Annotated in this window: 49 protein-coding genes (2 of these 49 running past the window's edge); 20 read left to right on the plus strand and 29 right to left on the minus strand. The window is 73.5% G+C overall.

Annotated features, from left to right (window positions below):
• Positions 1 to 792, minus strand: partial view of an RNA polymerase sigma factor gene (locus tag ACTMTJ_RS04080; protein WP_441214683.1) — the 5' end (the start) only. The gene continues 1029 nt to the left of window position 1, outside the view; 792 of the gene's 1821 nt are visible here — the first part of the coding sequence; its start codon is at positions 790 to 792; its stop codon lies off the left edge, out of view.
• Positions 793 to 938: 146 nt separating this feature from the next.
• Complete coding sequence (locus tag ACTMTJ_RS04085) at positions 939 to 1589, minus strand: DsbA family protein (protein ID WP_441214684.1); 651 nt, start codon at positions 1587 to 1589, stop codon at positions 939 to 941.
• A 127-nt stretch (positions 1590 to 1716) separates the two neighbouring features.
• On the opposite strand from ACTMTJ_RS04085, the gene ACTMTJ_RS04090 reads away from it, so the two are divergent.
• Genes ACTMTJ_RS04090 through ACTMTJ_RS04110 form a run of 5 tightly spaced genes read left to right on the plus strand, consistent with a single transcriptional unit; the run spans position 1717 to position 4838 of the window.
• Positions 1717 to 2694 carry a S1C family serine protease gene (locus ACTMTJ_RS04090; protein WP_441214685.1) on the plus strand — a complete coding sequence of 326 codons (978 nt, stop codon included), beginning with the start codon at positions 1717 to 1719 and terminating at the stop codon, positions 2692 to 2694.
• Between the two features lie 9 nt (positions 2695 to 2703).
• Positions 2704 to 3303 carry a sulfite oxidase-like oxidoreductase gene (locus ACTMTJ_RS04095; protein ID WP_441214686.1) on the plus strand — a complete coding sequence of 200 codons (600 nt, stop codon included), beginning with the start codon at positions 2704 to 2706 and terminating at the stop codon, positions 3301 to 3303.
• Positions 3273 to 4025, plus strand: coding sequence for a ferredoxin reductase (locus tag ACTMTJ_RS04100; RefSeq protein ID WP_441214687.1), 753 nt, complete (start codon positions 3273 to 3275; stop codon positions 4023 to 4025). Before ACTMTJ_RS04095 ends, ACTMTJ_RS04100 begins: the two co-directional genes overlap by 31 nt.
• 2 nt (positions 4026 to 4027) lie before the next feature.
• Entirely contained in the window at positions 4028 to 4288 is a 261-nt protein-coding gene (locus ACTMTJ_RS04105) for a DUF6510 family protein (protein ID WP_441214688.1), read from the plus strand.
• A 1-nt stretch (position 4289) separates the two neighbouring features.
• Complete coding sequence (locus ACTMTJ_RS04110) at positions 4290 to 4838, plus strand: GNAT family N-acetyltransferase (RefSeq protein WP_441214689.1); 549 nt, start codon at positions 4290 to 4292, stop codon at positions 4836 to 4838.
• A 1026-nt stretch (positions 4839 to 5864) separates the two neighbouring features.
• Here ACTMTJ_RS04110 and ACTMTJ_RS04115 read toward each other — a convergent pair.
• Together ACTMTJ_RS04115 and ACTMTJ_RS04120 are read right to left on the minus strand one after the other, a co-directional pair.
• Positions 5865 to 6338, minus strand: a complete 474-nt coding sequence (locus tag ACTMTJ_RS04115; RefSeq protein ID WP_441214690.1) for a hypothetical protein — start codon at positions 6336 to 6338, stop codon at positions 5865 to 5867.
• Between the two features lie 34 nt (positions 6339 to 6372).
• Positions 6373 to 7365 (minus strand): serine hydrolase, encoded by a 993-nt coding sequence (locus ACTMTJ_RS04120; protein WP_441214691.1) that lies wholly within the window; start codon positions 7363 to 7365, stop codon positions 6373 to 6375.
• A gap of 151 nt (positions 7366 to 7516) precedes the next feature.
• Between ACTMTJ_RS04120 and ACTMTJ_RS04125 the strand changes: the two genes are divergently transcribed.
• Genes ACTMTJ_RS04125 through ACTMTJ_RS04135 form a run of 3 tightly spaced genes read left to right on the plus strand, consistent with a single transcriptional unit; the run spans position 7517 to position 10512 of the window.
• The gene (locus ACTMTJ_RS04125) at positions 7517 to 8293 is read left to right on the plus strand and encodes an SDR family oxidoreductase (RefSeq protein ID WP_441214692.1); all 777 of its coding nucleotides are present in this window, start codon (positions 7517 to 7519) and stop codon (positions 8291 to 8293) included.
• On the plus strand, positions 8290 to 9309 hold the full coding sequence (locus ACTMTJ_RS04130) for a phosphotransferase family protein (protein WP_441214693.1): 1020 nt from the start codon (positions 8290 to 8292) through the stop codon (positions 9307 to 9309). Before ACTMTJ_RS04125 ends, ACTMTJ_RS04130 begins: the two co-directional genes overlap by 4 nt.
• On the plus strand, positions 9310 to 10512 hold the full coding sequence (locus ACTMTJ_RS04135; protein WP_441214694.1) for an acyl-CoA dehydrogenase family protein: 1203 nt from the start codon (positions 9310 to 9312) through the stop codon (positions 10510 to 10512).
• Between the two features lie 839 nt (positions 10513 to 11351).
• Here the strand turns inward: ACTMTJ_RS04135 and ACTMTJ_RS04140 are convergent.
• From ACTMTJ_RS04140 to ACTMTJ_RS04180, 9 genes are all read right to left on the minus strand, one after another.
• Complete coding sequence (locus ACTMTJ_RS04140) at positions 11352 to 11891, minus strand: hypothetical protein (protein ID WP_441214695.1); 540 nt, start codon at positions 11889 to 11891, stop codon at positions 11352 to 11354.
• Positions 11888 to 12976 (minus strand): hypothetical protein, encoded by a 1089-nt coding sequence (locus ACTMTJ_RS04145; protein WP_441214696.1) that lies wholly within the window; start codon positions 12974 to 12976, stop codon positions 11888 to 11890. Before ACTMTJ_RS04145 ends, ACTMTJ_RS04140 begins: the two co-directional genes overlap by 4 nt.
• A complete protein-coding gene (locus ACTMTJ_RS04150; protein WP_441214697.1) occupies positions 12976 to 13962 on the minus strand; it encodes a hypothetical protein in 987 nt (328 codons plus the stop codon). Before ACTMTJ_RS04150 ends, ACTMTJ_RS04145 begins: the two co-directional genes overlap by 1 nt.
• A gap of 11 nt (positions 13963 to 13973) precedes the next feature.
• Positions 13974 to 14828 (minus strand): phage distal tail protein, encoded by an 855-nt coding sequence (locus ACTMTJ_RS04155; protein WP_441214698.1) that lies wholly within the window; start codon positions 14826 to 14828, stop codon positions 13974 to 13976.
• Entirely contained in the window at positions 14828 to 16303 is a 1476-nt protein-coding gene (locus tag ACTMTJ_RS04160) for a phage tail protein (protein WP_441214699.1), read from the minus strand. Before ACTMTJ_RS04160 ends, ACTMTJ_RS04155 begins: the two co-directional genes overlap by 1 nt.
• Positions 16304 to 16306: 3 nt before the next feature.
• Entirely contained in the window at positions 16307 to 16588 is a 282-nt protein-coding gene (locus tag ACTMTJ_RS04165) for a hypothetical protein (RefSeq protein WP_441214700.1), read from the minus strand.
• Between the two features lie 98 nt (positions 16589 to 16686).
• A complete protein-coding gene (locus tag ACTMTJ_RS04170; RefSeq protein ID WP_441214701.1) occupies positions 16687 to 16995 on the minus strand; it encodes a hypothetical protein in 309 nt (102 codons plus the stop codon).
• Positions 16996 to 17000: 5 nt separating this feature from the next.
• Positions 17001 to 17618, minus strand: coding sequence for a hypothetical protein (locus ACTMTJ_RS04175; protein WP_441214702.1), 618 nt, complete (start codon positions 17616 to 17618; stop codon positions 17001 to 17003).
• A gap of 16 nt (positions 17619 to 17634) precedes the next feature.
• Positions 17635 to 18069, minus strand: a complete 435-nt coding sequence (locus tag ACTMTJ_RS04180; RefSeq protein WP_441214703.1) for a hypothetical protein — start codon at positions 18067 to 18069, stop codon at positions 17635 to 17637.
• 180 nt (positions 18070 to 18249) lie between these two features.
• Between ACTMTJ_RS04180 and ACTMTJ_RS04185 the strand changes: the two genes are divergently transcribed.
• Positions 18250 to 18987, plus strand: coding sequence for a TetR/AcrR family transcriptional regulator (locus ACTMTJ_RS04185; protein ID WP_441214704.1), 738 nt, complete (start codon positions 18250 to 18252; stop codon positions 18985 to 18987).
• 148 nt (positions 18988 to 19135) lie between these two features.
• Here the strand turns inward: ACTMTJ_RS04185 and ACTMTJ_RS04190 are convergent, their stop codons facing one another.
• The gene (locus tag ACTMTJ_RS04190; RefSeq protein WP_441214705.1) at positions 19136 to 19810 is read right to left on the minus strand and encodes a hypothetical protein; all 675 of its coding nucleotides are present in this window, start codon (positions 19808 to 19810) and stop codon (positions 19136 to 19138) included.
• Between the two features lie 123 nt (positions 19811 to 19933).
• Positions 19934 to 20551 (minus strand): DUF6230 family protein, encoded by a 618-nt coding sequence (locus ACTMTJ_RS04195; protein WP_441214706.1) that lies wholly within the window; start codon positions 20549 to 20551, stop codon positions 19934 to 19936.
• Between the two features lie 229 nt (positions 20552 to 20780).
• Between ACTMTJ_RS04195 and ACTMTJ_RS04200 the strand changes: the two genes are divergently transcribed.
• Both ACTMTJ_RS04200 and ACTMTJ_RS04205 read left to right on the plus strand, forming a co-directional pair.
• The gene (locus ACTMTJ_RS04200; RefSeq protein ID WP_441214707.1) at positions 20781 to 21446 is read left to right on the plus strand and encodes a sigma-70 family RNA polymerase sigma factor; all 666 of its coding nucleotides are present in this window, start codon (positions 20781 to 20783) and stop codon (positions 21444 to 21446) included.
• Complete coding sequence (locus ACTMTJ_RS04205; RefSeq protein ID WP_441214708.1) at positions 21439 to 22530, plus strand: hypothetical protein; 1092 nt, start codon at positions 21439 to 21441, stop codon at positions 22528 to 22530. Before ACTMTJ_RS04200 ends, ACTMTJ_RS04205 begins: the two co-directional genes overlap by 8 nt.
• On the opposite strand, the gene ACTMTJ_RS04210 is transcribed toward ACTMTJ_RS04205, so the two are convergent.
• Entirely contained in the window at positions 22517 to 23458 is a 942-nt protein-coding gene (locus tag ACTMTJ_RS04210) for a LysR family transcriptional regulator (RefSeq protein WP_441214709.1), read from the minus strand. The two genes, ACTMTJ_RS04205 and ACTMTJ_RS04210, sit on opposite strands and share 14 nt — an antisense overlap.
• Positions 23459 to 23527: 69 nt before the next feature.
• On the opposite strand from ACTMTJ_RS04210, the gene ACTMTJ_RS04215 reads away from it, so the two are divergent.
• From ACTMTJ_RS04215 to ACTMTJ_RS04245, 7 genes are all read left to right on the plus strand, one after another.
• Positions 23528 to 24400, plus strand: coding sequence for an FAD binding domain-containing protein (locus ACTMTJ_RS04215; RefSeq protein ID WP_441214710.1), 873 nt, complete (start codon positions 23528 to 23530; stop codon positions 24398 to 24400).
• Positions 24400 to 24879 carry a (2Fe-2S)-binding protein gene (locus ACTMTJ_RS04220; RefSeq protein WP_441214711.1) on the plus strand — a complete coding sequence of 160 codons (480 nt, stop codon included), beginning with the start codon at positions 24400 to 24402 and terminating at the stop codon, positions 24877 to 24879. Before ACTMTJ_RS04215 ends, ACTMTJ_RS04220 begins: the two co-directional genes overlap by 1 nt.
• Entirely contained in the window at positions 24876 to 27266 is a 2391-nt protein-coding gene (locus ACTMTJ_RS04225) for an aerobic carbon-monoxide dehydrogenase large subunit (protein ID WP_441214712.1), read from the plus strand. The genes ACTMTJ_RS04220 and ACTMTJ_RS04225 overlap by 4 nt, the downstream gene beginning before the upstream one ends.
• A complete protein-coding gene (locus ACTMTJ_RS04230; RefSeq protein ID WP_441214713.1) occupies positions 27263 to 28045 on the plus strand; it encodes an XdhC family protein in 783 nt (260 codons plus the stop codon). Before ACTMTJ_RS04225 ends, ACTMTJ_RS04230 begins: the two co-directional genes overlap by 4 nt.
• 2 nt (positions 28046 to 28047) lie before the next feature.
• Positions 28048 to 28680, plus strand: coding sequence for an SRPBCC family protein (locus tag ACTMTJ_RS04235; RefSeq protein WP_441214714.1), 633 nt, complete (start codon positions 28048 to 28050; stop codon positions 28678 to 28680).
• 141 nt (positions 28681 to 28821) lie between these two features.
• Positions 28822 to 29652, plus strand: coding sequence for an isocitrate lyase/PEP mutase family protein (locus ACTMTJ_RS04240; protein ID WP_441214715.1), 831 nt, complete (start codon positions 28822 to 28824; stop codon positions 29650 to 29652).
• Between the two features lie 97 nt (positions 29653 to 29749).
• Positions 29750 to 30556: an SDR family NAD(P)-dependent oxidoreductase gene (locus ACTMTJ_RS04245; protein WP_441214716.1), complete on the plus strand. Its 807-nt coding sequence runs from the start codon at positions 29750 to 29752 to the stop codon at positions 30554 to 30556.
• A 439-nt stretch (positions 30557 to 30995) separates the two neighbouring features.
• On the opposite strand, the gene ACTMTJ_RS04250 is transcribed toward ACTMTJ_RS04245, so the two are convergent.
• The 11 genes from ACTMTJ_RS04250 to ACTMTJ_RS04300 form a co-directional block, all read right to left on the minus strand.
• Positions 30996 to 32480 (minus strand): MFS transporter, encoded by a 1485-nt coding sequence (locus ACTMTJ_RS04250; RefSeq protein ID WP_441214717.1) that lies wholly within the window; start codon positions 32478 to 32480, stop codon positions 30996 to 30998.
• Between the two features lie 112 nt (positions 32481 to 32592).
• Complete coding sequence (locus tag ACTMTJ_RS04255; protein WP_441214718.1) at positions 32593 to 33291, minus strand: serine hydrolase; 699 nt, start codon at positions 33289 to 33291, stop codon at positions 32593 to 32595.
• Between the two features lie 173 nt (positions 33292 to 33464).
• Entirely contained in the window at positions 33465 to 34268 is an 804-nt protein-coding gene (locus tag ACTMTJ_RS04260; protein WP_441214719.1) for an isocitrate lyase/PEP mutase family protein, read from the minus strand.
• Positions 34265 to 34951, minus strand: coding sequence for a hypothetical protein (locus ACTMTJ_RS04265; protein ID WP_441214720.1), 687 nt, complete (start codon positions 34949 to 34951; stop codon positions 34265 to 34267). Before ACTMTJ_RS04265 ends, ACTMTJ_RS04260 begins: the two co-directional genes overlap by 4 nt.
• A 1125-nt stretch (positions 34952 to 36076) precedes the next feature.
• Positions 36077 to 37066: a zinc-dependent alcohol dehydrogenase family protein gene (locus tag ACTMTJ_RS04270; protein ID WP_441214721.1), complete on the minus strand. Its 990-nt coding sequence runs from the start codon at positions 37064 to 37066 to the stop codon at positions 36077 to 36079.
• Entirely contained in the window at positions 37063 to 37866 is an 804-nt protein-coding gene (locus ACTMTJ_RS04275) for a carbohydrate ABC transporter permease (RefSeq protein ID WP_441214722.1), read from the minus strand. The genes ACTMTJ_RS04270 and ACTMTJ_RS04275 overlap by 4 nt, the downstream gene beginning before the upstream one ends.
• On the minus strand, positions 37863 to 38795 hold the full coding sequence (locus ACTMTJ_RS04280; RefSeq protein ID WP_441214723.1) for a carbohydrate ABC transporter permease: 933 nt from the start codon (positions 38793 to 38795) through the stop codon (positions 37863 to 37865). The genes ACTMTJ_RS04275 and ACTMTJ_RS04280 overlap by 4 nt, the downstream gene beginning before the upstream one ends.
• A complete protein-coding gene (locus ACTMTJ_RS04285) occupies positions 38792 to 40102 on the minus strand; it encodes an ABC transporter substrate-binding protein (RefSeq protein ID WP_441214724.1) in 1311 nt (436 codons plus the stop codon). The genes ACTMTJ_RS04280 and ACTMTJ_RS04285 overlap by 4 nt, the downstream gene beginning before the upstream one ends.
• A 76-nt stretch (positions 40103 to 40178) precedes the next feature.
• On the minus strand, positions 40179 to 40940 hold the full coding sequence (locus tag ACTMTJ_RS04290) for a DeoR/GlpR family DNA-binding transcription regulator (RefSeq protein WP_441214725.1): 762 nt from the start codon (positions 40938 to 40940) through the stop codon (positions 40179 to 40181).
• Between the two features lie 192 nt (positions 40941 to 41132).
• Positions 41133 to 42158 carry a FecCD family ABC transporter permease gene (locus ACTMTJ_RS04295; protein ID WP_441214726.1) on the minus strand — a complete coding sequence of 342 codons (1026 nt, stop codon included), beginning with the start codon at positions 42156 to 42158 and terminating at the stop codon, positions 41133 to 41135.
• 47 nt (positions 42159 to 42205) lie between these two features.
• Positions 42206 to 43210, minus strand: coding sequence for a FecCD family ABC transporter permease (locus tag ACTMTJ_RS04300; RefSeq protein ID WP_441214727.1), 1005 nt, complete (start codon positions 43208 to 43210; stop codon positions 42206 to 42208).
• A gap of 26 nt (positions 43211 to 43236) precedes the next feature.
• Between ACTMTJ_RS04300 and ACTMTJ_RS04305 the strand changes: the two genes are divergently transcribed.
• Complete coding sequence (locus ACTMTJ_RS04305; protein ID WP_441214728.1) at positions 43237 to 44916, plus strand: ABC transporter ATP-binding protein; 1680 nt, start codon at positions 43237 to 43239, stop codon at positions 44914 to 44916.
• Positions 44913 to 46661: an ABC transporter ATP-binding protein gene (locus ACTMTJ_RS04310; RefSeq protein WP_441214729.1), complete on the plus strand. Its 1749-nt coding sequence runs from the start codon at positions 44913 to 44915 to the stop codon at positions 46659 to 46661. The genes ACTMTJ_RS04305 and ACTMTJ_RS04310 overlap by 4 nt, the downstream gene beginning before the upstream one ends.
• 284 nt (positions 46662 to 46945) lie before the next feature.
• Here ACTMTJ_RS04310 and ACTMTJ_RS04315 read toward each other — a convergent pair whose 3' ends face one another.
• Together ACTMTJ_RS04315 and ACTMTJ_RS04320 are read right to left on the minus strand one after the other, a co-directional pair.
• Positions 46946 to 47161, minus strand: coding sequence for an MbtH family protein (locus tag ACTMTJ_RS04315; RefSeq protein ID WP_441214730.1), 216 nt, complete (start codon positions 47159 to 47161; stop codon positions 46946 to 46948).
• A protein-coding gene (locus ACTMTJ_RS04320) for an amino acid adenylation domain-containing protein (protein ID WP_441214731.1) crosses the window boundary here: on the minus strand, positions 47158 to 57671 show its 3' portion. It continues 6955 nt past the right edge of the window; the window shows 10514 of its 17469 coding nt (coding positions 6956–17469); its start codon lies off the right edge, out of view; the stop codon is at positions 47158 to 47160. Before ACTMTJ_RS04320 ends, ACTMTJ_RS04315 begins: the two co-directional genes overlap by 4 nt.

Consider the following 57671-nt stretch of genomic DNA (forward strand, 5'->3'; position numbering starts at 1 on the left):
GGCCACGAGTTCCAGGGGTACCGGCAGCAGCGCCACACCGGCGAGCAGCCGCTCGGCCGGCACCTGGTCGGCCCAGTGGCGCCCGCACTCCGCGCAGCCCTTGGTGTGGCGGATCAGCCGTTTGCGCCACAGTGGACTGGGCTTGGCGTCCCAGCCTTCGAGCATGTCGATGAGCTCGGTGCAGTGGCGGTCGGACCACAGCGCCCGGACTACCGCGCGGGCGCCCTGGAGCTGGGTCTTCATCCGCTGCACCCGCACCGCCGCGTGCGGGCCGGTGAGGCCGAGCGCGGCGGCGAGCTGGTCGCGGGTCAGCTCGCCGGCGGCCTCCTGCCACCACAGCGCGAGCAGCCGCCGGTCGCCCACGTCGAGCCACCGGGTGGCCTCGGCGACCTCCTTGCGCTGCCCGGTCAGCCCCAGCTCGGTGATCGTCGCGTCGACGAAGTCGGCGGCGGGGTCGGCGAGCTGGCCGGCCTCGTCCAGGTCGGTGCCGCGGGCGAGCATCTCCTTGCGCGCCCGCGCCCGGGCCCGTACCTGCTGCATCGCGATCGCGACGAGCCAGGCCCGGAAGCGGCTGCTGTCGCGCAGGCCCTTGAGCTTGCGGACGACGCGCAGCATGGTCTCCTGCACGACGTCGTCCACGTCGGCATGCCCGTCGAGCGCCCGGCCGACGATGTTGTACACCAACGGCAGATGCTCGGTGACGAGGTCGTCGAGCGACCTCTTGTCACCGTCGCGCGCCGCGGCGACCGTGGCGGTGTCGACCACCACCTCGAGCCGCGCGTGCCTCCCCATGGACACCACCTCGCCGGATCGCGGCCGTCCCCGTCCCCACACGGTGACCGTCGCCGTCCACAGGGCAAGCTAGTTTATTGGACGGCACCTGTCCATAATTATCCTGCAACTTGCGTCCCAACGGTCACAAGCGCACCAAACGCCACTCACTCCCGCGCGGCATGCCGTCCGACCCCTCCCAGCAGCACAGATAGGCGGTCTTCGACCTGGTGCGCGGTGCCCGAACCGGTCATGATCGCCGCCGGGCAGTCACCGGTGTCGACCAATAGTGTCGGAAAGGCGACCACGTTCAGGCGACGTACCCGGGCGAAGTCGGCCTCCGCGGCCCGCAGCGACCACGGGTGGTCGAAGCCGGCCACCACCGCGGCCGCGTCCAGCCCGTACTCCTGGGCGATCCGCCGGTGCGTCTCCGGCTCGGCGAGGCTGCGCCCGTCGACGAAGAACGCCTCCTGCATCGCCGCGGCCAGCTCCACCGCCCGCTCGGGCGCCGCCCGGCGCAGCGCCGCGAAGCCCCGCGCGGCCGCGGTGGAGTTCATCACGAACGAACCGTCCGCGGTCAGCCGCTCGTACCCGTCGCCGAACCAGGCGCCGGTCAGCTCCGCGATCCGCCGGTTGGTGGCGCGCACGTCGCCCAGCTGGCGGATCGGCACCCGCGCCGACCCCACGTACAGCCCTCCGCAGAGGACCTCCACGCGGGTTTCGGGATGGGCGGCGGCGACGTCCACCATGGTCTGGGCGAAGCCGTACGACCACGCACAGTAGCCATCGAACACGTAGATGAGCCCACGCTCGTTCATCGGTCCCCCAACGACCTTCAAACGCTGTGCCGGTGTACACGTACCGCGGGGCAATACAGATGATCAGCGTCAGGAAAATTTCTCGTTTCCGTTCAGCCGCTCGCGCCCGCCGTCCGTATTTCCGGACATGACGGCGATGCTGGGCTACGACGACCCCCGCGGCGGCCCTTACTACCCGCCCGGCCCGGGGTCCTCGCCCGGCCCGGGATACGCGCCTGGCCCGGGATACTCGCCCGGCCCGGGATACTCGCCCGGCCCGCACCAGGAGCCGTGGCCGGGGCCGCGCACGTACCCCCGGCACCGCGCCGACCTGCCACCGGGCACGGTCTGGGACGAGCCACCGCAGGAGCGGTCCCGCCGTCGCGGGCCGGGCCGGCTGCTGCTCGCCGGCCTGCTGATCGCCGCGTTCTCGGCCGCCTCGGGCGGAGCCGCCGGCTGGTACGCGTCCCTCTGGGCCAACGTCCAGCAGACGCCCCGCCTCACCGCCGACACCGCGGTGCCGGAGGTGCTGGTCGGCGCCGCCGAGGAGGCGCTGCCCGGCGTCGTGTCGATCGAGGTGGTGGGCGACGACGAGGCGTCGTCCGGCTCCGGTTTTGTCATCGACGACCAGGGCCACATCATGACCAACAACCACGTCGTGGAGTCCGGCGGCCGGATCACCGTGGTCGGGCAGGACGGCGAGGAGCACACGGCGCGGCTCGTCGGCCGGGTCGCCCGCACCGACATCGCGGTGCTGCGGGTCACCGACGGCGCGGAAACGCTGCGCCCGCTGTCGCTGGGCCGCAGCACCGACCTCAAGGTGGGCGAGCCGGTGCTCGCGGTCGGTTCGCCGCTCGGCCTCTCCGGCAGCGTCACGGCCGGCATCGTGAGCGCGGTCGACCGCCAGGTGCGGATGGGTGACGCGGGGAGGCAGTCCGCGGTGCAGACCGACGCCTCCATCAACCCCGGTAACTCCGGCGGCCCGCTGGTCAACGCGAAGGGCCAGGTCGTCGGCGTGAACACCGCGATCGCCACCATCGACGGCAACGGCAACATCGGCATCGGCTTCGCGATCCCGATCGAGCGCGCCGCGCAAACGGCCCAAGAGATCATCGCAGCCGCCTAGACTGCTCGGGTGGGAATCGTCTCGCCCGGCTTTCGCGGCCGGCCGCGTTCGTCCAGGCCCGAGCTGCCGCCCGGGCAGTACCTGACCGAAGACTTCCCGGTGCTCTCCGCCGGCCCCACGCCGCGCGTGCCGATGGACCGCTGGGAGTTCGTGATCACCACGGAGACGTCCCGCGAGCACCGCTGGACGTGGGCCGACCTGACGGCGCTGCCGAGCGATACGCCGACCGTCGACCTGCACTGCGTGACGAAGTGGTCCAAGCTCGGCACCACCTGGCGCGGCGTCTCCCTCGACACCCTGATGTCCGATGTGGACAGCGCCGCCGACTACGCGTTCGTCCACTCGTACGGCGGCTACACCACCAACCTCCCCCTCGCCGACCTGCTCGACGGCCAGGCCTGGGTGGCGTACGAGTACGACGGCGAAGACCTCGCCCCCGAGCACGGCGGCCCCGCCCGGCTGCTCGTCCCGCACCTGTACCTGTGGAAGTCGGCGAAATGGGTGCGCGGCATCCAGCTGCGCTTCGACGACGAGCCGGGCTTCTGGGAGACGGCCGGCTACCACGACTACGGTGACCCGTGGCGCGAGCAGCGATACCAGGGCGACTGACCTGGCGGGTCGGCAAGCTGGCGGAGGCCCGCGCCGAGACGCCGACCGCGCGCACGCTGGTGCTCGACGTGCCCGGCTGGCCCGGCCACCTCGCCGGCCAGCACGTCGACGTGCGCCTGACCGCCGACGACGGATACAGCACCCAGCGCAGCTACTCGATCGCCGCGCCCGCCGACGGCGACCGGGTGGAGCTCACCATCCAGGCGGTGCCCGACGGTGAGGTCTCCCCGTACCTGACCGAGGTCTTCTCCCCCGGCGACCCGGTGGAGCTGCGCGGCCCGGTCGGCGGCTGGTTCGTGTGGCGCACCACCAGCATCGACCCGGTGCTGCTGGTCGGCGGCGGCTCCGGCATCGTGCCGCTGATGGCGATGATCCGGGCGCGCCGGGCGGCGGGCAGCCGCGTCCCGTTCCGCCTCATCTACTCGGTGCGCACCCCCGACGACGTCTACTACGGCGACGAGCTGCGCCGGCGCGCCCGCGACGACGCCGGCCTCGACGTGACGTTCGCCTACACCCGGGCGGTCCCCGACGGCTGGCCGCACCCGCCGCGCCGGATCGGCGTCGCGGACGTCAACACCAACGGGTGGCCGGCCGCGCTCACGCCCGACTGCTACGTGTGCGGCCCGACCGGATTCGTCGAGACGGTCGCCGACATCCTCGTCGCGCTCGGCCACGACCCCCGCCGCGTGCGCACCGAGCGCTTCGGCCCGACTGGAGGATAAAGATGAGCGACCCCCACCTCGACGGCAACGCGCTCGCCGGCCCGCTGCGGGAGATCTTCGCCGTCGACGTCACCTCGGCGACGAGCCGCTGCGCCGCCTGCGGCCAGACCGGCGCGGTCGCCAACCTGCACGTGTACCCCAACGCGCCCGGCCTCGTCGCCCGCTGCCCCGGCTGCGAGGAGGTCGTGCTGCGGATGGTCCGCACGCCCGACGCGGCCTGGCTCGACCTGCGCGGCGCGGTCTCGCTCCGCTTCCCGATGTGACGTGTTCGCGACCGACCTCGGCGGCGGGGCCGAGCTGCGCCCGCTGGAGCCGTGGCAGGCCGAGGAGTTCCTCGCCCACATCGACCGCGCGCGGGAGGCGGTCGACCCGTGGATCCCGTGGGCCAGCCGCAGCACCGACCTCGACTCGGCCCGCGCCACCCTCCAGGGCTACGCCGACAAGCAGGCCGCCGACGCCGGCCGCCTCTACGGCATCTGGCTCGACGGCACGCTCGTGGGCGGCACGATGTTCGTCCACTTCGACGCGGCGGCCGGCACCTGCGAGATCGGCTGCTGGCTGGAGCCGGCCGGGCAGGGCCAGGGCCTGATCACCCGCGCCGTGCGCCACCTCGTCGACTGGGCCGTGCGGGTCCGCGGCATCCACCGGATCATCTGGCAGGCCCGCCCGGACAACACCGCCAGCCGAGCCGTCGCCCAGCGGCTGGGCATGCGCCTCGACGGCGTGCTGCGCGGCGAGTACCTCTACAACGGCGTCCGCTACGACACCGAGGTCTGGTCACTGCTGGCCCCGGAGTGGCTCGGCGATTCCTGAACCCTATTTTTGCCCCCGTCCGCGTCACCTGCGGACCGTATGCTCCCGGCGGGCTCCAGGTCCGCGGGACAAGCCCGACCCCCAGGCGCCGCGAAGCGACGCCCCAACAGAGGCCGCGGTCCGGTCGCTGCCACTCACCCGGACATCCCGAGACGCACGGGGTGACAGGACCGGCAAAGATCCCCGGCACTACATGGATTTCGCGCCCGCACAGGGTGGCCCGGCTCTCGCCGGCCACCGTCTGCGACGCCGCGTCAGCAGGCTCAGCCCCTCGACTTGCCGCTTGTCCCTTGCCCTGCGGTTTCGGCTTCGCTTGTGGTTGCGGTTAGTGCGCCTCCGGCGGGGCCTCGGGCTCCGGCCGGGCCGTCCCCGGCTTGCTCACCCTTCTTGGTGGGTGGTTGCGGTGTTCGCCGTGCCGTATGCCGTCGTCCAGGCTAAGCCGAGCAGACCAGCGCCGGGACCGCCAGCCTTTGTCTGATCCTCACCGTTCGCGGGTCGTGGCAGCCCCGGCGCTGGTCCGCTCCCCTGGCGGGTGGACGACGGCATACGGCACGGCTCGGGCTTCGCACGCTGGCTGCGGCAAGAGGCGGGGCCGGCCGCAGCGGCGCGTCATGACCGTTTCAGCCGACTACTTGCAGGCAGATCCTTTCCCCGGGTCCGCGTCAGCGGTAGACCGTATGCTCCCCGCTCGCAAGGTCCGCTTCGGTCACCGGGCTATCAGTTACACGGCGTCACCGGCCGGGACCGAGAGCTTTTGAGATCTAGGACAGTTAGGGTTGATATGGCGCCCTAACTCTCCAAGATCTCGAATCGTGGCCCGCGCGCACGGCGGTGGCGGTTACTCAGGGCGACGACGCCCTGTTTGATCTCCCACCGCCTGTTCGGCAACAGGCATTGTGGACAAACAACGCCGCACCGCGCGGCGTGGGCCGCGCATCCGCGGAGGCAACGGGGTGACCGCGACCAACAGCGGACGGGTGAGGCCGCGGGAGCAACGGTCCGGACCACGACGGGCGTCGCGGTAGCTCAAAATCTCGAACCCGGTCTTCTGGACGCGGGCCGGCACCAGTCGCTGATCTTGGGGCCGGCCAGGCCGAAGAGCAGGGCGCCGTAGACCGCGACCGACAGCCAGGCCTGGCCCGAGCCCACCCGGTCGGTCGCCGCGCCGACGACGACGAGCACGACGTTGGCGGCGCACACGAGCATCGCCAGCGTGCGCCCCCGTGCCCAGCCGACGAAGACGCCGACGCCGGCGACCACCTGCGCGCCCGCGAGCAGGATGGCGAAGATCGCCGCCGCGACGACCTCGTCCTCCTCGCCGTGGGAAACCGCGTCTTCCACCAGCAGGGCGGCGACCACCGCGCCCAGCGCCCCGAACAGCACGAGCAGGATCGAGACGATCCACACCGAGGCGGGCCGGCGGGCCGGCCGCTCCGGCTCGGGGCGCCGGTAGCGCGGGCGGAGCGGCGGCTCGCGCCCGGTGCCGTTGTCGTCAGGCATCGGGCGCATGCTATCCCGGCCGCTCTACTGTGGACTACCCCAGCGCCCGGTACGGCGTGAGCACCTGCTTGGCCTTCGCGGTGGGGTTGGTGGCGGCGGCGATGGAGTCGAACATGGCCCGGCCCAGCACCGCGTGCGCCTGCACGGCCGGGTGGGTGGCGCCGAAGTTCTCCGGCTCGGCCAGCTTCTCGGCGAAGAACGCGTACGTGAGCACCGGCGCGCCGTCCGTGCCGAACATGATGCCGACCTCGTGCCGCGACGCGCCCTGCGTGGGGTTCTCCGCACCGTACTTGGTGGCGACCCGGCTCCGCTCGTTCGACGACATGTTGCGCCGGACGCCGTCGTGGTAGCCGTTGACCCACCGGGTGACGCGGAGCAGGAAGTCGCACGACGCGGGCGAGAGCAGCGTCTTGTTGGCCAGCCGCCACAGCAGGTCGTGGGCCTCCCGGGGCGTGGTGACGCCGAGGAAGAACCGGTTGGGGTTGGCCACGGGCTCGACCCGCGTCTTCACGAAGCCCTTCGCCGCGAGGATGTCGTTGATCTCGAGCGCCGGCGCGACGCGGCCGCACATGCGCACCGCCGTGTTGTCCGAGACCAGCAGCATCGCGGTCAGGAAGTTGGCGATCGTGATGTCGTCGCCCCACACGCCGTGCAGGTGGTAGATGCCGCTGCCGCCGAGGATGATGTCGGCCGGCAGGTCGAGCTTCTGCCCAAGCGTGAGCTGCCCCCGGTCGACCTTGTCGAGCACCGCGGTCGCCACGAAGAGCTTCTGCACGCTGTAGCCGTTGAGCACGTAGTCGGCGTCGTCCTCGACGAGCGTGGTGAGCGCGCCCGCCGCGTCGACGGCCGCCACATGCGAGTGCCAGGTGCCGCCGGCCTTGACCTTCTGCCGCTCGTAGACGTTCGCGACGCGACGCGTGCCGCCGGCCTCCGCGGCCTGTGCCGGCCCGCCGGTCGCCCCGACCGCCGCCGCTCCCGCGGCCACGGTCGCCCCGAGCGCCGCCCGCCGGCTGATTCCCCCGCGCATCAGAAAACCTCCCCGATGATCGTCGATGAACCTGGGCGAGAGTACCGGACCCGCCCGGTTAACTGGGCAGTAACATACGGCGGAGGGCACGCGACGGCGGGGCCCCGCAGAAACGCGGAGCGGCGCGAAGCGCAGGGTAGCGTTTTCGTGGGTGCGAACGGGAGGCGACCGGGTGGATCGGCGGCTGGAAGGGAAGGTCGCGCTGGTCACCGGCGCGAGCCGGGGCATCGGGTACGCCGTGGCGGAGCGGCTCGTCGCGGAGGGCGCACGGGTCTGCCTGACCGCGCGCAAGGCCGAGCCGCTGCTCGAGGCGGCCACCGCGCTCGGCGGGCCCGACCGGGCGATCGCGGTCGCCGGCAAGGCGGACGACCCGGAACACCAGGCCGAGGCCGTGGTGCGGGCGGTCGAGTCCTTCGGCAGCCTCGACATCCTGGTCAACAACACCGGCATCAACCCGACGTTCGGGCCGCTGCTGGAGACCGACCCGGGCGCGGTACGCAAGGTCTTCGAGGTGAACGTCTTCTCGGCGGTCGCCTGGGTGCGGCACGCGTACGACGCGTGGCTGGGCAAGAACGGCGGCGCCGTCGTCAACATGTCGTCGATCGCGGGGCTGGGCGCGGCGCCCGGCCTCGGCGTGTACGCGGCCAGCAAGGCCACCCTCATGCAGGTCACCGCACAGCTCGCGGTCGAGCTCGCGCCGGCCGTGCGGGTCAACGCGGTCGCGCCGGCCATCGTGAAGACGCAGTTCGCGACCGCGCTCTACGCCGGCCGGGAGGAGGAGGTGTCGGCCGGCTACCCGCTGGGGCGGCTGGGCCAGCCCGGCGACGTGGCGGGAGCGGTGGCGTTCCTGGCCTCGGCGGACGCCGCGTGGATCACCGGGCAGACGCTCGTGATCGACGGCGGCCGGACGCTGGTGACGGGCCTGTGACGCCGGGCCTCGACATCGCGCGCCTGCGGGCCTACCTCGACACCGAGCACGCCGGCCTGCGCGACGGCGAGCTGCGCGCCGACCTCATCCCCGGCGGCAAGTCCAACCTCACCTACACGCTGCGGGACGACTCGCACACCTGGGTGCTGCGCCGCCCGCCGCTCGGCCACGTACTGCGGACGGCGCACGACATGGCCCGCGAATACCGCGTGATCAGCGCCCTCGCCCCGACCGCGGTGCCGGTCCCCCGCACGCTCCTGCTCTGCCCGGACGCGGAGGTGATCGGCGCGCCCTTCTACGTGATGGAGTTCGTCGACGGCACCGTCTACCGCACCGCCGAGCAGACCGCGGCGCTGGGCGCGGAGCGGGCGGGCACGCTCGCGTTCACCCTGGTGGACGTCCTCGCCGACCTGCACGAGGTCGACGCGGAGGCCGTGGGGCTCGGCGACTTCGGGCATCCGGCCGGCTACCTGGAGCGGCAGGTGCGCCGGTGGAAGGGCCAGCTCGACGCCTCCCGCAGCCGCGACCTGCCCGGCGTCGACGAGCTGCACACCCGCCTCGCGGAGAGCGTGCCGGCGGAGAGCGGCGCGAGCGTGGTGCACGGCGACTACCGCCTCGACAACGTCGTGGTCGACGCGGACGGGCGGGTCGCCGCCGTGCTCGACTGGGAGATGGCCACGCTCGGCGATCCGCTCGCCGACCTCGGGCTGCTCCTCGTCTACTGGGACGGGCTGGCCCGCATCGGCGGCAACGCGGTCGCCACCGCGGTCAACCCGGCCGCCGGCTTCCCGCCGGGGGCCGCGCTCGCCGCCCGCTACGCCGAGCGGCGCGGTGCCGACCTCACGCGCCTGCCGTGGTACACCGCGTTCGGGTTCTTCAAGCTCGCGGTCATCGCCGAGGGCATCCACTACCGCTTCACGCGGGGCAAGACCGTCGGCGCCGGCTTCGAGCAGATCGGCCAGATCGTCCCACCGCTGGTCGCGTACGGGCACGCCACGCTGTCGGAGGAGGCCTAGATGGACTTCGGGTACGACGACAAGACCGAGGAGATGCGCGCGCGGCTGCTGTCCTTCATGGACGAGTTCGTGTACCCGGCCGAGCCGCTCCTCGACGAGCAGGAGGCGGCCGGTCCACAGTGGACGACACCGCCGATCGTGGAGGAGCTGAAGGAGCGGGCCCGCGAGCGCGGCCTGTGGAACCTGTTCCTCCCGTCGATCGGGCTCACCAACCTCCAGTACGCCCCGCTCGCCGAGATCACCGGCCACAGCCCGATGCTCGCCCCCGAGGCGCTCAACTGCGCCGCGCCGGACACCGGCAACATGGAGCTGCTCGCCGAGTTCGGCAGCCTGGCGCAGCGCGAGCGGTGGCTGGAGCCGCTGCTTTCGGGGCGCATCCGCTCCGCCTTCTGCATGACCGAGCCGGACGTGGCCTCCTCCGACGCCACCAACATCGCCACGAGCATCACCCGCGACGGCGGCGACTACGTGGTCAACGGCCGCAAGTGGTGGTCGACCGGCGCGATGAACCCCCGCTGCGAGATCTTCGTGGTCATGGGCCGCACCGACCCTTCCGCGCCGCGTCACCGCCAGCAGAGCATGATCCTGGTACCGCGGAACACGCCCGGCGTCACGGTGCGGCGCGCTATGAAGGTCTTCGGGTACGACGACGGCGCCCACGGCGGTCACGCGGAGATCTCCTTCGAGGACGTGCGGGTCCCCGCGGAAAACCTGATCGCCGGCGAGGGCGAGGGCTTCGCGATCGCACAGGCCCGGCTCGGTCCCGGCCGCATCCACCACTGCATGCGCCTGATCGGCATGGCCGAGCGGGCCCTCGCGCTGATGTGCGAGCGGGCGAGCCAGCGGGTGGCGTTCGGCCGCCCGATCGCGGAGCACGGCGTGGTCGCCGACTGGATCGCGGAGTCGCGGGTACGCATCGAGCAGGCCCGCCTGCTGGTGCTGAAGACCGCGTGGCTGATGGACACGGCGGGCAACAAGGCCGCCCACGCCGAGATCCAGGCCATCAAAATCGTCACGCCGGCGATGGCCGAATGGGTGCTGGACAAGGCCATCCAGGCCCACGGCGGCGGCGGCGTGAGCCAGGACTTCCCGCTCGCCCGCCTGTGGACCGCCGCCCGCACCCTCCGCCTGGCCGACGGCCCCGACGAGGTACACCGCGCCGCCCTGACCCGCCGCGAACTGCGCCACCACACCCGGACGTAGCTGCCGCGGGCACCGCGCGGGCCGCTGTCACCCGCGCGCTCCGTTGGTCTGCGCGACGAGCTCCGCCCGCTTGGGTCGGCGGCTTGCCAGGGCTCGCCGAAACCCCGACCCGCGCTGCCATTCCGCGCGACAAGGCCACAAAGGAGCCAGGTTTCTGCTGACTCACGGTCCGGGCTGGCCGCGACGGGGTGTGCACTTGATCGACGTGAGCGGAATGCGGTGACTTCTCATGCGATCCATTCATACAAAGATCCCCACATGATCGATCACGGCTCGGGACAGAAATTTGGCGGCGACTGCGGGACAATTTGGTGAATGCGGCAGCTGCAATTGTTTACCTCGGCCGCGCTCGCCAAAATGCGTGACCGGACCTTGCCGCGCCGCGACCGCGGGTTCGCCCCAGGGTGCGGCGTCAGTTCCATGGCGAGGTCCGCCGCTGCTTTCCCATCGGTGCTGATTCAGGGTGGCCACGCGCCGCGCCGCCAAGCCGCCGACCGGCGACCGGCGGGTGAGACCGCCCGGGTAGCTGGGTGGGCGGAGGAGCTGCCCGATGCGTCCCGACCTGGGCCGGCGAGGGCGGGCTCCGGGTCGACCGGATCGCGGCGACGGGCACACTGAGCGCGTTGGCGCGTCCAGCTCGGCAGCCTCGCGCACGCCGCTCGCGGTCTCATCCGCCGACCCGGCTCCTCGGGGTCGCAGAGCACCAGCCGGGTGGGCTTGCGGCGCGGAGGTGGCAGGGGAGGTCGGGGATCTCGGCGAGCCCTGGCGAGCCGCCGACCTCCGCGGTCTCCGGCGGGAGCGACGGTCCGCCGCTGACGCGGGTCCGGGAAAGGAAGGCTCTAGGACGGCTGGAGCGCGGCGGCGACGCGCACGAGGCCGGGGCCGGACGTGCGCCGCGCCTCGACGGCCACCTCGACCTCGCCGCCGGCCGGCGGCGGGATGTCCACAGTGGATCGGGCCGGGTCGGGTGACACGGGCGCCACCTCGCCGACCGGCTCGCCGTCGACGAGCACGCGCGCCTCGCCTGCCGTGTCCGGGTCGGCGGCCGTGCGCACGACAAGCCGGCCGCCGCGGGTGGTCCAGGTGACGGCCAGCCGCTCCCATGAGGACCGCGACGTGCCCGGCCAGTCGGACGGCCGCGCCGGCATGAGCGGCACACCGGCCGCACGGCCCTCGGTGGACTCGGCGCCAGCGGCGGCTGGAGCGGCGGACTCAGCGCCAGCGGAAGCGGCCGGAGCGGCGGACTCGGCGCCGGCGGCGGCCAGGGCGGCGGCCGCGGCCGGGGTGGCGCGCATCCGGGCGGCCTCCAGCAGCCTGAGGCGGCGCTTGAGGTCGCGTAGCTCGGTGAGCAGGGTGTCGGGCCGGTTGATCCTCGTCATGGCACCTCCGCCGTGGGCGTGACCGTGAGCGTCACCCGCTCCTCGCCCGCGTCGTCGCCGGGGGTGACCGTGTAGCCGAGCAGGCGCACCGTCACGTCGACGTGGTCGCCGGCGAAGAACGGGTCGTCGACCACCAGCCGGACGTCGTCGCCGACCGTGTAGGTGCCGACGACCGGGTCGAGGTCGGCGCGCACGGTCAGCTCGGGCAGCACGACCGGGCGGCGCCGGGCGGCCAGCTCACCCCTCGCCTGGGCCAGCACCAGCGCGGCGTCGGCGGTGTCGAGCTGGGAGGCGGCCTCCTCCAGCAGCGGCCAGCCGCCGGCGTAGGCGCCGGTGTCTTCGGCGAACCGCAGCAGCGTGCCGCCCTGCGCGAAGACGCGGGTCGCCATGCTCGCGGCGTCGACCGGCCAGACGATGTCGACGAGGTTGGCGCCGTACTCCCACACGTGCGCGGCGCCGGGCTGGCCGAGCCGCGGGTAGCCCAGGCGCAGGTAGCGGACCGGTTGGCCGCCCGACCCGTACTCCACGTCGACCGTGAAGTCGAAGCCGCCGTCGGCGTTGGCCAGGTCGCGCAGCGCGTCGGCGACCGGCTTGAGCTCGCCGGCGGTCCAGCTGACCGTGCGGCGCACTCCCGAGCTGGTCGCGCCGCGCACCTCCACCCCCAGGTCGCCGCCCGGGTGCGACTGGGCCAGCTCGACCAGGCCGGCGGCGATCTCCAGCTGGTCCACATTGGAGTACGGGACCACGCCGGTCTCGGTCACCGGGTGGGCGAGGACCCGCCGGTGCTCGAAGTACGACAGGAAGTCGGCCGCCCCGATCTCCAGCGTGGCCGACGACGCGATGTACCGGCTGGTCCACACGATCCCGCCCCAGAGCAGGTCGCCGTCCCGGTCGACGTACACGGCGGCCCGGCCGGGCTGGGTGAGCAGCCGCGGCTCCCGCCCCCGGATCTCGGGGTCGTCGACCCGCAGCTGGCCGCGAAGCGTGCCGGTGTCGTTGAGGCGCTTTTCGAACGTCACCCCGGTGAGCGGCAGCTCGTCCAGGATCGTGCCGGCGCGCAGGTCCGCGACGAGGTACGTGTACATCAGGTGGTGTAGGTGGCGAGCGCGGCGTAGGCGACCCCCTCGAGGGAGAGCCAGTCGTCGGCCTGGAGCGCCGGGCCGAGCAGGACCTGCCCGGCGCTGTTGACGTCGAGCCGGATCGGTCCGTTGGAGCTCATCGCCGTGAAGATGTGCTTGTGGCGGGGCTGGTAGGGGCTCGGCAGCGTGTAGATGACGGCGCCCGCGGCCCGCGCGGCGGAGGTCTTGACCAGCCCGCGCAGCCGCACCCAGCCGTCTTCCGTGATCGTGTACGCGCCGGGGGCGTACGGCGAGCCGTAGTTGCTCCAGCCGGACGCGGACAGCGCGTGCCAGGTGTCGACGCTGCCGCGCGGCGGCCGGTAGGTGACCCAGTTGTTGCCGCTGCGGACCTGGAGCTCGCGGGTGTCGAGCCGGTAGATGAACTGGCTCTGCGGTCCGGTCGCCGCCGACGGCAGGTCGGTGTTGCCGCGCACCGGCAGGATCCCGCCGAGGGCCGCGGTGAACTGGCGCGTGTCCGTGTACGTCGGTGTGGCCCCGCCGGACGGCACGAAGATCTGCCCGAGCCGCAGGTGCAGCGGGTTGGTCACGGTGGGCGGCTGCGGGGTGGTGTTGCTGGTGCGCTCCCCCTCCACGACCCGCACGAGGAAGCCGGGCGCGTCGGTCACGATCTCGGCGATCACCAGGTCGGTGCGGTTGAGCGACGGGTCGGACGCGGTGAGCGGCAGCTCCTTCGGCGCGTCGAGGGTCACCACGTAGGCGCCGAGGGCCGGGCGCGCGGGATCCTGGATCACCGCCTGGAACGGGAGGACCGTGACCCGGTTGGTGGCGAGGGTGAGCCGGCCCGGGGTGCTCGGCGAGTCGCGCAGCCCGGACCGCACCCGCAGCGGGTCGAGCTGGTCGGTGAACTGGTGTGTGGTGACCAGCGCGCCGGTCGCCAGCCGGGCCTCGAAGTCGTTGATCCCGGTGACCCACCCGGGATGGCTCTCGGGCATCTCGCTCCCTCTCAGATCCAGGCGTCCCGCCACGCCACCGACAGCACGGCGGGGGCGTCGGTGCGCAGGGCGTCGAACTCGATGCCGGTGGTGCCCGCCGGCAGGCCGAACCAGGTCGAGCCGGGCAGCAGCGCGGCCCGGCGGGACGCGCCGTTGAGCCGCACGGTGCGCGCGGCGACGTCGACCACGAGCACGTCGCCGCCGGTCATCGCCAGCCGGAAGCCGAGCGTCTGGCCGCTGGCGGCGTCGCGGATCACCGGCTGCACGCACTCGCCGCTGATCGTCCACACCGGCCACGTGGTCACGGTGCCGGCGTTGGCGAGGGCCATCGACCCGCCGGCCGGCTCGCCGAAGTCGAGCGGCCAGCTTGTGATCGGGAAGGCCACGCCGGTGCCGGGCAGCGGCAGGCCACAGAGGGCGGTGTGCTGCTCGGTGCCGTAGCGCACCGGGTCGGGGGCGGTCATCTGGAGCGACCAGGTGAACGAGTACGGGGTCTGGTCGGCGACCTTCGTCTCGGCGGACAGCCGCACCATGGCCTGGCGGGTGGTCAGCAGCTCGCGCACGGCGAGCGGCCGCAGCGCCGACCCGTCGGCGAGCACGGCCGCGATCCGGTCCTTGGCCCGCTCCTTGGCCTCCCGGTCGGGCGCGACCGCGGTGCCCTCGAGCGTGATCACGCGGGCGCCGCGGAACGAAGGGGCGTCGAACGCGCCGTCGCGCTGCGGCCGGTTGGCCAGCTCCAGCCGCACGGGCGGGCCGCCGGACCAACCACTCTCCCCGGTCACCCACCACTCCACGCCGTCCGCGTCGACCGCGTTGCCGGTCCAGCCGTCCACTGTGTACTCGGGGAGGAGGAGCGTGTCGGCCATCAGTGCTTCGCCGCCCAGGCCAGCTCGCGGGCGGCGACCTGGCCGATCTCGTACTCGGACTGGCCGGCCCGCGGGTAGACATTGACGGTGACCGGCGCGGCCTCGGCGGTGCCCGCACGGGCCGTCACCGGGCCCGCGCCGGGTGCGGCACGCGCTACGGTCGCCTGCGCGAGGCCGGCGAGCGCGGGCCGGATCGTGGCGGCCCGCGGCGTCGGCACCAGGTTGGTCATCGCCTCCGCCACCATGTCGCGACTGTCGTCGATGCCCACGACGAGCCCCTCGCCGACGTTGCGGCCGATCTCGGCCATCAGCCGGGACGGCGAGCCGATGCCGAGGAAGCCCTTGATCGGCCCGGGGATGCGGTCGAGGATCGAGTCGCGGATCGCCGACACGACCCGCCCGGCCATGTCGCGCAGCCCGTTGATGAAGCCCTGCACGAGGTCGCGACCGCTCTGGTACAGGGTGCGGCCGATGTTGCCGAGCGCGCTCACGATCCGGCCGGGCAGCCCGCGCACGAAGCTCACCACGCCGCCGATCGCGTCGCCGGCCGCGGAACGGGCCCGGTTGAACGCGTCGCGCACGACCGTGTACACCTGCTGGACCCGCCGCACCGTGCTCACGACGGTGTTGACGGCGCCGGTGACGACCGCGCGCACGGCACCCCACACCGCGGTGGCGATCGCCCGCACCGCGTTGAAGACGGTGGTGACCACGGTGCGGACCACGGTGAAGTAGGTGGTCACGTACATGCGGATGACCGTGACCGCGATCTGGATGACCCGCGAGACGAACGGCCACACCGCCGCGACCGCGTTGCGGATCGCGTTGAAGACCGAGATCGCCACGTTGCGCACCGCGGAGAAGGCCGCGTTGACGATATTTCGGAACGTGGTACTTCGCTGGTACGCGAGCACGAGCCCGCCGATCAGCAGCATGATCGCGGTGACCACGAGCCCGATCGGGTTGAGCCGCATCACGAGGTTGAGCGCGCGCATGGCGACGGTGACGACCTTGGTGATCGCGTTCCACACCGCCTTGGCGGCCGCGACGACACGGGTGGTGACGGCGTCCCGCACCTTGATCGCGGTGCCCCGCACGGTCTCCATGTTGAGGTTTTTCACCGCGTCGGTGACCTGCATGAAGCGCAGCCGCAGCCCGTCGAGCGCGGGGATCCCGTCGAGCACCTTGGTGATCTCCTGGCGCATCTCCCGGGTGTTGCGGATCATGTCACGCACGCTGCCGCTCGCGCCGGCCACCGAGCCGGCCGACATCGTGACCGCGCCGGACCAGCCGACCACGGCGTCGGTGACCGCGGTGACCGCGGGGTTGGCCTCGCGGAACGACGTGGTGATCCCCTCGACCTGCTTCGCCAGGCTCTCGGCCACCTTCGTGGAGAACGCGGTGGCCGCCTCCTGCAACGGCGCGGTCAGCTGCTGGATGAGCTGCTGACCGATCGACGACGCGGGCTGGGTCACCGCTCACCTCCCTCCGAAGAACGTGGCGATCTGCTCCGGCGTCGCCGCCGTCGTGGCGGCGACCCCCGCCGGCTCCGCCTCGTCGAGGCCCGGCCGGGGTATCGGCTCGGGCCGCGCCGGCGGGTCGGCGTGCTCGTCCGTGTGGGTCGACGCGTACATCCAGTTGCCCGCGGCGAGCTGGTCGACGGCGGCGGCCAGCAGGTGCTCGCCCAACCCCCACTCGGCCTCCTCGCCGCGCAGCGCCCGCACCAGCGCCGCGTCGCGGGGCAGGTGTTGCACCAGCACGCGCAGCCGCCGCGCCGACAGGGTGCCGCGGTGGTAGTCGAGGACGTCGACGCCGTAGTGGCGCAGCAGGTCGGCTTCGACGGCCTCGGCGTGCTCGGTCAGGAGCGCGTCGAGGCCGAGGATTCCCCCAGGGACATGCCGGTGTCGCGGCCGTAGGCCTCCAGCAGCGCCTGGATGTCCTGCACGCTCGTGGCGTGCTCGGCGAACCGCTTGAACTGCTCCTCGCCCAGCAGCAGCCCGAGCAGCCCGTCGAGGTCGGACGGGTCGAGCCCGGCGAGCGCCCGCACCGCGTCGCGGGGCAGCTCGGTGGGGAGGCCGAAGACGTCGCCGTCGAGCTCGAACTCCCACCGCTCGCCCAGCGCCTCGAGCCGCTGCGCGCGCACCGCGTTGACGTTGTACCGCCCCACGGCCGCTACCTCCCGTCCTCAGCCGGCGCGCCCTCGGACGCGGCGGCCACCGTGGCGGTGGCGGCGCCCGGCGCGGCCGCGTTCATCGTCCAGACCGCGAGCTGGTCGGGCCGGGTGATCGGGGTGAGCGCGGAGAACGTCACGCCAAGCTTTACCGCCGACGTGCGGGTGAACGACGTCTCGTCGGTCTCGGTCACCACCCCGCGCGGCACCACGAAGCGGTGGGTAATGCTCGGCCCGTCGCGAAACTCGATGCCCAGCGCCCGCTCGTCGACCCGCGGCGCGGCGGCGATCTCGTAGCTCAGCCCGGCCGCGCCCGACGTGACCGACCCGCCGCCGAAGAAGAACGGCAGCGTGTCCGCGTTGACCTGGAGGAGCGCGAACTTCACGGACAGGTCGCGGTCGCTGTAGACGTAGCGGATCGCGGCCACCGTCTGCCACGTGTCGATCGGGTCGAGCTTGTCCTTCTTCGTGAACTTGACCCCGTCGGCCGACGTGTAGCCCAGGTCGACCCACGGCGCGGCCCAGTCGGTGGTGAAGTTGGCCGGCGGCGCGGTGTGCGCCGGGGCGACGAGCACGCGGCCGGTGCCGGCTACGCGTATCTCGCTGGCGTTGAGGGGCATCTGCGGCTCACTTCCGTCAGGCCGGGCCGCTCGGGACCCGGATCAGCAGCAGGTATCGAGTGGTGTAGCGGTTGGCGGTGGGAAAGGCGGGGTCGCGCAGCCAGCTCGGCCCGCGGTCTTCGGCGACGTCGCTGACCACGGCGCCGCCGGCGTGCGTCGCGTCGGGCGCCAGCCACACCAGGCCGCGGACGGTGCCGGCCAGGTCGAGGGCGGCGGTCTTGTCGGGCCCGTAGGTGTCGAGGCGCACCACGGCCCGGTCGACGCGGTCGTCGGCGGAGAACTCACCACCCACCCGCGTCACGATCGCGGCCCGGGCCAACCCGTCGTAGTCGTCGGGCAGCCGGACGGCCACCCGCACGCCGGCCATCTCGGGCCGCGCGGCGAGGAAGGAGACGACCAGCCGCTCCACATTGGAGAATGCCAGCGGTCGCGCGACAACCGGTGCGCCCACACCGCTCACCCCCGTAGCGATTGCCGCCACCCAGCGTGCCGACGCCACCCAGAGGTGTCAAGGCATCACCATATGTGGATCTCCATCCCCGGTGTGTCGGATTCCGGCGCGCCGGGGTGCACACCGCGGTCGGACCGGACGGAGGGCGAGGGGGCTGCGGCGATGCGGCACTATGAGGGAATGTCGAGCGCAGCAGCACCGAGCGGCGGGGTGTCGGAGTGGACCGTCGCGCTCGGCACCGGCATCCCCGGCTCCCGTTCGGCCAACTCGCCCGACCGCCGCCTGCCGAGGGGCCGCCACGACCTCCCGCGCGAGTTCGTCGCCCGCACCCAGCGCGACCGCCTGATCGACGCCATGGCCCGCACCGTCGCGGAGAAGGGCTACGTGGGCGCCTCGCTGGGCGACGTGTGCGCGGCCGCCGGCGTGTCGACCCGGGCCTACTACCAGCACTTCCCGGACAAGGAGACGTGCTTCCTGGCCGCGTTCGAGCTGGGCGTCGAGCTGCTGCAAAAGAGCGTCGCGGTCGCCTACGGCCAGCCCGGCCGCTGGCCCGAGCGGATGCGCCGCGGCCTCGGCACCCTGCTGCACATCCTCGCCGCCGAGCCGGCCTTCGCGTCGCTGGCCGTGGTCGAGGTCCTGGCCGCCGGCCCCAAGGCCCTCGCCTGCCGCCGCCAGCTGCTCGCCAGCTACCTGGACTTCTTCGCCGCCGCCCCGCGCCGCGCCGGCCAGCCCGAGGTGCCACGGGTGGCGGTCGAGGCGATCATCGCCGGCATCTACGGCGTGATCTTCGACCACGTCTCCACCGGCCGCGCCGCCGAGCTGCCCGGCCACCTGCCCGAGCTGACCTACGTGGTGCTGGCCCCCTTCATCGGCCCCAAAGCCGCCGCCGCCGCGGCCGGCCTCCCCGTCACCGCCTAGCCGCGCCCGGTTTGCTCCGGTCCGCGCCGGTCGCGGGCCGTATGCTCCCGCCGGGCACCGCTCCGGCCGGCGGCGCGCGGAGCGGGCAACCAGCAGCGAAGCGGGTCCCGCCCGCGAAGCGAACGGGACCCGCGAACCGCGAACCGCGCTAGGCCGTAAGGGTAAGGAGCTGCGCCGGATCGGTCGTGTCGGCGATCTGGTACGTGGCGCGGAAGACCGCGCTCGTCGCCGCCGTCGGGCAGCCGAAGCCGCCCGTCACGCGGATGGGCACGTCGATGCCGGCCGAGAAGTCCAGCGTCGGCAGGGTGGTGGCGGTGCCGTCGACCAGCGGGCCGGTCACCGTCGCGGGTGCGTCGGGCGCGACGAGCACCGTGCAGGTGGCGAGCCCGGAGATCTCGGTCGTCACACCGCCGGCCGGGATGGTGAGGGTGCCGCTGGAGCCGGCCGGGTCGAACTGGAGGCCGATCGTCCATTCGCCGGTGGTCGTGGTCGTGGCCGTGGTGAGGAAGATGCCGGTCGGGCAGGCGCCGCCGTCGTTGTTGAACACCGGCGCGGTCACCCCGACCGTGACCGGGCCGTCCGGGCTGTGGTTGTCGGGCTCGGCCGGGACCGCGCCGTCGGTCGAGGACGTGTTGCAGGTGACCGTCACCGAGCCGACCTGGAAGTCGGCCGTGGTACCCGGCGCCAGCGCGGCGGTGAAGCCGTGGCCGGCCGGCGTGACGGTGGTCGAGGACGCGGCGAGAGCGGGCGCCGCGGGCACCGCGAGGACGGCGACCGCGCCGAGGAACGCGGCCGCGAGGAGGGAGGGGGATCGGTTGCCCATCTCGATCTCCTTAGAGAGATGGCGGGGACTCCGTCGTCCAGAAAAGGGAGCGTTTCTGGATTGAAGCGACGGTATTCCCCGCCATCTATCCGCGTCAAGCCGGTCGCCGCAACACGCCAGCGGCTAGAAGCACTCGTCCTTGCCACTCGAGATCTTCATGCGCAGCCCGGTGAGCTTGAACGAGCCGGCGTTGGTGGACCAGGCCACCTGCCGCAGGTTGTCGATGTGCACCGTGTCGGCCTGCTGGCTGAACAGGCCCTGTAGCCCCTTCGCCCCGGGCGGCCCCTTGTCCAGCGTGGACGCGTCCCGGCCGATCTGGATGTTGGTGAACGTGGCGTTGCCGTCGAGCTGCGCCATGTCGACGAACATGTTCTCCGCCACCACCGGCGAGTCCTTCCCCGCCGTCAGCTTGAGGCTGATGTCGCCCACGATCGGGAGCGTGGTGAGCACCGACTGACAGAGGTTGCGCAGCTCGGCGCGGCGCATCGCGGAGACCGCCACCGGCTGCGGCGAGCCGTCGGCGTGCTGGTCGATCCAGCCGTAGTTGACGAAGCCGGTGGCGTCGAGCGTGTCCGCCGAGACCTTGAACTGCTGCCCCGACACCATGAAGCTGGCCGCCATCACACCCTGCGACAGCATCACCAGGATGCCCCCGGACAGGACCGTCATCAGTCCGGCGGCCACCGCGAACCGGCGCCAGCTGGTCCGCCCGCGCGCCCGGACGCGGGACGTATCGCTCATACCCGCCTCCTCCCCTCTCTCGAAACCGTGAAGATCCAGAAAAGCCGATGCTTCTGGGTCAACGCACCGTATCCCCGGCGCCACGAAGGGGTCAAGAAACGGTGAGGTTCATCGATCTGCCTTAAGAGATCCTTAATTCCTGCGGGACGTCGATCCAAGTGGCAGATCACTCCCGTACCCGGGTGCGACAACGATCACGACGGTTGGGGGACCACGTGGAGAAGTACTCATGCCCGCGCCGCGCCACCTAGAGGCGCGGCCGGTCGCGGGCCGTGGACGGCACGCCCGCATGGTGCCCGGGCCGGCCGGCCGCCCGGTTCACCGCACCGGCATCCACCGGGCCGAGGGTGGGTTGCTGCGCAGCCTGTACGACCAGCACGCCGAGCCGCTGCTCATGATCGCGCTGAGCATGACCGACGGCGACCGGCGGCTGGCCGAAGACGTGGTGCGCGAGACGCTGCTCACCGCCTGGCGCGACGTGGACCAGATCGACGTGGCGGCGTCGTCCCTGCGTCCGTGGCTGATCGGCATCGCCCGCCGGATCGTCGACGACCTGCGCGGCGAGCAGTACGAGCGGGACCAGCGCTACGAGCCGGACCAGCGCTACGAGCGCGACCAACGCCACGAGCCGGACAAGCACTACGACGACGAGCCACCCGACGTCTACGCGGCCGGCGTCGCACCGGCCCTCCAGCGGATGATGGTGCTCGACGGGCTCCGCTCGCTCCCCCAGCCGGATCGGGAGATCCTCGTCGAGGCCTACTTCCAGGGCCGCGGCGTGCGCGACGTCGCCGACGAGCTCGGGCTGCCGCCGGAGACGGTGAAGTGGCGGCTCTTCTTCGCGCTCCGGGCACTCCAGAAGGTACTGATGGGGAGCGGAAACCACGATGCCTGACCGGCCAGGCCCCTGCGTCCACCCGGACGTGGGCGCGTACGCGCTGGGGCTGCTCGAGGCGGACGAACGCACCGCCTACGAACGGCACCTCATCACGTGCGCCCACTGCCTGCGGACGCTGGAGGGCCTGGCGCCCATGATCGAGCTGCTCGGCCAGGTCGACGCGGCGACACTGCTCGCCGACACCGAACTCGGGCGGGTGCGCCGGACCCCGGCGCACCCGCCCGGCGCCGTCGTGGCCCTCTTTCCGCGGCAGCGGGAGCCGACGCACGACCGGATCCGCCGCCCGCACCTGCGCGCCTGGGACGAGCTCGACGACCGCTTCCGCGCGCCGGACCGGCTGGATGCCTCCTTTAGGGAAGCAGAGCAAAAGGCCGCGCACACACCACCCGAGCCGGCCACCCGCCGGGCCCGCGGCGGCAAGGGCAAGAGCAAGGACAAGACCAACGGCGATCTGGTACGCCGCCTGGTGCTCGTCGCCGCCGTCCTGACCGTCGTGACGATGGTCAGCCTCGTGACGATCGCGGCCCGGTCGAGCGTGACCGACCCGTCCACCGTGGCCGAGCGCCCGCCGGAGGCGGCACCGCGGGCCACGGCCACCACCGCCGCTCCTCCCCCGCCACGCACCGTCGCGCCGCCGGCGACCGCGCCGAAGCCGCCCGCGCGGGAGCCCACTCGTCCGCCGACCACTCCGCCCGCCGCGGGTACCAAGGAAGAGACGAAGGTCGCGCCCGACGCGACGAGGCCGGACGCGATCAAGGCCGGCCCCGGAGATGGCGCGGAGGGTGAGCGCCTCACGGGCCGCGACCCCGCGACCGGCGCCGCGGCCGAGGTGCGGCTCAGCGCCACCGCGGCGGGCCTGGACGTGTCGCTCACCGTAGCCAAGCTCGACGGGCCGTGCGAGTGCGCGCTCCACGTGGTCACCACGGACGGCGCGACGCACACCGCGCTGCGCTGGCGGACGGCGGAGGGGCAGGACGACTTCACGGGGCTGGGCAGCACCACCGTGGACCGGGCGGCGATCGACCGCTTCGAGATCGTCGACGACACCGGCGCCGTACGGGTGACGATCAGCTCCAGATAGTTACGTAGACCGGCGGGCGAAACCGGGACGGCGGCACGCCCGCGCCCGGGGCGCACATCAGCTGCATCGCGTCCGGGGTGCCGAGGAAGTTGCGCAGGCGGCGGGCCGCGTCCGGCCGCCGGTCGGGGGCGAGCGTCGTCACGTGCCAGCTCGCCTGCACCGGCGTGCGGTCGGTCTCCACAATGGACAGCTCACCCCGCCGCAGCTCGCGGCTGACCAATGTGGACACGGCCGGTGCCACCCCCGCCCCGTCGGCCGCCGCCGACCACGCCGCGGTCTGGTTGGGAAAGACCCGGATCCGGTCCTCGGGCACCCGGAACGCGCGCAGCAGCCGCCCGGTGTCGCTGTCGGGGTCGGTGCCGGACGGGTCGACGAGCCACGGCCAGCGGCCCGGCGGCCCGGTCGGCCGGTGGCGCGGCGGGCCGACCACGACGAGGCGGTAGCGCAGCACCGGCTCCGAGGACAGCGACGGGTCGCCGCTCAGGTCGGGTCCGATCGCCACGTCGGCGAGGCGGTTGGGCAGCAGCACCCGCATCTCGGCGGCGCTCGCCACCCCGGAGGAGGTCTCGATCTGGCCGCTCCACCGCTTGCCGAACGCCTCCACCAGCGGCGTCGCGATGAACTCCGCGATCGTGCTCGTGACCAGCAGCCGCAGCTGGGCCGCCGCGCCCTGCGCCGCGCGCACCGCCGCCTCGGCCTCCGCGCCGAGCGCGACCATCTGCGAGGCGATGCCGAACAGGCGGCTGCCGCCCTCGGTCAGCGTCATCTCGTTGCCCTCGCGGACGACGAGCTGGTCGCCGAGGTGCACGCGGAGCGCGGCGAGCGAGCGGGACACCGCCGGCTCGCTGACGCCGAGCACGTCGGCCGCCGCCCGCACCGAACGCAGCCGCGCGACGAGCACGAAGACGCCCAGCTGCGTGAGTGTCACAGGCCACCCCTTAACCATTTGGTTATCGCGGCATTGTCAGCCTCTCACACGGGTCACGAGGATGGGCCGATGCAGGTGCCGGCGCATTTCGAGTACGAGCGCGCGACCAGTGTGGACCATGCCCTCGCGCTGCTGGCCAAGTGGGGCAGCGAGGCGCGCGTGGTGGCCGGCGGGCACAGCCTCATCCCGATGATGAAGCTGCGGCTCGCCCGGCCCGAGGCGCTCGTCGACATCAACGACCTGGGGGAGCTGGCCTACGTCCGGCTCGACGGCGACGTGCTGGCCATCGGCGCGATGACCCGCCACGCGGACCTGCTCGCCTCGCCGCTGGTGGGCGAGCACTACCCGATATTCCACGACGCGGAGAAGGTGATCGCCGACCCGGTCGTGCGCAACCGCGGCACGGTCGGCGGCTCGCTCTGCCAGGCCGACCCGTCGGAGGACCTGTCGGCCGCGTTCGCCGCGGTCGACGCGGTGGCGGTGATCCGCACGCCGGCCGGCACGCGCCGGGTGCCGGTGCGCGAGTTCCACACCGGGCCGTACGAGACGGTGGTCGCGCCGGGCGAGCTGCTCACCGAGATCGCGGTACCGATCCGACCAGGTGGCGGATCGGCCTACGAGAAGGTGGAGCGGCGGGTCGGCGACTGGGCGGTGGCCGCCGCCGGCGCTGCCGTGTGGCTCGACGGCGACACGATCACCGACGCCGGCATCGGCCTGACCGCGGTGGGCGCGGCCCACTTCCACGCGCCCGAGGCCGAGGAGTACCTGCGCGGCTCACCGGCGACCGACACGAGCCTGGTCGAGGCCGGCCGGATCGCCGCCGAGCACTGCGAGCCGGTCGTCGACCAGCGCGGCCCGGCCGACTACAAGCGACACCTGGCCGGCGAGCTGACCGTCCGCGCGCTGCGCCGGGCCGTGGCTCGGGCTTCGGGGAGGGCCTGATGCAGATCACCGTCAACGTCAACGGCGACGAGCACACCGCGGACGTCGAGCCGCGGCTGCTGCTCGTGCACTTCCTACGCGACACGCTCGGCCTCACCGGCACCCACTGGGGCTGCGACACCTCCAACTGCGGCGTCTGCGTGGTCTGGCTCGACGGCACGCCGGTCAAGTCGTGCACCGTGCTCGCCGTGATGGCCGACGGCCGCACGGTCCGCACCGTCGAAGGGCTGGCCGCCGGCGCGGCGCTCGACCCGGTGCAGGAGGGCTTCGTGCGTTGCCACGGCCTCCAGTGCGGCTTCTGCACGCCGGGCATGATGATGACCGCCCGCTGGCTGCTCGACCGCAACCCCGACCCGTCGGAAGACGAGATCCGCGAGGCGATCTCCGGCCAGTCGTGCCGCTGCACCGGCTACGAAAACATCGTCCGCGCGGTCCGCTGGGCCGCCGAGCACCCCGCCGGGGAGGTGGCCACTCCATGACCACTGTGGACAAGCCGATCGGCTTCGGCCGGATGCACCGCAAGGAGGACGCGCGGTTCGTGCGCGGGCGGGGCACGTACGTCGACGACGTCAACCTGCCCGGCATGCTGTACGGCGCGGTGCTGCGCAGCCCGTTCGCGCACGCGCGGATCGTGTCGATCGACACCGCCGCCGCGCAGGCCCACCCGAAGGTCAAGGCCGTCATCACCGGCCAGACGCTGGAAGGGCTCAAGCTCGCCTGGATGCCCACGCTGTCGTACGACACCCAGGCGGTGCTCGCCACCGACAAGGTCCGCTTCCAGGGGCAGGAGGTGGCGTTCGTCGTGGCGGAGGACAAGTACTCCGCGCGCGACGCGCTGGAGCTCATCGACGTGGAGTACGAGCCGCTGCCCGCCGTGGTGGACGCCCGCCGCGCGCTCGACCCGGACGCCCCCGTGATCCGGGACGACAAAGAGGGCCAGACGAACAACCACATCTTCGACTGGGGCGCGGGCGACGAGGCGGCCACCGACGCGGTGTTCGCGTCGGCGGAGGTGGTGGTCGCTCAGGACGTGCTCTACCCGCGCGTCCACCCCGCCCCGCTGGAGACGTGCGGCGCGGTCGCCGACTTCGACGCGGTCACCGGCAAGCTCACCATGTGGTGCAACACCCAGGCACCGCACGCCCACCGCACCGTGTACGCGCTGGTCGCCGGCCTGCCCGAGCACAAGATCCGGGTCATCTCGCCGGACGTCGGCGGCGGCTTCGGCAACAAGGTGCCCATCTACCCCGGGTACGTATGCGCGATCGTCGGCTCGATCGTCACCGGCAAGCCGGTCAAGTGGATGGAAGACCGCTCGGAAAACCTGATGAGCACCGGCTTCGCCCGCGACTACCACATGCGCGGCGAGGTGGCCGCCACCCGCGACGGCGACATCCGCGCGCTGCGGGTGAAGGTGATCGCGGACCACGGCGCCTTCAACGGCACCGCCCAGCCGACCAAGTACCCGGCCGGCTTCTTCCACGTCTTCACCGGCTCGTACGACGTGGAGGCCGCCCACTGCGCGGTCACCGGCGTGTACACCAACAAGGCGCCGGGCGGCGTGGCGTACGCCTGCTCGTTCCGGATCACCGAGGCCGCGTACCTGATCGAGCGCATGATCGACGTGCTCGCGCTGGAGCTCGACATGGATCCGGCCGAGCTGCGGATGAAGAACCTGATCAAGCCCGAGCAGTTCCCGTACTCCAGCCCGACGGGTTGGGAGTACGACTCCGGCGACTACCCGCGAGCCCTGTCGCTCGCCCTGGACATGGCCGGCTACTCCGAGCTCCGTGCCCAGCAGGCCCTTCAGCGCTCACGCTGGGCCGACGGCGACCGGAGCGGGCCGCTGATGGGCATCGGCCTCAGCTTCTTCACCGAGGCGGTCGGCGCGGGCCCGCGCAAGCACATGGACATCCTCGGGCTCGGCATGGCCGACGGCGCCGAGCTTCGCGTCCACCCCACCGGCAAGGCGGTGCTGCGCATCTCGGTGCAGTCGCAGGGGCAGGGGCACGAGACCACGTACGCGCAGATCGTCGCCGAGGAGCTGGGCATCCCGCCGGACGACATCGAGGTGGTGCACGGCGACACCGACCAGACCCCGTTCGGCCTCGGCACGTACGGCTCCCGCTCCACCCCGGTCTCCGGCGCGGCCACCGCCGTCGTCGCCCGCAAGGTGCGCGAGCGGGCCAAACAGGTCGCCTCCGCGATGCTCGAGGTCGACCCCGGCGACCTGGAGTGGGAGAAGGGCCGCTGGTACGTGCGCGGCGACGCCTCGCAGGGGCGCACGATCCAGGAGATCGCGCTCGCCGCGCACTCCAGCCTCGAACTGCCCGAGGGCGTCGAGGGCCACCTGGACGCGACGACCGTGTACAACCCGCCCAACCTCACATTCCCCTTCGGCGCGTACATCTGCGTGGTGGACGTCGACCCGGGCACCGGGCAGGTCAAGGTGCGCCGGTTCGTGGCGGTCGACGACTGCGGCGTGCGGATCAACCCGATGATCGTCGAGGGCCAGGTGCACGGCGGCCTGGCGGACGGCATCGGGATGGCGCTGATGGAGCTGATCGCGTTCGACGAGGACGGCAACTGCCTGGGCGCGTCCTTCATGGACTACCTGCTGCCCACCGCGGTCGAATGTCCCTCGTGGGAGCTCGGCGAGACGGTCACCCCGTCGCCACATCACCCCATCGGTGCCAAGGGAGTCGGCGAGTCGGCCACCGTCGGCAGCCCGGCCGCCGTCGTCAACGCGGTCCTCGACGCCCTCAGGCCCTATGGGGTACGGCACGCCGACATGCCGCTCACGCCCGCGCACGTGTGGCGGGCGATCCAGGGGCGGCCGCTCCGCACCGACCTGGCCATCACATGAGACCCGACCTGCTGTCCCGCGCCTCGGTGCTGCGCGCGGAGCGGAAGCCGTTCGTGGTGGCGACGGTGGTCCGCGCGCAGCGCCCGACCAGCGCGAAGGCGGGCGACGCGGCGCTGGTGCTGGCGGACGGGACGCTCGACGGCTTCGTGGGCGGCACGTGCGCCGAGTCGACGGTGCTCTCGTTCGGCCTCCGCTCGCTGGCCTCGGGCGAGTCGACGCTGCTACGCATCACGCCTTCGGTCGGTGACGTGCCCGCTTCGGTCGGTGACGTGCCCGTCGAGGAAGGCGCGGTCACCGTGGCCAACCCGTGCCACTCCGGCGGCGCGCTGGACATCTTCCTGGAGCCGATGCTCCCGCCGCCGCTGGTGCACGTGCTCGGCGACGCCCCGGTGGCCCGCGCGCTGGTGGCGCTCGGCGGCGCGCTGGGCTACGAGGTGGCCACCACTGTGGACCCGGCGCTGGCGATCCCGGCGGACGCGGTCGCGGTGGTCGTCGCCTCGCACGGCCACGACGAGGAGCCGGTGCTCACCGCCGCCCTCCGGGCCGGTGTGCCGTACGTCGCCCTTGTCGCCAGCCGCCGCCGCGGCGCCGCGGTGCTGTCCTCTTTGGACGTCGACACCTCCGCGGTGCACTCCCCGGCGGGCCTGGACATCGGCGCCCGCACCGCCCCCGAGGTGGCCCTGTCCATCCTCGCCGAGATCGTCGCCAGCCGCCCTCGCGCCGCTCCCCCGCCGCCGGTCGTGCCACCGTCCGCTTCCCTGCTGCCCGTTCTGGAGTAGTCGTGCGCCTGGACAACGAGTTCGTCGTCCCCCGCCCGGTCGACGAGGCGTGGGCGGTGCTCACCGACATCGAACGCATCGCCCCCTGCATGCCCGGCGCCAAACTGACCGAGGTGGACGGCGACGACTACCACGGCACCGTCAAGGTCAAGGTCGGCCCGGTGGTGGCCCAGTACGCCGGCGTAGCCCGCTTCCGCGAGCGCGACGCCGCGCGGCACCACGCCGTCCTGGAGGCGACCGGCAAGCAGAGCGGCGGGCCGGGCCGCGCCTCCGCGGTGGTCACCGCCGACCTGACCGGCGAGGGCGCCGACAGCACCCGCGTCACCGTGGTCACGGACCTGACGGTGGCCGGTCCGCTGGCCCAGTTCGGGCGGGGTGCGATCGCCCAGGTGAGCGGCAAGCTCCTCGACCAGTTCGTCGCCCAGCTCAAGGAGACGGTGCTCACCTCCCCCAGCGGCGCGACCGCACCGGCCACGTCGCCCGCGGTGGAGGACGGCGCCGGCGACGTCTCCGCGGGCGGCGAGCCGGCACCGGTCGACCTCGTGCGCGCCGCGGCCGCGCCCGTGCTGATCCGCCTCATCCCGGTCGTGCTCGTGGTAGCGGTGCTGATCATCCTGATCGTCTGGCTCGTCTGACGTCCCGACACCCACGACTGGAACACCAGTGCTGTTATCCGGCCGCGTTGACAGCACTGGTGTTCCAGTCGTCGACGAGCCGCCGCGTTGATGTCCGAAAATGGCCGGACATCGGCCGTCGCGGCTGGTGGAGTGGAGGGCATGACGAGCCTTCTCGACAAGACCAACGCCCTCCGCGCCCTCCACGCGCCCGGCACCGTCCTCGTCCTGCCGAACGCGTGGGACGTCGCCACCGCCCGCCTCGCCGAGGACGCCGGTGCGGCCGCGGTCGCGACCACCAGCGCGGGCGTGGCGTGGAGCCTCGGCGCGCCGGACGGTGACCACCTCGGCCGCGAGCTGGCCGCCGCCCTTGTCGCCCGCATCGCGGCCGCCGTGAGCGTGCCGGTCAGCGCGGACATCGAGGGTGGCTACGCGGCCGACCCGGCCGGGGTCGCCGAGACGGTGCGGGCGATCGTCGAGGCGGGCGCGTCGGGCGTCAACATCGAGGACGCCGGCGGCGACGGCCTGCGGCCAACGGGCGAGCAGGCGGACCGCCTCGCGGCCGCGCGGGAGGCGGCCACCGCCGCCGGTGTACCCCTGTTCGTCAACGCCCGCACGGACACCTACCTGCGCGCGGTGGGCGACCCCGGCACGCGCCTGGCGGCGACGCTCGACCGTGCCGCGGCGTACCTCGCGGCCGGCGCCGACGGGATCTTCGTCCCCGGCGTGGCCGACCCGGAGACGATCGCCGCGCTCGCCGCGGGCATCGACGCGCCGCTCAACATCATGGCCGGCCCCGGCTCCCCGCCCGTCGCCGACCTGGCCAAGCTCGGCGTGGCCCGGGTGAGTGTCGGCGCGTCGATCGCGCTGTCCGCGTACGCGCACGCCCGGCGCGGCATGCGCGAGGTGCTCACCACCGGCACGTACGAGGGGCTCTCGTCCGACCTGGACTACGGCGAGCTGAACGGGTTGCTCGGTAAGCTCAACCCATGATCGTCGTCACGGGGGCGACCGGAAACGTCGGCGGGGAGATCGTGCGCGCCCTCGCCGGCGCCGGCCAGCGGGTGCGCGCGCACGCGGACGCGTTCCGATGAGTGGGTCCTATGTGGTCACCGGCGCGGCCCGCGGCGTCGGGAGGGCCATCGTCGAACGCCTGCTGCACGACGGCCCGGTCGTCGGCATCGACCTCGACTGGCCGCTGCCGCTCCCCCACGGCCACACCGACGTCGACGTCGAGGTCGGCTGGCCGGGCGAGCGGCGCCCGCACCGCCTGATGACCGTCACCGGCGACGCCGCCGACGAGGAGATCGCCGCCCGGGCCGCACACCTGGCCGCCGGCGAGGCGCCACTCGCCGGCTGGGTCAACAACGCCGCCGTCTTCCGCGACGCGTCGCTGCACGCCGGCCCGGCCCGCGAGGTGATCGACCTGATCGCCCTCAACCTGGGCCTGGCGGTCGCCGGCTGCGCCGCGGCGGTCAAGCACTTCCTCGCGGCGGGCACCGGCGGCGCCATCGTCAACGTCTCTTCCCACCAGGCCCGCCGCCCGGTGCCCGGCGCGCTCCCCTACGCCACCGCCAAGGCCGCGGTCGAGGGGCTGACCCGCGCGCTCGCCGTGGAGTACGGCCGCCACGGCGTGCGCGTCAACGCGGTCGCGCTCGGCTCGATCGCCACCGAACGCTACGACGCCTACCTCGCCGACGCCGGCCCGGCCGGCGCGGTGCGGATCGAGGCGGAGATGCGCCGGCTCCACCCACTGGGCCGGCTCGGCCGCCCCGAGGAGGTCGCCGCCACCGTCGCCCACCTGCTGTCGGACGAGGCCAGCTTCCTCACCGGCGCCACGATCCCGGTAGACGGCGGCCGCGCCGCCCGCGGCCTCGACCCCGAAGAGCGCCCCTGACACCTTTGAGCTTCAAGTCTGGGTGAGGGTCGCCGCCCCGTCGTGGCGTTGCTTCAGGCATATTTGCCCATGCCCGCGTCACCTGCGGACCGTATGCCCCCGCGGGCACCGCTCCCGGCGGCGACAAACCCCGCTACTTCCCCAGATCGCCGATCCGGGAACGGGCATTGTGGACAAACGTCGACCACCGCGGCGCGAGCTCCAGCACACCCTTCTCCCCCGCCGCTTGCGCGCAGGGGGAGCACGACCAACGGCGGACGGGTGAGGCCGCGGGAAATGCACCCCAAGAAAACGCTCCGCTGCGCTCCACGTTTCCCCGGGGGCCCCGCGCAGCGGTCCGGACCATGACGGACATCGCGGTAGCTCAAATATTCGAAATCCGTTTGAAGGCCGCGAGGCCCGGCGGAGGCCGCAGAGGCCGGACCCCCAGGACGGCGGGCTAGGCGGCGGCGCGGGCGCGCCAGGCGTACTCGGCGTCGGGCTCCTCGCGGGCCGGCTCGGTCGCGGGGTCGGGCTGCTCGGTCGCCAGCGCCACCACCGCCAGCAGCGCGAACGTGAGCCCCGCCGCGCCGAACGCCCACGCGTATCCGCTGGTCGTGGCCGCGGCGGCGTCGGCGCCGCCGACGTGGGTGCTGCGGGCGGCGGCGACGGCCATGAGCAGGGCGACGCCGAGGGTGGGGCCGATCTCCATGAAGGTGTTCATCAGGCCGCCGGCCAGGCCGGCCTGCCGCGGTCGCACGTCGGCCATCGCCAGCACCGTCGCACCGGCGAACGCCAGCGCCACGCCCGCGGGCACCAGCACCAGCCCGGGGAGCAGGCCGGTCAGGTAGGTGGTCTGCGGGTCGAGGCCGGACAGGTGCAGGAAGCCGGCCGCCGACAGCGCGAGGCCGGTGGCGACGACGGCGGGCGCGCCGTAGCGCTCGATCGGCCGGCGGCCGATGCGGCCCATGATGATGAGCGACACCGCGTACGGCACGAAGGCGAGCGACGTGTGCAGTGTGGTCCAGTCGCGGACCTGCTGGAGGTACAGGCCGAGGAGCAGGCAGATGATCGACGAGCCGGCCGCGGCGAGGGCGATCGCGAGGAGGGCGATGACGCGGCGGGAGTTGGCCAGGAAGGACAGTGGCAGCAGGGGTGTGTTGCCGCGGAGCTCCACCAGCACGAACGCCAATACCAGCGCCGCGCCGCCCACCAGCGGGCCGGTGACCTGCGGTGACGACCACGGGTACTCGTCGGTGATCACGAAGCCGTAGCTGAGCATCGTGATGCCGCCGGTGGCGAGCACGGCCGCGATCAGGTCGAGGCGGGGGCGCTGGCCGGGGTGGGGCTGCGCGCCGGCGGGCACCAGCCGGGGCGCGATCAGCAGGGCGAGCGTCGCGACGAGCGCCGGCGCCGCGAACATCCACCGCCACGACACCCAGGTCGTGGCGATGCCGGCGAGCACGACGCCGGAGGTGGCGCCGAGCACGGAGATGCCGCCCCACCTGGCCATCGCGTGGTGGTAGCTGACCGGGTCGGCGAAGACGCCGCGCAGCACCGCGGTCAGGGCGGGCGCGATGACCGCGGCACCGATCCCCTGGCCGAAGCGGGCACCGACCAGCATCGGATAGCTCTGCGCGTATCCGGCGGTGATCGACGCGGCGGCGAAGACGAAGAGTCCGATGAGGAGCATCCGCCGCCCGCCGTAGCGGTCGGCCAGCCTGCCCCCGAAGAGCAGCAGGCCGCTGAACGACAGCGCGTACGCGGCGCTGACCAGGATCAGCTGGGCCCGCTCCAGGCCCAGCTCACGACCGATCGCGGGCAGTGGCACCGACACCACGGTGATCGTGAAGATGAGCGTGGCCTGCACGAACGCCAGCAGCGTGAACGCACGCCGGCGCCGGGCCACCACGCGCCTCGGCAACGGAACGATGGCTAGTGTCACGGCTCCTCCCGCCAAAGAGAACCGCGGATGTTTTCACCTATACGTCGACGCTGCGTGCCTGGTTCACTACCAGGCGCATCAATTCTCTGTGACGGATGTGGTGGTTGTCTACCTAGGCCCGCATCGAGCGCAACGCCATCGTGGCCGCCTGCTCCACGATCTCGATGCCCTTCTCCTGGGTGGCGTGGTGGTCGGAGAGCACGGCCATCAGCCAGTCGTGGCCGTCTTCGGTGATCCGGCCGATGCTGTTGACCGCCCACCGGCCGCCGTCGGCGCTGACCTGGACCCAGCCGTTTTTGACCCACACGCCGGAGGCGCCGGCGGGCGCGGCGGCGGGCACGCCCCATCGCTGCTCTTCGACCACCTTGCCCATCAGCCCGAGCACGAACTTCGTCGCCGCCCCCGACAGCGGCGAGTCGCCCGCGGTGATCGACCGCAGCAGCCGCACCTGGTCGGCCGCCGTGGTGGTGGTGACGCCCCAGGCCGAGTTGGCCTTCGTCTCTTTCATGCCGAAGGCGGCGTTTGCCTTGTTGAGCCCGGACACCCCGCCCACGGTGCGGAAGAGCCGGCTGGCCGCGTCGTTGTCGCTGACCGTGATCATGTCGGTGGCGAGCGCCCGCTGCGTGGTCGTCAACGTGTCGTCGTCGAGCAGCAGCGCGGCGAGGATGTCGACCTTCACGATGCTCGCGGTGCGAAACCGCCGCGTGCCCACCGACAACCCCGCACCGCTCACCGCGTCGTGCAGCGCCACGGCCACCCGCCCGCCGTTGCTCCGGACAAACCGCTCCAGCTGCGCCTTCGTCTTCGCCACCAGGTCGGGCGAGGGCGAGGGCGTCGGTCTCGTGCGCGCCGGCCCGGCGGCGGGCCCATTGGCACCGGCGGGACGATTTGAACGCAGTGTCACGATGCCAGCACCACCTGTGGCCAACCCCGCGACACCGAACGCTGCGGCCATGGATAGCAACCCGCGACGGGACGTGGTCCTCACATGGCAGTTGTACGCGACGCGCCTGGGAGTTCGTTCAACGCCTGTACGTCCACATAGCTGAGCAGGCCTTTCGCCGGCTGCCCACCGGCGGCGACGGTGGCCGCCGTCTCGACCGCGGCCGTCAGCGCCGCCCGGAAAAGCAGCGAGCCGGTGCTCACCCGACGCACCCCGAGCGCGGCCAGCCGCTCCAGGTCGACCCCCGGCGCGAAGAGCACGTTGAGCGGCACGCCCGCCACCTCCACCAGCGCACCGATCTCCGCGTCGCCGGTCACCCCGGGCACGAAGACCCCGTCGGCGCCGGCGTCCGCGTACGCCCGCACGCGCCGCAGCGCTTCCTCCAGCGCCGCGGGGGTCGCCCGCCGCTGCCAGTGCGTGTCCGTGCGGGCATTCACAAACATTTCGGGTACCCGCAGGTGCACTTCCCCGATCACCGAACACTGCTTGTCGATCGGGGCGAGGGTGCCGTCCGGCCGCCCGTCCTCGATGTTCACGCCCGCGACGCCGAGGTCGGCGAGCTGGGCGACAAGGTCGGCCACCTCGCCGGGCCGCTCGCTGAAGCCGCCCTCGATGTCGACGCTGACCAGGCACGGCAGGCCCTGGAGCCGGCGGGCGAGGTCGACGGTGTCGTCGCGCGTGGCACCGGTGCCGTCGGGCTTTCCCGCGGCGGCCGCGACGCCCAGGCTCGTGGTGCCCACGGCGGGGAAGCCACGCGCCGCCAGGGCAGCGGCCGAGGCGTAGTCCCAGGCGTTGGGGAGCACCAGCGGGCGCTCCTGGTGGTGCAGGTCCCGGAAGGCCGTCACCGCGCCACTCCTTCCGCGATGGCGACGGCGTGCGCGCGGCCGGGGCAGAGCCGCGGCTCGCCGCCGAACGGCAGGCCCGCCGCGGCGAGGTCGAGCACGAGCGTGTCCCCCGCTCCGGCCAACTCGGTGTCCACAGTGGCCACACGCCGGGTGGTGCGCACGGGCGCGGCGTCCACGATCGAGCCGTGCTCGACCGCGGCCCGCACCAGGGCCGCGGTAGCGGCGTAGGCCTGGACGAGCAGGCCGATCCGGTTGGCGACACGCTCGTCCGGCGTGCCGCCGAGCAGCTTCACCAGCGCCGCCACCGCGCAGTCGGCGGCGTGTTCGGCGGCCGCGCCGCCCGGCATGAGGTAGCCGGCCGCGATCGCGGGGACCTCCGCCACCACCGTGTCGACGTCCGGCATGCCCAGGGCCTCGGCCAGCACGGCGACGGCCACCTCGTCGGCGGGGCGGGAGGACCGGGCGGCGGCGGTGGCGAGGGCCGCGGGGTCGATCGCGGCGAGGTCGGCCTCGACGATCGCGCGCCGGCGCACGTGGTCGGTGCCGTGGCTGAACCGGGCCACCGCCGACCTCAGCCACGCCATCGACCCCTGCGGTCCACTCCGGTCCGGTGGGACGGGAATGAAGCGGGGGTCCGCCAGCACCGCTCGGACGTCGTCGGGGCACTCCACGAAGATCTCCATACCGCAGACGCTATGCCCGCCATCCTTCGGTGGCCGCCGAAGCGTTTCCGTTGCTGTTTGGTCTTTCTGCCGCTTCTCCACTTCCTTCGGGTTTGTGGTTACGGTTAGTGCGCCTCCGGCGGGGCCTCGGGCTCCGGCCGGGCCGTCCCCGGCTTGTTCACCCTTCTTGGTGGGTGGTTGCGGTGGGAGCCGTGCCGTATGCCGTCGTCCACGCTGAGCCGAGCAGACCAGCGCCGGGGCCGGGGCCGCCAGCCTTGCGTCTGATCCTCACCGTCCGCGGGTCGTGGCGGCCCCGGCGCTGGTCCGCTCCCCGTGCGGGTGGACGACGGCATACGGCACGCCTCGGGCTTCGCACGCTGGCAGCGGCTTCGGGATTGGCCTGGCCGCGAAACACAAGGACCGGCGGATCGCCGGCCCACCTTCCCACTGGTTGGGGATGTGGCTCAGCATGTGGGCGGCGCCAAGATCGTTAACCCGAAAAGGTCGCGACACGCCGAAGACCACGCCCCTAACGGGCTAACGATCACGCCAGCCAGCCGCCGCAGCCCCGCATCTCCCACATGACGGGACCATCGGCTCGGGATCTGGAAGGCGTCGTGATCGTTAGCCCGAAACCCGCGTGACACGCCGGCACGAACGCGGGTTTTGGGCTAACGATCACCGAAGCGGTGGACACCGGGGCTTGCGGAGCCTTGCTTGGCCGGGCCGCAAGCCGGCCGGAACCGCGAAAGTCGATGGGTTCAAGAAGATCGTTGGGCTCGCCTTTGGCGTCCAGCGAGTTGCCGCAAGGGCCTTGATCGGCGACGAGGGTGGAGGCCCTCCTGGTGATCGTGGTCGTTTAGTCCCCCTGGAGGGGGTCCAGACGACCACGATCTACAAGGTGTCCCGCCGATCAAGGGATCAGCGGCCCTACCGTCAGGTAGTTCGAGGACGTCGCCCACTAGCAGGCCCGCACGGGCCGGCGCAGCCGGCGGGGCGAGCGCGACCGACGGACGGGTGAGGCCGCGGGGTACAGCGGCATCGAGAAACGGCGGCGCGGTGGTCAATGGACGCATTGCTGCTAGCAGGTCGACAGGCTCGCGGGGCCGACCGGCCGCGGCCGGCCCCGGGGCCGTGCCGGCCGGGTCAGGGTTCGACCTGGATCTTGCGGCCTACGCCGTCGCGGAACTGGGTCATGGCCTTGGCGTAGTCGTCCAGGGGGTAGCGGTGGCTGATGAAGACGTCGGCCGGGAGGAGGCCGGTCGACCACAGCTCGCCCGCCCGGTCGAAGCTGTGCAGGACCGCCATCGAGCCGGTGATGGTGATCTCCTGGTTGTAAATCTTGTAGGGCTCGATGACCGCCCGCGCGCCGTACGACGCCACGCCGAACTGGAGGAACGTGCCGCCCTTGCCCACCCGGGCCAGGCCGTCGGTGATGGCCGCCTCGGCGCCGGTGCAGTCGACGACCACGTCCCAGCCGCGGGGGGCGGTCAGCTCGTCGGCCGAGGCGGCCGCGGCCGAGCAGCCGAGCAGGCGGGCGGTGTCCAGGCGGGTCGGGTTGATGTCCACCATGGACACCGTGGCGGCGCCGGCGCGTTTGGCCAGCTCCATCATCATCAGGCCCATCGTGCCGGCGCCGTAGATGAGGTAGTGGTCGGCCAGCCGTCGCGGCAGCACGTCGAAGCCGCGTACCGCGCAGGACAACGGCTCGATCAGGGCGGCGTCCGCCACGTTGACGGAAGCAGGGAGGCGGAAGCAGTTGGCGACCGGCGCGAGCGCGAACTCGGCCGCGCCGCCGGGCTTGGTGACGCCGATCGCGTTCCAGTTTTCGCACAGGTTGCCGCGGGCCCGTTTGCACTGGTAGCACTCTCCACAGTGCAGGGACGGGTCCACGGCCACCTGCTCCCCGACCGCGATCTCGGTCACCGCGCTGCCCACCTCTACCACGCGGCCGGCGAACTCGTGGCCGGGGATGATCGGGTACGCCGGGGCGAACTCACCGTCCATGATGTGCAGGTCGGTGCCGCAGATGCCGCAACCGGCGACCTCCACGACCACGTCCCGCGGGCCCGGGGTGGGATCGGGCACCTTCTCGATGGCGATCTGCCCGGGTGTCACCACAACAGCGGCCTTCACTTCACAGCTCCCATCGACAGGCCCCGCACGAGCTGCTTCTGCGCCAGCCAACCGGCCAGCACGACGGGCAGGGACACCAGCGTGGCGGCGGCACACAGCCGGGCCAGGAACAGCCCTTCCGAGGAGATGAACCCGACCAGGAAGATCGGCGCCGTGCCGGCGCGGGTCGCGGTCAGGTTGACCGCGAAGAAGAACTCGTTCCAGGAGAAGATGAAACAGATCAGCGCGGTGGCGGCCAGGCCCGGCGAGACGATCGGCAGCAGCACCCGCCGGATCGACATCAGCAGCCCGGCGCCGTCCATCTCGGCGGCCTCCAGCACCGACGTGGGCACCTCCAGCAGGAACGAGCGCATCATCCAGATGGCCAGCGGGAGGTTCATGGCGGAGTAGAGGATCACCATGGTCCAGACGTTGTCGAGCATGCCGAGCTCCTTGACCACCAGGTAGATGGGGAGGAGCGCGGCCACGGCCGGCAGCATCTTGGTGGAGATGAAGAAGAACAGCGCGTCCCGCCACTTCGCGACCGGCCGCAGCGACAGCGCGTACGCGGCCGGGGTGGCCAGCACCAGCACGAGCAGCGTGGAGAAGAGGCTGGCCATCAGCGAGTTCAGCAGGTAGGGCGTGAGGTCGCGGTCGAACACCTGCCGGTAACCGTCCAATGTGGGCGTGAAGACCCACGTGGGCGGGTTGGACGCGGCGTCGGCCTCCCGCTTGAAGCCGGTCAGCACCATCCACAGCACCGGGAAGAAGAAGACCAGCCCGCACACCCAGGCCACCACGGTCCACAGTGAACGCCTCATCGCTGCACCTCCATCCGGAAGAGGCCGGAGATGACCCGCAGCGCGAAGGTGGCGACCACGATCGTGCCGATCACCACGACGACGCCGGCGGCGGCCGCCTCGCCGTACTCGAACTTGCGGAACGTGGTCAGGTAGATCTCGTACGGCAGGTTGGTGGTCGCCGTGCCCGGCCCGCCCTGGGTGATGGTGAAGACCGCGTCGAACGTCTGCACCAGGTAGATCGAGCCGAGCAGTGCGGACAGTTCCAGGTAGGGGCGCAGGTACGGGAGCGTGACGTGCAGGAAGGTCTGCCACGCGGTCGCGCCGTCGACGCGGGCCGCCTCGAGTGTCTCCAGCGACTGCGCCTGCAGGCCGGCCAGGATGATCAGCATCATGAACGGCGTCCACTGCCACACGAGCGTGGCGACGACCGCGACCATCGGGTACGTGGAGACCCAGTCGGTGTCGCCGCCGAGCACGCCGTTGACGAGGCCGTACGCCGGGTTGTAGATGGCGTGCTTCCACAGCAGCGCGGCGGCCATCGGCATCACCAGGAACGGCGTGATGAGCAGCGTGCGCACGATGCCCCGGCCGGGAAACTTCCGGTCGAGCAGGATCGCCAGCCCCAGGCCGAGCAGCACCGACACGATGACCGAGCTGGCGGTCAGCACGACGGTGTTGAGCAGCGCCGCGCGCAGCCGGCCGTCCGACAGCACCGTGCCGTAGTTGTCGAGCCCGACGAAGGAGCGCGACCCGGGCCGCAGCGCGTTCCAGCTCAATGTGGACAGGTACAGCGTGACGAGGAAGGGCACCTGCGTCACGACGATCGCGAAGATCAGCGCGGGGAGCAGCGGCGCCCGCCGGGACCACCGGTCCCGCCGGGAGGGCGCCCGCCCGACCCGGCGCGAGACGGGCCGGGCGGGCGCTTTCGCCAAGGTGGTCGAGGTCATTTGCGGTACTTCTCGGCGACGTCCTCGGCGAGCTTCTGGCCGTCGGCGAGGGCCTTGTCCACTGTGGTCTTGCCGGCGATCGCCGACGCCACCTCCTGGGAGACCTTCGTGCCCAGGTCGGCGAACTCGGGGATGCCGACGAACTGCACACCCAGCGCGGGCCGCGGCTGGAGGCCCGGGTTGGTCGGGTCGGCCTCCTCGATCGCCTTCAGCGTGATGTCCGCGAACGCGGTGGCCGACTGCTTGTACTCGGGCAGGTTGTAGGTCGAGGTGCGCTTGCCCGCCGGCAGCCGCGACCAGCCCAGCTTCTCCCCCACCAGCTTCTCGTACTCCTTGCCGGTGGCCCACGAGATGAACTTCCACGCGGCGTCGGCCTGCTTGGTGGTCTTCGGCATCGCCCACGCCCAGGCCCACAGCCAGCCGGACGACTTGGTCTTGTTCACCGGCGCGTAGGCGTAGCCGACCTTGCCGGCCACCTTGGACGCGGACGCGTCTTCGAGCGTGCCCGCGGCGGAGGTCGCGTCGTACCACATCGCCGCCTTGCCCTGCCCGAACGTGTTGAGGCACTCGGTGAAGCCGGCCTGCGACGCGCCCGCCTCGCCGTACCGCCGCACGAGGTCCACATAGAACTTGGTGGCCTGGGTGAACTCCGGCGAGTTCACCTTGGGGGTCCAGTCCTTCTCGAACCATGTGCCGCCGAACGTGTTCACGACCGTCGTGAGTGGAGCGAAGACCTCGCCCCAGCCGGGCAGACCGCGCAGGCAGATGCCCGCGACGCCGGCCTTCTTGTCGTTGAGCCGGGCGGCGAAGTCGGCGACCTGCTGCCACGTGGGGCGCTCCGGCATCGTGATGCCCTTGGCCGCGAAGAGCTCCTTGTTCCACATCAGGAACGACGACTCGCCGTAGAACGGCGCCGCGTAGAGCTTGCCGTCCTCACCGGACAGTGACTTCACCATCGGTTCGAGCAGGTCGGCCTTGTCGTAGCCCGAGTCCCCGTCGGCGTACGACGAAAGCTCGTGCAGCCAGCCGTTCTTGGCCCAGATGGGCGCCTCGTACGCCCCGATGGTCGCCACGTCGTACTGCCCGCCCTGGGTGGCCACGTCCTGCGTGACTTTGTCGCGCAGCTCGTTCTCGGGAAGGATCGTGAACTTGACCGTGATGCCGGTTTCCTTGGTGAAGGTGTCGGCGGTGAGCTTGGCGATGTCCTCCATCTGCGGGTTGCCCACCATGAGCGCGGTGATGGTCTTGCTGTCTCCGTCGCTGCTGGAGCCGGAGCCACCGGCGCCCGAGCAGGCGGTGAGTGTCATAACAAGAGCCGAAATAGCAATAAATAAGGGGCGGCGTGGCACGACAAACCTCCCGGGAGAGCGACTCAGCGAAGGCTCAGACCCGCAGCACCTGCGGGCCGAGCAGGGAGTAACGGTGTGCCTCGGACGCGGGCAGCGCCGCGTCCGTGACGATTGTTTCGAAGTCCGCGATCTCGGCGAAGCGGCAGAAGCTGCTCACCCCGAACTTCGTGTGCACCCCGGCGAACACCCGCCGCCGGGAGACGCGGACGACCTGTGCCTTCACGTCGGCGACCGCCGGGTCGGGCGTGGTCAGCCCGTGCTCGCGGGAGATGCCGTTGGCGCCGACGAAGGCGAGGTCGATGACGAAGCCGGCCAGCATCCCGGTGGCCCAGTGGTCGACCGTGGCGAGTGTGCGCCCGCGCACCCTCCCGCCGAGCAGCAGCACGGTGGTGGCCGGGTTGGCGGCGAGGATGGCGGCCGTGCTCAGCGACGCGGTGACCACGGTGAGGCTCCGGTCGGCGGGCAGCGCCTCGGCGATGAGCTGGGGCCCGAACCCCTCGTCGACGAAGACCGTCTCGGCGTCGCCCACGAGATCGGCGCAGGCGGCCGCGATCCGGCGCTTTTCCGGCACCAGGCGGGTGGTGCGCATCGCGAGGGTGGTCTCGAAGCGGGCGGTCTCCACCGCGCGCGCCCCGCCGTGCGTGCGCCGGACCAGCCCGTGCTGCTCCAGCATGCGCAGGTCGCGCCGGATGGTCTCCGGCGCCACGGCGAGCTCGGCGGCGAGCTTGGCCACGTCGACGTCGCCGTTGCTGCGCGCCAGCACGAGGATGCGGTGCTGCCGCTCGTCGGCCTTCATCCTCCGCACCTCCGTCCTGAGCCCGCGCGTAAACATGTTCTAACACCGCCGTAACGGTGTGAGCCGGTTCACAGAGCGGGTTCCTGCGCCTGACTTTGCCCGTTCGGACCCGCGGGAGCAACGCTTACCTGAGGATTTATCGGACATGAACGCAGGATTGGGATGCCCGAGCGGGCGGAGTTCTCGCCCGTTCTATGCCCGGGTGCGCCGCCACTCATGCACGAGGAGCCACGCGAGGTAAACGCCGCCGATGGCCGAGGTGGCGAGCCCGACCGGCAGCGCCGCCGCCCCGAACGCCCGCTGGACGGCCAGGTCGCCGCCGGTCAGCAGCAGCGCCCCCATCAGCCCCGCCGCCATCAGGCCCGGGCCCGCCGACCGGGTCAGCCGCCGCGCCACCTGCGGCGCCGCGAGCGCCACGAAGGCGATCGGGCCCGCGGCCGCCGTCGCGACCGCGCTCAACGCGACAGCCGCCAACACCAAGATCCCTCTGGTACGCGCGACGGGCACCCCAAGCGCACGAGCGGTGTCGTCGCCCATCTCCAGCATGGCCAGCTTCCGTCCATAGTGGAGCACGAGCGGCAGCAGCACCGCCAGTGCCAGCGCGAGCGGCCGCACGTGGTCCCACCGCCGGCCGTTGAGGCTGCCGATCAGCCACACCTGCGCGGCGATCGCGTCGTCGAGGCTGGCCCGCGCGATGAGGTAGTTGTTGAGCGCGACGAACATCGCGGACAGCCCGATGCCGATCAGGATCAGCCGCATCCCGGAGAGCGTGCGGCGAAACGCGATCCCGTACACCAGCGCGAGCGTGCCCAGCCCGCCCGCGACCGCACCGGCCGCCACCTGGTACATGCCGCCGTCGAAGAGCAGGATCACGACGACCGCGCCGGCGGCCGACCCGTTCGTGAAGCCGATGACGTCCGGGCTGCCCAGCGGGTTGCCGGACAGGCGCTGCATGACCGCGCCGCCGACGCCGAGCGCGAAGCCGACGAGGACGCCGGTGAGCAGGCGCGGCATCCGCAGCGTCAGCACGATGAAGTCGGTACCCGGCGGGCCCTGGCCGGCGATCGTCTTGAGCACGTCGAGCAGCGGCACCGGGTAGTCGCCGGTCGTCATGGTGACCGCCCCGACGCCGGCGGCCGCGAGCGTGAGCGCGACGCAGACGGCGAGGGCGCGCTGGGGAATCCGGACCGAGACGCGGTCCCGCGGCGTGCGAAGCACCGTCTGTGTCCGCCACGCTCCGCCGCCCGTAGCCTCGCGACTCCCGCTCACAGCCGGGCCAGCTTCCGTCGCCGGCACAGGGCGATGAAGACCGGCGCGCCCACGAAGGCGGTGACCACGCCGGCCTGGAGCTCGGCGGGCGCGATCACCACCCGGCCGACGACGTCGGCGCCGAGCAGGAGCACAGGGGCGAGCACCATCGAGTACGGCAGCACCCACCGCTGGTCCGGCCCCACGATCATCCGGGCCACGTGCGGCACGGCGAGGCCGACGAAGCCGATCGGACCGGCCGCCGCCGTGGCCGCCCCGCAGAGCAGCGTCACCGCGACCGCGCCGAGCACGCGGGTGCGGCCCACGTGCGCGCCGAGCGCCCGGCCGGCGTCGTCGCCGAGCGCGAGCGCGTTGAGCGGGCGGGCGAGCAGCAGCGCGAGCACGATGCCGACCGCGATGAACGGCGCCACCCGCACGAGCGTGTCCTCGCGGCGGCCGGCGAGCGAGCCGACCACCCAGTACCGGAACTGGTTGAACGCCTCCGGGTCGAGCAGCAGCACCGCGTAGGTGACCGCGCCGAGCGCCGCGCTCACCGCCGCGCCGGCCACGACGAGGCGCTCGGGGGTGGCGGCGCGGCCGGCCGAGCCGATCAGGTACACGAGCACGGAGACGGCCGCCGCGCCGAGGAACGCGAACCACACGTACCCGACGACGCTGGTCACCCCGGCGTACGCGATCGCGAGGGCCACGGCGGCGGCCGCGCCGACGTTGACGCCGAGCAGTCCCGGGTCGGCCAGCGGGTTGCGGGTCACCCCCTGCATCAGCGCGCCGGCGAGCCCGAGCGCGGCGCCGACGAGCACCGCGAGGAACGCGCGCGGGATGCGCAGTTCGTGGATGATCGCCGCGTCGCTGGAGCCGTCGTCGTGCCACAGCACGCTCCACACGGCGGTGAAAGGGATCTGCTTCGACCCCACCCACACGCTCACCAGGAAGACAAGGAGGAGTGCACCGGCGGCGACGAGTAGGCCAGTGCCCTTGGCCACCCCTCTCGCCACATCCACGGTTGTTAGATTAGCCTCGCCTTACTATGCGAGGTGATCGAGGGACAGTCCTGGGCCGGGCGATCGGTGGCCAGCGGCGGCACGTGGCCGTGGCGGCTCTCCTGGCGGCCGGACACCAGGCCGGCGAGGCGCTCGTACCCGTGCTGATCGGTGTGGTCATCGACACCGCGGTGGCCACCGGATCGGTGACCCGGCTGGTGCTGTGGCTCGCCGTGCTGGGCGGTGTCTTCGCGGTGCTGTCGTACAGCTACAGGTTCGGCGCCCGCGCGGCCGAGCGGGCCTCCGAGTGGGCCGGCCACGACCTGCGGGTGGGGCTCACCCGCCGCATCCTCGACCCGCGCGGCGGCGCCGAGACCGGGCGCCTGGCCGGCGAGCTGACCAACATCGCGACCGGCGACGCCCGCCGGGTCGGCGGCGTCAACGTGGTGCTCCCCGCCGGCATCGCCGCGCTCACCGGCCTGCTGGTCAGCGCGGCCGCGCTGCTGTGGATATCGGTGCCGCTCGGCCTCGTCGTGCTGCTCGGCGCGCCGCCGCTGCTGTGGCTCGGCCACCTGCTCGGCCGCCCCCTGGAGCGCCGCAGCGCCGTCGAGCAGGAGCGCGCCGCACACGCCTCGGGCGTCGCCGCCGACCTCGTCGCCGGCCTCCGCGTGCTGAAGGGCATCGGCGCCGAAGGGGCGGCGGTCGCGCGCTACCGGCGTACCAGCCAGGACTCGCTGTCCGCGACGCTGCGGGCGGCCCGGGCGCAGGCCGCGCACGACGGCGCGATCCTCGCGCTGACCGGGGTGTTCATCGCGGCCGTCGCGCTGGTCGGCGGCCGCCTGGCCGCGAACGGCGACATCAGCGTCGGCGACCTCGTCGCGGCCGTCGGCCTCGCGCTCTTCCTGCTCACCCCGCTCCAGCTCCTCGCCTGGGTCAACGCCCAGCTGGCACAGGGCCGCGCCTCGGCCGGCCGGATCGCCGCGGTGCTCTCCGCGCCGCCGGCCGTCGCCGCGGGCCAGGGGCGGATGCCCGATCCGGTACGCGGCCACGTCGCCCTGTCCGGCGTCCACCACGGCGCGCTGTCCGGTGTGGACCTGGAGGTGGCGGCCGGCGAGCTGCTCGGCGTGGTGGCACCCGACCCCGCGGCCGCGACGGCACTGCTCGCCACGCTCGCCCGCGACACCGACCCCGACGCGGGCACGGTGACGCTGGACGGCGTTCCGCTGTCCACACTGGACCCGGCCGAGCTGCGCGGCGCCATCCTCGTCTCCGCCCACCACGCGATCCTCTTCGCCGGCACCCTGGCGTCCAACGTCTCGTCCACCGGGGACGGCGAGGTCGGCCGGGCGATGGCCGCGGCGGCCGCCGACGAGGTCGCACACAGCCTCCCGGACGGCGCGGATACCGTGCTGGGCGAGCGGGCGCAGTCCCTCTCCGGCGGGCAGCGCCAGCGGGTGGCTTTGGCCCGCGCGCTGGCCGCGGATCCCCCGGTGCTCGTGCTGCACGACCCGACGACCGCGGTCGACGCGGTCACCGAGGCGCGGATCGCGGCCGGCATCCGCGAGGTCCGCGCCGGCCGCACCACCATCGTGGTGACGACGAGCCCCGCGTTGCTGGCGGCGACCGACCGCGTGGCGGTCCTCGACGGCGGCACGGTCACCGCGCTCGGCCACCACGCCGACCTCGTCGCGAACGACCCCTCCTACCGTGCGGCGGTGCTCCAGTGAACTCCGAGGTCCTGCTCCCGACCGCGAGCGGGCGCGAAACGTGGGCCGCCGTACGCGAGCTGCTGCGCGGCCGGCGGCTGACGGCGGGCGTCGCGTTCGCCGTGCTGGTGGCGGCGACGTCGGCCAGCCTGTTCACCGCGCCGCTGCTCGGGCGGATCGTCGACCTCGTCGCGGACGGCCGCCCGGCGAGCGCGCTCACCACACCGATCGTGTTGCTCGCGGTCGTCGCGGTCGTCCAGGGCGCCCTCACCGCGCTCGGCGTGACGCTCGTCGCCGGCGTGGGCGAGGAGATGCTGGCCCAGCTCCGCGAACGGTTCGTGGCGCGGGCGCTGTGCCTCCCCCTCGACCGCCTCGAACGGGCCGGCTCCGGCGACCTCAGCGCCCGGGTCACCGCCGACGTGGCCATCGTGGCCGAGGCGGTCCGGCGCGCGCTGCCCCAGCTCGCCCGCTCCGGGCTCGCGATCGTGCTCACGCTCGTGGGCATGGCGGTGCTCGACTGGCGGTTCCTGCTGGCCGCGCTGCTCGCCGTGCCCGTGCAGGCGCACACCGTGCGGTGGTACGTGCGCAAGGCCATCCCGCTCTACGCCGAGCAGCGGGTCAGCGTCGGCGTCCAGCAGCAGCAGCTGCTCGACACGGTGGGCGGCGCCGCCACGGTGCGCGCCTTCCGCCTCGCCGACCGCCACGTCGACCTGGTGAACGAGCGCTCGTCCGCCACGGTCCGGCTCGCGCTGCGCGCGGTGCGGCTGATGACGAGCTTCTTCGGTCGGCTCAACCTGGCCGAGTACATCGGGCTGAGCGCGGTGCTGGTCACCGGGTTCGTGCTGGTGCGCGCGGACGCCGCGACGATCGGCACCGCGACCGCCGCCGCGCTGTACTTCCACAACCTCTTCACGCCCTTCAACGTGGCGCTCTCCCTTGTGGACGACGCGCAGGTGGCCGCCGCCGGACTCGCCCGGCTCGTCGGGGTGGCGTCGCTGCCGGCGACCCCGCACACCGCCGCGCCGGAGATGGTCGGCGGGTCGGTCAAGGCGGCCGGGCTCGGCCACTCCTACGTGCCCGGCCATCCCGTGCTGCGCGACGTCGACCTGCACATCGAGCCCGGCGAACGGGTCGCGCTGGTCGGCGCCAGCGGCGCCGGGAAGACCACGGTGGCCAAGCTGATCGCGGGCATCCACCGCCCGTCGAGCGGCACGGTCCACCTCGGCGGGGTACGCCTCGACGAGCTCGGCCCGGCCGCGACCGGCGGGACCGTCGCGCTGATCACGCAGGAGGTGCACGTCTTCGCCGGCCGGCTCGACGAGGACCTGCGCCTCGCCCGGCCCGGCGCCAGCGACGCGGAGCTGCGCGCCGCGCTCGAACGGGTCGGCGCGCTCCCCTGGGCGCGGGCGCTGCCGGACGGACTGTCCACCGTGGTCGGTGAGGGCGGGCACCCGCTCACGGTCACCCAGGCGCAGCAGCTCGCCCTCGCCCGCCTGGTGCTCGCCGACCCACCGATCGCGGTGCTCGACGAGGCCACCGCCGACGCCGGCAGCGCGGGCGCCCGCGTGCTGGAGGAGTCGGCCGCCGCCGCGCTGGCCGGGCGTACCGGCCTGGTGGTCGCGCACCGCCTCACCCAGGCCGCGGCCGCCGACCGGGTGATCGTGCTGGAGGCCGGCCGCGTGGTCGAGGCCGGCACCCACGACGACCTTGTCGCGGCCGGCGGCCGGTACGCCGCCCTGTGGGCGGCCTGGTCCACGACCCGCTAGGCCTGGCACGCCCCCGGGGAAACGTGGAGCGCGGCGGAGCGTTTTCTGGGGGTGCGTTTCCCGCGGCCTCACCCGTCCGCCGTTGGTCGCGCTCACTCGCGAAGACCGCCGAGGGGCTTGTCCCGCGGACCCGGCAGCGGACGGCCGGGGATCTCGGCTCGCCCTCCGAGCCGCCGGCCGGGAGCGGTGCCCGCGGGAGCATACGGTCCGCGGCTGACGCGGACGCGGGCAAATATGTCTCCGAGAAACGGACGGGCGGCGACCCTGACCCCGAAAGGTCTCGGCTAGCCGCGGTCGGCCATCGACTCGCGCAGGCTGCGCGGGCGCAGGTCGGTCCAGTGTGTCTCGACGTACGCGAGGCAGGCGTCCCGCGAGTCTTCGCCGAAGACGGCGGTCCAGCCCTCCGGGACGTCCACGAAGGACGGCCACAGCGAGTGCTGCTCCTCGGAGTTGACGAGCACGTAGTAGCGGCCCTCGGGGTCCTCGAACGGGTTGGTCACGGGGTTTCCTCCTTCGCGGTGCGGGCGATCGCCTCGAGCGCCCGGAACCAGGCCAGCGCCAGGTCCTCGACTGTCTCCTCGGTCAGCAGCGCCGCCGGCCACTCCCACCGGGCGCTCAGCACGAGGCCGCCCGGACGGTCCTCGGCGTGCGCGACGACGGAGAGCGTGTACTCCATCGTCATGCCCGCGTCGGCGCCGCCGCCGACCGCGTCCATCTCCGGCGCGTACGCCCAGTCTGCCGCCTCCGGGAAGTCGAAGCGACCCAGGTAGTTGAACTGGACCGCGGGCACCGGCCGGGCGGCGAGAGTGGCCGCGGTGGCCGGGTTGAGGTGCCGCAGCAGGCCGTACCCGATGCCGCTGTCCGGAATCCGGGCCAGGTGCGACCGGATGCGGGCCACCGCGGCGCGGGTGGCGGGGCCGCCGGCGAGCGCCGCCCCGGCGTCGACCGGGCCGAGGTCCAGGCGCACCGGGTACACGCTGGTGAACCAGCCGACGGTGCGGGACAGGTCGACGAGGTCGCCGGCCACCTGCTCCTCGCGGCCGTGCCCCTCCAGGGCGACGAGAAGGGGGCCGCCCGCCGCGATCGCGAGGCCGGTCAGGAGCACGTCGTTGACGCTCGCGCCGAGCGCCGACGGCACCGGGCCGAGCAGCGCCGCGGTCACCTCGGCCGGCAGCGTCAGCGTCAGCGACCGGGCCGTCGCGACGACGTCGCGGGACCGGTCCGGTGCGGGGCCGAACGACCCGCCGCCGTCCAGGATCTCCGTCCACAGTGGCAGCTCCGCGGCGCGGTCCGGGTCGGTGGCGCGCTCGGCGAGGCGGTTGGCCCAGCTGGCGAACGCCGTGCCGACCGGGGTGAGCGCGGCCGGCCCGTCCCGCCACGCGGCGGCCAGGTCGGGGATGAGGATCCGCCACGAGACGCCGTCGACGACAAGGTGGTGGACGACCAGGAGCAGCCGGCCGGCGCGGCCCGGCCCGGCGTCGAACCACACCGCCCGCACCATCGTGCCGGCGTCCGGGTCGAGCGCGTCCCGCGCCACCTCGGCGGCGCGGGCCACGACGCCCGCCAGGTCCGCCTGGTCCACACCGGACACGTCCACCCGCACCGTCCACCCGGCGGCCGGCGCGGTGCCCCGGCCGCGGACCGCCAGGCGCCAGTCCGGTGTGGACCGGTCGAGGCGGGCGCGCAGCATGTCGTGCCGGTCCACCACCGCGTCGAGAGCGCGCAGGAGCCGCTCCCAGCCGAGGTCGGCCGGCACCTGGAGGACGACCGACTGGTTGTAGCCGTCGATCGGGCCGCCCAGCTCGCGCAGCCAGTGCATGACCGGGGTGAGCGGCAGCTCGGCCGGCCCGTCGCCGGTGCCGGCCGCGACGGCCGTGGCGGTGGCGAGCGGCGCCAGCGCGGCGACCGTGCGGTGCCGGAACAGGTCGCGGGGGCGGATCGCCAGCCCGGCCGCGCGGGCCCGGCTGACCAGCTGGATGGAGATTATGCTGTCGCCGCCGAGCGCGAAGAAGTCGTCGTCCACGCCGACCTCGGCCACGCCCAGCACCTCGGCGAAGACCCGGCACAGCAGCCGCTCGCGGTCGGTCGACGGTGCCCGCCCGGTGCCGGCGGCGGCGTAGTCGGGCGCGGGCAGGGCGGCCCGGTCGAGCTTGCCGTTGGGCAGCAGCGGCAGGCGCTCCAGCGGCACGATCGCGGCCGGCACCATGTGGTCGGGCAGGGCCCGGGCGGCGTGCCGGCGCAGGTCGTCCACCGCGGCGGAGGTGACGGCGTACGCGACGAGGTGGCGGGAGCGCCGGGCGTCGTCGCGCACCACCACGACCGCCTCCGCCACCGCGGGGTGGTCGGCCAGCACGGCCTCGATCTCGGCCGGCTCGATCCGGTAGCCGCGGATCTTCACCTGGTCGTCGGCGCGCCCGAGATACTCGAGGCGGCCGTCCTCGGTCCAGCGCGCGAGGTCGCCGGTGCGGTACATGCGCGCGCCCGCCGGGCCGTACGGGTCGGCCACGAACCGTTCGGCGGTCAGCCCGTGCCGGCCCAGGTAGCCGCGGGCCAGGCCGGCGCCGGCGAGGTACAGCTCACCGGCGGCGCCGGGCGGGAGCAGCCGGAGCGCCGAGTCGAGGACGTAGGCGCGGGCGTTCTCCACCGGCCGGCCGACGACCGGTCGCGCGGTGTCCCGCACCCGGGCGACGAGCGCGTCCACTGTGCACTCGGTCGGCCCGTACAGGTTGTAGGCCTCGGTGCCGGGCAGCATGCGCAGCGCCGTCCACAGTGGCTCGGGGACCGCCTCCCCGCCGACGCCGACGACGGCGAGCGGGCAGTGGCCGTCCCGGACCAGGCCGAGCGCCGCCATCTGGGCGAAGTACGAGGGGGTCACCTCCAGGAAGTCCAGCTCCCGCGCGGCGGCCGCGAGCAGCTCGGGGTCGCGCTGCGTCTCCTCGTCCAGGACGTGCAGCTCGTGCCCGTCGAGCAGCCAGAGCTGCGGCTGCCACGACGCGTCGAACGAGAACGACCAGGCGTGCCCCACGCGCAGGCGCTCCCGCCCGGTGGCGGCGACCGCCGGCCGGTACAGCGTCTCGCGGTGCGAGTGGAAGAGGTTGGCGAGGTTGTCGTGGGTGACGACGACGCCCTTGGGGCGGCCGGTCGAGCCGGAGGTGTAGATGACGTACGCCGCGTCTCCCGGGTGTGCGCGCGGACGCGCTGTCCCGGGGCTCAGCCCGTCGAGCGTCACGACAGGGACGTCGCCGGCCGGGAAGCCCGGAGCCGCCACCACGCACACCGGCGCCGCGTCGGCGAGCATGAACGCGACGCGGTCGGCCGGGTAGTCCGGGTCGAGCGGCAGGTACGCGGCGCCGGCCTTGTGGGTGCCGAGGATCGCGGCGACCATGTCGGCCGTGCGGGGCAGGGCGAGCGCGACGACCCGTTCCGGGCCGGCTCCGTGCGCGACGAGCCGTTCGGCGATCGCGTTCGCGCGGGCGTCCAGCTCGGCGAACGTCCACCGGGTGCCGCCGCTGACCACCGCGGTGCGGTCCGGCCCGGCGGCCACCTGTGCGGCGAACAGCTCCGGCACGGTGGCCGGCTCGCTCGACCGTGCGGCGCCGCGCCCGGCCGCCAGGATCCGCTCCCGCTCGCCGGCCTCGAGCAGGTCGATCCGGCCGACCGGCAGAGCGGGGTCGCCGGCGAGCGCGGCGAGCACGGTGGCGAACCGCGCGCCCAGCCGGGCGACGGCCGGCTCGTCGAAGAGGTCCGCCCGGTACTCGGCGACCAGGCGCAGCCGCGTGCCCGGGTCCACGGCCCAGGTCAGCGGGTAGTGCGTGGCGTCCTCGCCGCCCCCGCCGACGACCCGCACGTCGCCGGGCAGGCCCACCACTTCGGCGGCGCCGTCCGGGAAGTTCTCGAACACGACGAGGGTGTCGAAGAGCTCGCCCAGGCCGGCCAGCCGCTGGATGTCGGCCAGGCCCAGGTGCTGCGCCTCGACGAGGCCGGACTGCGCTTCCCAGAGGCGTTCCAGCACGGTGCCGACCGGGTCGGACGGGGCGCAGCGCACGCGGACCGGCACGGTGTTGATGAACAGGCCGATCATCGACTCGACGCCGGGCAGGTCGGCGGGGCGGCCCGAGACGGTGGCGCCGAAGACCACGTCGTCGCGGCCGGCGAGCCGGCCGAGCACGATGCCCCAGGCGGCCTGCACGAGCGTGCTGACCGTCATGCCGCGCTGCCGGGCGGCCGCGGCGATCCGCGCCGTCAGGTCCACCGGGAGTTCCGTGGTGTGGCGGCGGGGCACGGCCGGCACCCGGTCCGGGTCGGCCGGCGTGATCCGGGTCGGCTCGGCGAGACCGGCCAGCGCCGCGCGCCAGGCCGCCTCGGCCTCCACCCGGTCCCGGCGGGCCAGCCAGGCCAGGTACTCGCGGTACGGCACGGCCGGCGGCAGGGTCCCTCCGCTGTAGAGGGTCATCAGCTCGCGGACCAGCGGCCCGCCCGACCAGCCGTCGAGCAGCAGGTGCTGGTGGGTGAGGACGAGCCGGTGCTCCTCCGGGCCGAAGCGGACCAGCGCGAGCCGCAGCAGGGGCGGCTCGGCGGGGTCGAAGCGGCCCCGCTGCCCGGCAAGGCAACGGGACCACGCCCCGTCCCGCTCGGCGCCGTCCACACCGGACAGGTCCAGCTCCGCCCAGGGCAGGGTGGCCTTCGCCGGTACGACGGCGACGGCGCGGCCCGAGCGCAGGTAGCGGAAGCCGGCGCGCAGGTTCGCGTGCCGGTCGAGCAGGCCCTGCCCGGCCGCCCGCAGCGCCGCCGCGTCGACCGGCCCGGACAGCGCGAAGTACGACTGGACGGTGTAGACGTCCGGCCCCTCGGTGTCCAGGGTGGAGTGGAAGAGCAGGCCGGCCTGGAGCGGCGACAGCGGCAGCACCTCGGCGGCGCCGGTCAGCTCGGCGCGTTCGGCCGCGTCCAGGGCGACCAATGTGGACGGCACCGGTCCGGTATCGACGACCTCGCCGGCCAGTGCGGCGAGGCCGGCGATCGTGCGGCCGGTGAAGACGTCCCGGGGCCGGATCGCGAGCCCGGCGGCGCGGGCCCGGCCGACGAGCTGGATCGCCACGATGCTGTCGCCGCCGAGCGCGAAGAAGTCGTCGTCGACCCCGACCGCGGGCAGGCCGAGCAGGTCGGCGACGACCCGGCTGAGCGCCTCCTCGCGCGCGTCGCGGGGCGCGGTGCCGCCGGTGGTTAAGACCGGTGCGGGCAGCGCCTTGCGGTCCAGCTTGCCGTTCGGGGTGAGCGGCAGCGGCCCGTCGAGCACCATCACCGTCGCCGGCACCATGTAGTCGGGCAGCGACGTGGCGACGTGGGTGCGCAGCGCGGCGCCGTCGAGGGGTTCGCCGGCGGGCACCGCGTACCCGACGAGCCGCGTCACCGTGCCGGTGCGGTGCGGCACGACGGCGGCCTGCGCGACGCCGGGGTGGCCGGCGAGCGCGGCCTCCACCTCGCCGAGCTCGACCCGGAAGCCGCGGATCTTCACCTGGTCGTCGACCCGACCGAGGAAGTCGAGCGTGCCGTCCGCGCGCCAGCGGGCCCGGTCGCCGGTGCGGTACATGCGCCCGCCCGGCCCGGTGAACGGGTCCGGCACGAACCGGGTCGCGGTCAGGTCCGGCCGGCCGAGGTAGCCCCGGGCCAGGCCGCGCCCGCCGACGTACAGCTCGCCCACCACGCCGGGCGGCACCGGGCGCAGGGTGGCGTCGAGCACGTACGCGCGGGTGTTGGGGTCCGGCCGTCCGATGGGGACGGACCCGCTCCAGCCCGGCTCGGCGGGCCAGAGCGTGGAGTTGACCGTCGCCTCCGTCAGCCCGTAGGCGGCGATGAGGCGGACCCGGCCGGCCCACCGCGCGATGAGGTCCGGCGGCACGGTCTCGGTGCCGACGAGGATGACCGATCCCTCGGGCAGCTCGCACTCCGGCGGGAGCGCGGACACCAGCGACGGCGGCAGGATCATGTGGGTGATCCGCTGCTCGTCGAGGAAGTCGGTGAGCACCTTGTCGGCGACCCGGGCCTCGTCGGGCACGAGCACGAGCCGGGCGCCGGTGCAGAGCGCCATTGCGAGCTCGAAGACGGCCACGTCGAACCCGACCGAGGCGAAGTGCAGCACGTGGCTGTCCTCGGTGACGCCCATCCGGTCCTGCGCGGTGGCGACGAGGCTGGCGATGCCCTCGTGCGGCACGACGACGCCCTTGGGACGGCCGGTCGAGCCGGAGGTGTAGATGACGTACGCGGCCTGGTCGAGGTGGACGTACGGGGCCGCCGCGGGGCCGTCCACCGTGGACCCCGCGAGGTCGGCCGGGGTGAGCACGAGCTGGGCGCCGGAGTCCTCGACCATGTACGCGAGCCGCTCGGGCGGGTGCACCGGGTCGAGCGGCAGGTAGGCGGCGCCGAGCCGGAGCGTGGCCAGGATCGCGGCGACCATGTCGGCCGTGCGGGGGATGTCGATGCCGACCACGCTCTCCGGGCGTACGCCCCGGGCGTGCAGCAGCCGGGCGATCTCCTCGGCGCGGGCGTCCAGCTCGCGGTAGGTGAGGTGCCGGTCGCCGTCGACCACCGCGACCGCTTCCGGCCGCGCGGCCACCTGGCGGGCGAAGAGCGCGGGCAGCGACTCCTCCGGCACGGCGCGGTCGGTCGCGTTGAAGCCGACCAGCACCCGCTCCCGCTCGCCGTCGCCGAGCACCTCGATCCGGCTGAGCGGCGAGTCAGGTGTCGCGACCGCGGCGGCGACGAGCCGGTTGAGCCGCTCGCCGAGCCGTTCGACGGTGGCGCGGTCGAAGAGGTCCGTGCGGTACTCCAGCAGCACGTCGAGCCCTTCCGCGCCCTCGACGAACCCGAACACGAGGTCGAAGCGGGCCGTCCCGGTTTCCACCGGCTCGGGCGTCACCTCGAGTCCGTCCAGGACGGCGTCGCCGGCCGCCCGGTTGCGGTACACGACCATCACCTGGAAGAGCGGGTTGCTGGCCAGCGACCGGTCCGGGTTCAGCTCCCGCACGACCGCCTCGAACGGCACGTCCTGGTGCGAGAACGCGGCCAGGTCGGCGCGGCGCACCCGGCGCAGCAGCTCGGCGAAGCTCGGGTCGCCGCTGAGGTCGGTGCGGAGTACGAGCGTGTTGACGAAGAACCCGACGAGGTCGTCGAGCGCCTCGTCGGTGCGGCCGGCGATCGGCGCGCCGAGCGGGATGTCCGGGCCGGCGCCGAGGCGGTGCAGCAGCGCGGCAACCGCGGCGTGCGCGGCCATGAACATGCTGGCGCCCGCGCGCTGGGCCAGGTCGCGCAGCCCGCGCGCCGCGGCGTCGTCCAGGGGTACGGTCAACGCCCCGCCCGCGGCGCCGGCCGCCGGCCCGTGCGGGGTGCGGTCGGTGGGCAGGTCGATCCGTTCCGGCGCGCCGCGCAGCGCCTCCCGCCAGTAGGCGAGCTGCTTCGCCGCGAGACTGTCCGGGTCGGACTCGTCGCCGAGCAGCGCCCGCTGCCAGAGCGTGTAGTCGGCGTACTGCACCGGCAGGGCGGTCCACTCCGGACGGTGACCGGCCCGGCGGGCGGCGTACGCGGTGGCGAGGTCGCGCAGGAACGGCCCGTCCGACCACTCGTCGGTCGTGACGTGGTGCAGCAGCACGGCGACGACGTGCTCGTCCGGCCCGCGCGGTACGACCGTGACCCGCAGCGGCAGATCCTCCGCGAGGTCGAACGGTCGCCGCACGACCGCGTCGAGGTCGGCGTCCGGCACCACCTCCACGACCGGCCGCGCCGCGGCGACCGGCAGGACCCGCTGCACCGGCCGCCCGTCGCGCTCGGCGAAGACCGTGCGCAGCGCCTCGTGCCGGGCCACGACGTCGCCGACCGCGGCGCGCAGCGCGTCGAGGTCGAGGGCGCCGCGGACCCGCATGACGATCGGGAAGTTGTACGCCGCGCTGCCGGCGCCGTCGATCTGGTGGAGGACCCACAGCCGCTGCTGGGCGTAGGAGGCGGGCACCTCGTCCGGGCGGGCGACGGGCACGAGCTTCGGGCGGGCCGGGTCGCCGCCGCCGGCGCGGCTGGCCAGCTCTGCGACGGTCGGCGCCTCGAAGAGGTCACGGATGGCCAGCTCGGCGCCGAGGGCGGTACGGGCCCGGCTGACCAGCCGGGTGGCGAGCAGCGAGTGGCCGCCGAGGTCGAAGAAGTTGTCGTCGACGCCAACCCGGGCTAGGCCGAGCACCTCGGCGAAGAGTCCACACAGGACCTCTTCCTGCGCGGTGGCCGGCTCCCGGCTCGGCGCCAGCGACACGGCCGGCTCCGCGTCGGGCAGCGCCCGAACGTCGAGCTTGCCGTTGACGGTGAGCGGCAGCCGGTCCAGCGGGACGATCGCGGACGGCACCATGTAGTCGGGCAGGTGCCGCTTGAGGTGCTCGCGGAGCGCGGGCACGAGGTCGCCGTGAGCGCGGGCGGCCGCCGGGTCGTTGGTCAGCCTTTTGCGGATCCCCGGCCGGTGGACCACCGGAAGGGTCCCGTCCCGCAGGAAAAGCGCGTCGAGGCTCCCGTCGTCCCCGTCGGCCCACGTGACGTGGACGTGGTAGCCGAGGCGCTCGCCGAGCGCGTGCAGGTCCTCCGGCTCCGTCCCGCCGTCGAAGAGGCGGCCGTTGGGGATGCCCGTGACGCGGGCGGCCGGCCCGCCAAGAGCGTCCAGTGTGGTGTGCGGGGCGTCCACCGGGGGCGCGACCGGCCCGCGGTGGAGCACCGCGTCGTACCGGTAGCGGGTCAGCTCGTTGTGCGCCCGGCCGCGCCGCACCCGCACCGTCGCCGGGGCGAGCGTGGCGAAGTAGTCCGGGTCGACGAGCAGCTCCTTCTCCAGCGCGGCGGCCCGGTCGGCGTTTCCGCCCCGGACGGCCGCGACCGCCTCGTGGAAGTGGCGGGCGAGGCGGAGGTTGCGCACGTCGCCGACGAACACCCGGCCGCCGGGCACGACGAGGTCCAGGGCGCCGGTGAGTACCCGGGTCAGGTACTCCTCGCCGGGGAAGTACTGGACCACCGAGTTGACTACGACGGTGTCGAAGAAGCCGCGCGGCAGCCCGTCGAGGTCGTGTGCCGGCTGGCCGCGCAGCTCCACATGGGACAGTTCGGGGACGAGGGCGGTGTCGGCGCGCAGCCGCTCGATGACCGAGGGGGCGAGGTCGGTGCCCCAGTACGCCTCGCACTCCGGCGCCAGGCGGCTCAGCAGCAGCCCGCTGCCGACGCCGATCTCCAGCACCCGGCGGGGCGCCAGCTCGCGGATCCGGGCGACCGTGGTCTCCCGCCACTCCCGCATGTCGTCGAGCGGGATCGGGGTGCCGTCGTAGCTGCTGTCCCAACCGGAGAAGTCCTCGGTGGACACGGCGGTGCCGATCCGCGTGTACTCGGCGTCGTAGATCTCCCGCCACTCGCCGATCTGCGCGCGCTCCGCCGCCTCGCGCTCGTCGCCTTCCGGCGCGGCGGGCACGACGTAGCCGCTCAGGCGCCCGTCCCGGACGGTCACCGCGGCCTGCGCGACGGCGGGGTGCGCGGCGAGCGCGGACTCGATCTCGCCGAGCTCCACCCGGTACCCGCGGATCTTGACCTGGTCGTCGGTGCGGCCGAGGAAGTCGAGGTTGCCGTCCGGGCGGCGGCGCACCAGGTCGCCGGTGCGGTACATGCGCCCGCCGCGCACCGCGGGGTCCGCGACGAAACGCTCGGCGGTCAGGCCGGGGCGGTCGAGGTAGCCGCGGGCCAGGCCGGCGCCGGCGATGTACAGCTCACCGGCGGTCCCGTCCGGCACGGGACGGAGCCAACCGTCCAGGATGTACGCCCGGGTGTTCCAGATCGGACGGCCGACGGTGGGCGTGGTGCTCTCGTGCGTGCCGCCGCCGAGCGTGTTGATGGTGTACTCGGTCGGACCGTACAGGTTGTAGCCGAACGTGCCCTCGGTGTCGCGCAGCCGCCCCCACACCGCTTCGGAGACGGCCTCGCCGCCGAGCAGCACCAGCGGCGGCACGTGCTCCCCGTCGAGCAGCCCCTCCTCGATGAGGTGCTGCGCGTACGTGGGGGTGACGTTGACGACGTCGATCCGGTGCCGGGCGCAGTACGCGACGAGCGCCTCGGCGTCGCGGCGCAGGTCCTCGTCGCAGACGTGCACCTCGTGCCCCTCGACTAGCCAGAGCAGCTCCTCCCAGGACATGTCGAACGCGAACGACACCGTGTGCGCGATCCGCAGCCGCCGCCCGCCGGCCGCCGCGATCGTCGGGGCGAAGATGGCCTCGCGGTGGTTGAGCTGCATGTTGGTCAGGCCGCGGTACGGCGTGACGACGCCCTTGGGGCGGCCGGTGGAGCCGGATGTGTAGATGACGTAGGCGGGATGCCGCTGGTCGAACCGCAGCCCGAGCGGCCCGGAGTCCTGTGTGGACAGCTCGGCCGCCACCGTCGGGGCGTCGAGCTCCAGGCAGTCCGCCGGCAGGTTCGCCGCGACGGCGGTGGTCGAGACCACGCAGACCGGGCGGGCGTCGTCGAGCATGAGCGCGAGCCGCTCGGCGGGGTGGTCCAGCTCCAGCGGCAGGTACGCCGCGCCCGTGCGGAGCACGGCGAAGAGCGCGACGACCATGTCGGTCGAGCGGGGCAGCGCGAGCGCCACCACCTTCTCCGGGGCCGCGCCGCGGGCGGCGAGCAGCCGGGCCAGGCGGTTGATCCGGGCGTCCAGCTCGGCGTAGGTGACCCGTTCGTCGCCGAAGACGAGCGCGGTCTGGTCCGGTGTCCGGGCGGCCTGGTGGGCCAGCAGGTCGGCGACCGTGTCGTCGGGCAGGTCGTGCCGGGTGGTGTCCCAGTCGGCGGCGAGGCGGTCTCGCTCCCCCGCCGGCAGCGCGTCGAGCCGGCCGACGGGGGTGCCGGCGTCGGCGGCGATCCGCTCCAGCACGGCGGTGAACCGGTCGAGCACGCCCGCGGCGACCGGGCCGGAGAGCACGTCCGGGCGGTACGCGAGCATGACCCGCAGCGCCTCGGCCG

This window comes from Phytohabitans sp. LJ34, assembly GCF_052068095.1.
Classification (GTDB): Bacteria; Actinomycetota; Actinomycetes; order Mycobacteriales; family Micromonosporaceae; genus Phytohabitans.

Coding starts and splice junctions, on each gene's coding strand:
- ACTMTJ_RS04085 (WP_441214684.1), bottom strand. CDS start 1,589: ATGAACGAGCGTGGGCTCATCTACGTGTTCGATGGCTACTGTGCGTGG.
- ACTMTJ_RS04090 (WP_441214685.1), top strand. CDS start 1,717: ATGACGGCGATGCTGGGCTACGACGACCCCCGCGGCGGCCCTTACTAC.
- ACTMTJ_RS04105 (WP_441214688.1), top strand. CDS start 4,028: ATGAGCGACCCCCACCTCGACGGCAACGCGCTCGCCGGCCCGCTGCGG.
- ACTMTJ_RS04115 (WP_441214690.1), bottom strand. CDS start 6,338: ATGCCTGACGACAACGGCACCGGGCGCGAGCCGCCGCTCCGCCCGCGC.
- ACTMTJ_RS04120 (WP_441214691.1), bottom strand. CDS start 7,365: ATGCGCGGGGGAATCAGCCGGCGGGCGGCGCTCGGGGCGACCGTGGCC.
- ACTMTJ_RS04135 (WP_441214694.1), top strand. CDS start 9,310: ATGGACTTCGGGTACGACGACAAGACCGAGGAGATGCGCGCGCGGCTG.
- ACTMTJ_RS04140 (WP_441214695.1), bottom strand. CDS start 11,891: ATGACGAGGATCAACCGGCCCGACACCCTGCTCACCGAGCTACGCGAC.
- ACTMTJ_RS04145 (WP_441214696.1), bottom strand. CDS start 12,976: ATGTACACGTACCTCGTCGCGGACCTGCGCGCCGGCACGATCCTGGAC.
- ACTMTJ_RS04150 (WP_441214697.1), bottom strand. CDS start 13,962: ATGCCCGAGAGCCATCCCGGGTGGGTCACCGGGATCAACGACTTCGAG.
- ACTMTJ_RS04155 (WP_441214698.1), bottom strand. CDS start 14,828: ATGGCCGACACGCTCCTCCTCCCCGAGTACACAGTGGACGGCTGGACC.
- ACTMTJ_RS04175 (WP_441214702.1), bottom strand. CDS start 17,618: ATGCCCCTCAACGCCAGCGAGATACGCGTAGCCGGCACCGGCCGCGTG.
- ACTMTJ_RS04185 (WP_441214704.1), top strand. CDS start 18,250: ATGTCGAGCGCAGCAGCACCGAGCGGCGGGGTGTCGGAGTGGACCGTC.
- ACTMTJ_RS04190 (WP_441214705.1), bottom strand. CDS start 19,810: ATGGGCAACCGATCCCCCTCCCTCCTCGCGGCCGCGTTCCTCGGCGCG.
- ACTMTJ_RS04195 (WP_441214706.1), bottom strand. CDS start 20,551: ATGAGCGATACGTCCCGCGTCCGGGCGCGCGGGCGGACCAGCTGGCGC.
- ACTMTJ_RS04200 (WP_441214707.1), top strand. CDS start 20,781: ATGCCCGCGCCGCGCCACCTAGAGGCGCGGCCGGTCGCGGGCCGTGGA.
- ACTMTJ_RS04205 (WP_441214708.1), top strand. CDS start 21,439: ATGCCTGACCGGCCAGGCCCCTGCGTCCACCCGGACGTGGGCGCGTAC.
- ACTMTJ_RS04215 (WP_441214710.1), top strand. CDS start 23,528: ATGCAGGTGCCGGCGCATTTCGAGTACGAGCGCGCGACCAGTGTGGAC.
- ACTMTJ_RS04220 (WP_441214711.1), top strand. CDS start 24,400: ATGCAGATCACCGTCAACGTCAACGGCGACGAGCACACCGCGGACGTC.
- ACTMTJ_RS04225 (WP_441214712.1), top strand. CDS start 24,876: ATGACCACTGTGGACAAGCCGATCGGCTTCGGCCGGATGCACCGCAAG.
- ACTMTJ_RS04230 (WP_441214713.1), top strand. CDS start 27,263: ATGAGACCCGACCTGCTGTCCCGCGCCTCGGTGCTGCGCGCGGAGCGG.
- ACTMTJ_RS04240 (WP_441214715.1), top strand. CDS start 28,822: ATGACGAGCCTTCTCGACAAGACCAACGCCCTCCGCGCCCTCCACGCG.
- ACTMTJ_RS04245 (WP_441214716.1), top strand. CDS start 29,750: ATGAGTGGGTCCTATGTGGTCACCGGCGCGGCCCGCGGCGTCGGGAGG.
- ACTMTJ_RS04265 (WP_441214720.1), bottom strand. CDS start 34,951: ATGGAGATCTTCGTGGAGTGCCCCGACGACGTCCGAGCGGTGCTGGCG.
- ACTMTJ_RS04275 (WP_441214722.1), bottom strand. CDS start 37,866: ATGAGGCGTTCACTGTGGACCGTGGTGGCCTGGGTGTGCGGGCTGGTC.
- ACTMTJ_RS04280 (WP_441214723.1), bottom strand. CDS start 38,795: ATGACCTCGACCACCTTGGCGAAAGCGCCCGCCCGGCCCGTCTCGCGC.
- ACTMTJ_RS04285 (WP_441214724.1), bottom strand. CDS start 40,102: ATGACACTCACCGCCTGCTCGGGCGCCGGTGGCTCCGGCTCCAGCAGC.
- ACTMTJ_RS04290 (WP_441214725.1), bottom strand. CDS start 40,940: ATGAAGGCCGACGAGCGGCAGCACCGCATCCTCGTGCTGGCGCGCAGC.
- ACTMTJ_RS04305 (WP_441214728.1), top strand. CDS start 43,237: ATGCGAGGTGATCGAGGGACAGTCCTGGGCCGGGCGATCGGTGGCCAG.